Origin of the sequence: Pseudoalteromonas sp. NEC-BIFX-2020_015, assembly GCF_012952265.1 — a bacterium.
GTDB lineage: Bacteria > Pseudomonadota > Gammaproteobacteria > Enterobacterales > Alteromonadaceae > Pseudoalteromonas > Pseudoalteromonas neustonica.
On sequence record NZ_JABCJL010000005.1, the window covers coordinates 115,343 to 173,013 of the forward strand.

Genomic DNA, 57,671 nt, shown 5'->3' on the forward strand with positions numbered 1-57,671 from the left:
TAAATCATTGCATACACTTCCTGCTCGTGAGTTTGCAGCCGGTATGGCTGAAGTCATAAAATATGGTTTAATTTACGATACTGAGCTATTTGGTTTTTTAGAAAACAATGTTGCTCAGTTACAAGCTTTGGATGAAGAAACAATTCAGCATGTTATTTTTCGTTGTTGTGAAATCAAAGCGTTAATAGTTGCACAAGATGAAAAAGAAGCAGGTCTGCGGGCTTTACTTAATTTGGGTCATACATTTGCTCATGCAATTGAAGCTCAAATGGGGTACGGACAGTGGCTACATGGCGAAGCTGTAGCGACAGGTATGGTATTAGCTGTGCAACTTGCACATACGCGAGGTGATTTAACCGAGCAAGAAGTGACAAGAGTGTGTGACTTGATTACCAAGTATAATTTACCTGTTGTGATCCCTGAGATTATGACCAGTGAGCACTTTTTGCATCATATGCGTAAAGATAAAAAGAATAAAAAAGGGACTATTCGTTTTATTTTACCTACTCAATTTGGCCAATGTGCATTGGTTGATGATGTCTCAGATCAGCAAGTCCGAGATTTAATAGGGCGCTAATGCAATCGCAAATCTTACCAAGCCGTGCGGCTTTGGTTGATCGTATTGCCCTTCAGTTTGAATACGGGCAAAGTCTTATTGCTCTGCTAGGCTCTTCAGGGCTTGGTAAAAGTTACCTTCTAGAAACCTTCATTACAGATAAATATAGCGACTTTAATAAAGCATTTGTTCAGCTATCGGCTCGAATGACCGACGTTCAATTAATGGGTGAATTACTTGAACAGAGCTTTCGTGCACCATTAATAGATCAAAACCTTAGTTTGTCAGAGAATTTTTATCAGCTTGCGAAGCAGCAAAATTGTGGTGCGTGTTTATGGGTTCTCGATGGTGGAAGACACCTGTCAGATGAAATGGCTGAAGAGTTAGTTAAACTTGCAAAGCAAAGTCCCACTACGTTGTATATCTTAGTTGCCACACAGGTTGTGGCACAATTTAGTAGCAGTGTAGAAATTCATCTTGAAGCGTTATCAATTGCTGAAAGTAAGCAGCTTATGAGCTGGTATTTTAAAGATCTCCCGATAAATGAAGATCCTGTTTTTCAAACTTTTTTGCATGAAACTCACGGTAATCCTAGTTTACTCTTAGCTTGGGAGCCGACCCTGCATAGCGCAAAAGTTGAACCAAAAGCGAAGCCATCATGGCCAATTCATTTAGTAACATTAATGCTGATTATTATGTTATTGATTATTGGTTTTTTATACCAGTCAGATATGACTCGTTGGTGGAAAGACGTTTATCAGGCGCAGCCTGAGCAAGCAATTCCTACCGCATTAAGTGTTAACACGTTTAAATCAGGTGCTGAGGATAGACAGAACACAGATGTAATTACATTGGCCGATAATACGGATAGTGAGCAGTTGCTTGTAGATGAAAGTATTGAAACAAAGAGTAGTAAAGTTAATGCTATCGCCAACGATACACCAATTGAGCTTGATGCAATTGGGCTTGATGTAATTGAGTCATCCTCTGCCACTCATAAAAATAACGTAGCGGCTATTTTAGATAGTTTAGCCATAAGTGAGCAAAAGAAAGATCCAGTAAATATTGTTGAACAACCAAGCAAGGTAATCGACGTTTCGATTGCAGAATTACCAGCAGATAATGCGTGGTATTTATCACAAACGGACAACAATGTAGTTATTCAATTATTAGCCGTTACTCAGCAGTCTGTTAGTGAGCAATTTATTGCCCAACAGCAATTACAAGCAAATGCTAAAGTGTACCAAACATGGCGCAATGGAAAGCTGTGGTGGGTTGTCACCTATGGTAATTATCCAAGTATGCAAGCAGCGCGCGCTGTGTTACCAAGCCTACCTGAGCAAGTTCGTAAAAATCAGCCTTTTTATAAAAAAATTGCCAAAATAAAACAAGAAATTGCATTACTAGATCAGTAAATTAGTACTGATTAGTGTAAAATTGCGATACACACGTTTGAAGTAAAGAGCCGATGCAGAAAAAGACCAGAGCCTTCCTTAAATGGGCCGGCGGAAAATACAGCTTAGTTGAAGATATTAGTGCCCGTTTGAATCTAGCGAGCAAGCATGCTGACACATTAGTTGAACCGTTTGTGGGTGCTGGTTCAGTATTTTTAAATACTAATTTTAAGCATTATATTTTAAATGATATAAATGCTGATCTGATCAATCTTTATAACGAATTAAAAAGTTCGCCAGATGAATTTATAAGTGATGCAAAAAAACTGTTTGTAGATATTAATAACCATGCTGATGCTTACTATGATTACCGTGTGCAGTTTAATCAAAGTAATGACATTTATGAGCGTGCTATTTTATTTTTGTACATGAATCGTCATGGCTACAATGGTTTGTGTCGTTATAATCTGAAGGGAATTTTTAATGTTCCATTTGGTAAGTATAAACGTCCTTATTTTCCTGAAAAAGAAATGTACTTTTTTGCTGAGAAAGCGCAGCAAGCCACATTTACCTGTCTAGGTTATGATGATGTGTTTAAGCTAGTACCCAGCAATGCGGTAATTTACTGCGATCCACCGTATGTGCCTTTAAGTAAAACAGCGTCATTTACCTCTTATGCTAAAGGGGGCTTTAATTTAGATGATCAAGCGAACTTAGCGAACTTAGCTGAGCAAGCAGCCTTTGAGCAAAAGACACCGGTATTGATTTCGAACCATGATACTGTCTGGACGCGAAAAATATACAGTCAAGCAACGCTGAATGAAATTCAAGTAAAGCGGACTATCAGCCCAAAAGGTGGTTCACGCAATAAAGTAAATGAACTAATGGCTATGTATTTAGCACCCAAGTCACCACGCCATAAATAGCGGCTACAAAAAATACAAATAAAACAATAGCGATGAGAATAATACTCAATGGGGAGTGTTGTTTGAAGTCAGATTGGCGCTTTTTTTCAGATTGCACACCAAAAAAAGCCGCTACGACACTTTGTAGAGCATCGAGTAGTTGTCGCATTTAATTAAAAGTGCGGGCTAAGTGAGCGTGCTTTTTTTGGTTCATCTGAGCTGGTAAGCAATTCTAATAAATCTAAGTAATGAAATTGTGCACTACGGCTGTCGCCAGTGATCCAAGACATCCAACTAGACTCTTGTTCAAGGTGCATACAGTGAACAGGTACGACAGAGATAACCTCTGCATTGTTTTGGCAATGATTGGCAGCGATGATTACATCATCATTTTGAGAAAAATAGGTTACTGTTAAAGTAGTGACAACAGTAGCAATTAAGATCCCAGTTTTAAAAGCACGCATTTTATCTAACCCAAAGTGGTATGACTTACCCAAGCATACATAAAGAATGCTTAAATAACAACCTTAATTTATACTTAACAAATATAAATGTTTAATATAATTAATAGCTTAAGGTAAATGTAATGTTTTAAAAAAGTTGTTTTTTAATTGCTCTTTAGATATCTGCAATAGAGCATATGTTCTATATTGGGATGATCCTTGGGGATCTTCGCTATTTGGGTTACATTAGGCACATACATGCAATTTAGGCTGTGACTCATAAAGAGTTAGCCACAATCGAATCTATGGGTTTGTTTATGTTAGATACTTTGCCAAAATATTTAATCGCTCCGTCAATTTTATCAGCTGATTTTGCGCGATTAGGAGAAGATGTTGATCGTGTTTTAGCCGCAGGTGCGGATGTGGTCCATTTTGATGTCATGGATAACCATTATGTGCCAAACTTAACCATCGGCCCTATGGTTTGCAAGGCGTTGAGAGATTACGGTATTACAGCGCCAATTGATGTGCATCTAATGGTAAAACCGGTAGATAGCTTGATCCCGCAATTTGCCGAAGCTGGCGCATCCATTATTACTTTTCATCCAGAAGCAAGTGAGCATATAGATCGCACTTTACAGTTGATCAAAGATCACGGCTGTCAAGCGGGTTTAGTATTCAACCCAGCTACGAGCTTAAGCTATTTAGAGCATGTAATTGACAAACTCGATGTGATCTTACTTATGTCGGTTAATCCAGGGTTTGGCGGACAGAGTTTTATTCCTCATACTTTGGAAAAGTTACGCCAAGCACGAAAAATTATTGATGATTCAGGCCGTGCAATTCGTTTAGAAGTTGATGGTGGTATTAAAGTCGATAATATTGGTGCTGCTGCCCAAGCTGGTGCTGATATGTTTGTTGCGGGCTCTGCTATTTTTAATCAGCCTGATTATAAAACGGTTATTGATCAAATGCGTGAGCAATTACAAGGTGTTAAGTAATGAAGTACGAAGCTGCTTTATTTGATTTAGATGGCACCTTAGTTGATAGCGTTTATGATTTATATATAGCGATGAATCTGACTCTATCTGATCTAGCTTTCCCAATTGTTAGCCAACGCTTGGTTGAAAGTTGGGTTGGTAATGGCATTGAGACTTTGGTGAAGCGTGGTTTAAGTGGTGATATGCAAGTCAGTGAGCATTTAGACACAGCACTTGCCGATAAAGCGATTGCACTTTTCTATGGTCACTATGAACAGCAGGTCGGCGAGTACAGCGTATTATATCAACACGTAGAAACAGGTCTGGCGGCATTACGCGGTATGCCAAAAGCGTTAATAACTAATAAAGTACGACGCTTCACTGAAAAGCTACTTGATAAGTTGGCTTTAACAAGTCATTTTGATGTAATAGTATGTGGTGATGATATGGCTAAAAAGCCGTCACCTGAGCCACTGTTGTTTGCTTGTCAGCAATTAAATGTACAAGCGAGCCAAGCAATTATGATCGGTGACTCAAAAAGTGATATTTTAGCGGCGCAAGCAGCCAGGATAGATGTGGTTGCGTTGACTTATGGTTATAACCAAGGGGAGAGTTTAAGTGATTATAATCCGCAGTACCTCTGCGGTACATTCTTAGATATACTACCGGTGCTTAATCAGCGGTAAACGACATTTAATTTTAGTATTTTAATTTTAGCAATATAAAGGAACATCATGAGTAAACCAGTAGTGTTAAGTGGCATTCAGCCAACCGGTGGTATGACAATAGGCAACTATGTTGGCGCTATTAACCAGTGGCTTAAGCTACAGGAAGACCACGAAAGTTACTTTATGCTGGTTGACTTGCATGCGATAACAGTACGCCAAGATCCAAAGTTGCTTCGGTCACGTGTATTAGATGGCATCGCGCTTTATGCCGCATGTGGTATTGATCCAGAAAAAGCCGCGTTATTTGTGCAATCACAAGTGCCAGAGCATGCACAATTAGGTTGGGTATTAAATTGTTATGCGCAAATGGGCGAGCTGAATCGCATGACCCAGTTTAAAGATAAATCATCAAAGCATGCTAACAATGTGAACGTTGGTTTATTTGCTTACCCGGTATTACAGGCCGCTGATATTTTGCTTTATCAAGCAGATCAAGTACCAGTGGGAGATGATCAAAAACAGCATTTAGAACTTACGCGTGATATCGCGACACGTTTTAATAATTTATACGGCGATGTGTTCACAGTTCCTGAACCTTATATCCCTGAGTTCGGCGCGCGTGTAATGAGCTTGCAAGATCCACTTAAAAAAATGTCTAAATCTGATGAAAATCCAAATGGTTACATCATGTTGTTAGATGAACCGAAAAAGATCGAGAAAAAGCTGAAAAAAGCAGTAACTGATTCAGACGAGCAGGCACGTATTTATTTTGATCGTACTGAAAAACCAGGTGTATCTAATTTACTTACTCTTATGTCAGTAGCGACCAAGCGTTCGATTGAAGAGTTAGTGCCAGAGTACGAAGATAAAATGTATGGTCATCTGAAAAAAGACACCGCTGATGCTGTTGTTAGCATGATTGAGCCAATTCAAGCGCGCTTTAAAGAAATTCGTGAAGATCAAACATTGCTTGATAACATCATGAGGACAGGAGCCGAAAAAGCCAGCGCACGTGCAGAGGTAACGTTAAAGGCAGTTTACAATGCACTAGGATTTATACCACGCCCGTAATCTCGCTTTAGTCGATAAAAAACCGCTTTCGAATACTATTCGAAAGCGGTTTTTTATTTTTAAGCAAATCGTATTCTATCTACACTAACATATTGGCAGTGTAGCTTTTATTAAACAGCATTATAGGTTATCGAGCTTATCTGATAATTCTTTGTTTATTTTTTTATGTATGTCGCTCATTGATTTTTCTAAGCTCATATCTAGTTTTGTACTTAAGCTGCTTTGAAATGCTTGTTCTTTTGTATGTGAGTATTGTGTTATCGATTTAGGGAGGTGAGCACTGCTAAGTTGTTGCATTACTAACTCAGGCTTACCCGCCGCCATTGTCGCAGATGAAGTAAATGCCGCCGTGATAATTAATGCTGATAGTGTTTTTTTGATTAAATTTTTCATAATAGAATCCTATTGTTTATTTAATATATAAGAGCAAAAGTTAACTGCGAATAGTTTAGCGGTTAGGTTTGCTGTTGACGGTGATAAGAATAGCGCTAGGGTTTACTAAAGTCGCTTATCTAGATATAAGCAATTAATTGATAAGGTTCTTTGTTTTATTATCATTCAAAATCAAGAGGTTAATTTTAAATGTTATATTTATAGATAAGGTTTCACTACATAATTAGTCGTCCCTGTGCTAGGGTTCCAGCATACAAAAAAAGAAATAATGATTATGAATTATCAAATCGGACCTTGGCAATTTATTGAAAGTCGCTGTGTTGTCGTTGCAGAAAATATAGAACGAGAATTAGATCCGTTACTGGTTAAATTACTCATGCACTTTATTAGTAAGCCGCAACAAATTATTGCTCGCCAAGAGCTGGTTGAGCAGGTATGGCGGCAAAGTTTTGTTGATGATAATGCCATCAACCGCGCTATTTCAGAGCTTCGTAAGCAACTATCTCACCCTGTAGAAAAAGCACCTTTATTAAAAACTCACTATCGTAAAGGCTATAGCTTGAGCGTTGCGGTAACATTGTTAACGGCAACGGAATTAACGACAACTGAGCAAGCGAAAATAGGGCTGCCCTCAAAAACAGCAATAAAGGAGCCCTTAGATAGCAAAAACGTAGGATCCACGGTTATAGAAACGCTTACTGAGCACAATAATCTAGAATCACTCGATGTTGTGAAGTCGAATAAAAGTAAGCAATACGGCCTGTATGGCTTGGTGTTAATTATCTTCTTTACTCTTACCGTTATAGGCTGGTTTGTAATACAAAAGCCAGTTAAATCAGAGGATATAGCGCAATTTAGTGTGATTAACACCAGCACAAAAATCACCCCAAGTACTTGGAATATAGGGGCGGAATCAGTGCCTTTACTGTCCTTTGATAAGCAGTTTTTAGGTTACAGCAATAGCGATATGATGACTCAGCAATCTCGCGCATATGTGAAGCGGATAACGGATCAACGAGAAATCCAACTTGATTACAAAGATTACGATGTGTCTATATTATCCTGGCAGCATAAGCAGCACAGTGTATTGCTACAAGCGACTAAATTAGCAGAACAACAATGTTTAATGGTGTTAATCGATTTACATGAGTTTCCTAATGTAGGTAGTAAACAAGTTATACGTGACTGCGATTTACGCTATACAGGTTATGCACAGCTTGATGAAAGCGGTAAGTTTTTATATTATTCTGAATATAAAAACAAGCAAGGCGGAGCGGGGCTTTACAGATATAACACCTTTTCAAAACAAGAAACAACGTTAGTGCCAAGTTCTGAAGTGATGTTTGGTGTGCTGATTCCACGCATTTCTCCTTCAGGTAAATATGTAGGCTATATTCAAGCTACGCAAGGACAACCTTTTTCACTTTTTGCCTACAATTTGCAGACAACAGAGACTAAACGCTTGTTCCAAGCAGAGGCGAAAAGTATTAGCTTCGCATTTGATTGGATACCTGATGAAGAAAGTGTACATATCTCTGAAAATGACAGATTAACCACTGTCAATATAGCTGACAATAAAACAACTGTTCGTAAGATATCACCTTATATTTCACCTTATTATATTGCAGCTCAATCTTTAAATAGCTTTTATTTTTCTCCATCACAAACACAGCAATTTTCGATTTTCAAGGTAACCGATTTATTTTCGCAAAAAATGCAAGGACAGCGGTTATATGAATCACAAGGTAATAATTATAATGCGGCTCCCTTTAATAAGGATGGGTATGCAAGTACATTATTCGTCTCTAGTCGTTCAGGAAGCGCCCAGTTATGGTCAGATACACAAGGGCAACAAACCCAACTAAGTGATTTTACTGTTGAGCATGGCACGCCTAGCTTTGGCTTTGTGCGAATGTCAGGGAACGACAAGTTTTTACTATTAAAGATCAATAAAGAGTTAACATTCTTCGACCTTCAGACTAATAAGCTACATGCAGTAGAGGAGTTAAAAGGATTAAAAATTGTTAGCTATGCTTGGTCAGATAATAGCGAGAAAATATGGTTTATTGAGCAGCAGGCTACAAGCTATCAATTATGGCAGTTTAACCTGCTAACGCGTGAGCTAAATAAACGTAATGATATAGCCCCTTACACTTTGATCAATAATAACCAGGGAAAAAGCTTTGCTGTGACGAATGAAGAACTAGTAAGATTAGCGGATAATAAACGTTGGCAGATCCCCAAAGCACAGCAAGCGACTTCGTTTCACGCAATTAATACAGAGTATTTATATATAAGCGATGGCATCTCGCGCGTGGCTCGATTTAATTTGGCGAATAGTGAAACGGAAGAAGTGCACGTTAATTTTAAATCATTTTCTTTTAACGTAAACGACAATAACGAGCTGTTATTTAACCGCCGTGATGTTAAAGACACACAGATAAAGTTAGTGAGTTGGTAGCTCGTCGCCTGCAGCCAGTTTTTACGTGTTTTGCTGCTATGAGGGAATTGCCGTTGAATAACGTTAGAGAATGAAGAGGGCACCCACTCTAAAGTTTGTATTTTTCAAAAGTAAATTTATGGCTGCCCCTTTGATTTGTGCTTTTGTTTCTCATATGTGAAATAGCTGAAAAGTATAGTAGTTGTAGTTAAGGTTGGATGAAACATATAGCTAACGACTTCCTTAAATTGTTCAAATATTTATGCAGATTGGTATAATTATGGATCCTTTAGAGAAACTTGCTGAAAAAAACAGAAGGCACGAAGAAATACGTAAGAAGGAACGGCTTGAAGTATTAGGCCACTTACCTTTTTCGCTTATTTCTCTTGTTGTATATATTGCTATTTTTGTCTTTCTTGGCACAAATAGCTACGATCCTAATGATTTAAATTTGCAAGAGATGTCCAAACAAGTTTGGTTTTTTGCCATGGTTTTAAGTGCTGGCGTTGGTGCTATATGTTTATAGGTAGTTTATCTTTTTTGCTATGGATACATCTGATTGCTCGACACCTTAAAAGTAAAGTGTCAATGATAAAGCTATTTTTCTTATCTTTTTTTTCATTAAGTATCAGCCTGTTCCTGCTTTTACTTGGTAGTTACTTTGATGTGTTGATACACAATAATGCACATTCAATTGCTAAATTTATGCGGTTTGGTTTTGAAGTAACGCCGTTTCCAATCGAAATGGCAATAAATTTTGTAATAGTGTTTTTTGCTATGCTTTTATTGCAAGTATCAATGTATGTCGCTGCATTGCCTTTCAAAGCAAAAAGACATGCTACAGAAATTAAAACTAAAACAAATAGGCCTTAACTTTGACAATAGACAGTTGTGTTCTTTTTGACCGCCTTGCTGTGACGGTCAACTCTCAATCGCCAATTCTAAATAAATAAGCAAATTTGGTTACTTGGCCAACCTTAAGAAAGTAGTTTACTACAAACATAGAGTGATGTTTTCTTATTGTGGCCTGCTTTATGGGCTGTCAAAATAAGACTGCCACAATTTTTAAAACCCTTATTTTAATAATAAGGGCTTTAAGTAATGGCCCGTATGTGAGCGCTCACATTCAGCGACTTCTTCTGGCGTACCAGCAATTAGAATTTCACCACCACCGGCGCCACCTTCAGGACCTAAATCAACAATCCAATCTGCTGTTTTGATCACATCTAAGTTGTGCTCAATGACAACAATCGTATTGCCATGGTCACGTAAACGATGCAAAACGACAAGCAGTTGTTCAATATCGGCAAAGTGTAGCCCTGTGGTTGGCTCATCAAGAATATACAAGGTTTTGCCGGTATCACGCTTTGATAGCTCTCGAGCGAGTTTAACTCGCTGTGCTTCACCGCCAGAGAGTGTGGTAGCAGCTTGACCTAAACGAATATACGATAAACCAACATCCATCAATGTTTTTAGTTTGCGTGCAATTGCTGGTATTTTATCAAAGTAGTCATGCGCATCTTCAACAGTCATTTCAAGTACTTGATGAATATTTTTGCCTTTGTATTGTACTTCTAAAGTTTCGCGGTTGTAACGCTGCCCTTTACATACATCACAAGGGACATAAACATCCGGTAAAAAGTGCATTTCGACTTTGATTACGCCGTCACCTTGGCAAGCTTCACAGCGTCCGCCTTTAACGTTAAAGCTAAAACGACCTACTTTATAACCACGAGAACGTGACTCTTGTGTGCCGGCAAACAACTCACGAATACCTGTAAATATACCGGTATAAGTTGCAGGATTTGAGCGCGGAGTACGGCCAATTGGGCTCTGGTCGATATCAATGACTTTATCAAAGTGTTCAAGGCCGCTAATTGATTTATATGCAGCGGCTTCTGCGGTTGTGGCACCATTGAGCTCAGTATGTGCAAGCTTAAATAAAGTGTCGTTTATTAGCGTTGATTTACCTGAGCCAGACACACCCGTAATACAGGTCATTAACCCAAATGGAATTTTTAAATCTACATTTTTAAGATTGTTGCCTGTAGCGCCAAATAACTCTAACCACTTATCATTAATAAGGTGGCGTTGTGCGGGTACTTCAATTTTACGTTTACCAGATAAAAACTGGCCAGTGACAGATTCTTCGCTTGCTAAAATATCATCACGAGTACCTTCAGCTATAACATAACCTCCATGCACACCAGCACCTGGACCAATATCAATAATATGATCAGCCGCACGAATAGCATCTTCATCGTGTTCTACGACAATAACTGTATTGCCTAAATCACGTAAGTGAATAAGGGTTTGTAATAGGCGGTCGTTGTCGCGTTGATGTAAACCAATTGAAGGTTCATCAAGTACGTACATAACACCGACAAGACCTGCACCAATTTGGCTCGCTAGGCGAATACGCTGTGCTTCACCACCTGATAAGGTATCGGCGCTGCGCTCAAGTGAGAGGTAATTTAAACCAACATTGATTAAAAATGACAAACGATCGCGAATTTCTTTTAAGATCTTTTCTGCGATCTGGCCTTTTTGACCCGTTAAGCTTAGCCCTTCAAAAAAGGCCATGGCTTCACCAATACTCATTGAAGTAATGGTTGGTAAATTAGTTTGACCTATAAATACGCTACGCGCTTCTTGGCGCAAGCGTGATCCCTTACAGCTTGGGCATGCTTGGCTTGTTTGGTATTTTGCTAGTTCTTCGCGTACAGAGTTTGATTCTGTCTCGCGGTAGCGGCGGTTCATATTATTGAGCACACCTTCAAACTCATGGTTACGGGTAATTAAATCACCACGGTCATTACGGTAGTTAAAAGCGATTTTGGTATCGCCAGAGCCTTCAAGAATTATTTTTTTAGCATCTTTAGTGAGTTCTTGAAAAGGGACTTCTAAATCAAATTTATAGTGATCGGCAACGGCTTGTAGCATTTGGAAATAATAAAAGCTGCGTTTATCCCAGCCCTTTATAGCGCCACCTGACAAACTAAGTTCCGGGTTTTGTATAACGCGATTAGGATCAAAGTACTGACGAACGCCTAAACCATCACAGCTTTGACATGCTCCTGCGGGATTGTTAAATGAGAACAGGCGCGGTTCAAGTTCACTCATTGCATACCCACACGTTGGGCAAGCAAAATTAGCAGATAAAAGCAGCTCTTCGCTATCAGGGTCATCCATTGAGGCAATAGTTGCAACGCCTGATGAAAGTTCCAAGGCTGTTTCAAATGACTCAGCTAAACGTTGTTGTAGGCCATCTTTTACTTTAAAGCGATCAACCACAACTTCTATCGTGTGCTTTTTATGTAATTCTAAAGTTGGGGGATCTGATAGGTCGCATACTTCACCGTCAATACGGGCACGAATGTAACCTTGGCTCGAAAGCTGCTCAAGTAATTTTACGTGTTCGCCTTTACGCTCTTTTACTACCGGAGCAAGCAACATTAATTTACTGCCTTCAGGAAACGCCAAAACAGTGTCGACCATTTGGCTCACTGTTTGCGCAGCAAGGGGTAAATCATGTGTAGGGCAACGCGGCTCACCAACACGGGCAAACATTAAACGTAAGTAATCATATATTTCGGTAATGGTACCAACGGTTGAGCGTGGGTTATGCGACGTTGATTTTTGCTCAATTGAAATGGCGGGTGATAAGCCTTCAATATGATCAACATCGGGTTTTTCCATTAAAGATAAAAATTGTCTGGCGTAGGCCGATAAAGATTCAACATACCGACGTTGCCCTTCTGCATATAACGTATCAAATGCTAAAGACGATTTACCTGAACCAGATAGGCCAGTGATAACAATTAATTTATCACGGGGGATGGTTAGGCTGATGTCTTTTAAATTGTGCGTTCGGGCGCCTCGGACTTCAATGTTTTCCATGCTATCTCGTTTCATTACCAAATTGATTTACTGAGTATCTCATAATACGACAGAAGATTAATCCTTGATCAATGAAAAATCATCGCTTAGAGGCGATTATTTATTAGCGAGCTTGTGGTAGAATCCCTGCTCGAATTTTAATAGACAGCAAGAACACGCGAATCATGACAGCATCTTCACTCAATTCACGAGAAAAACGCGCCGCAGTTTCCCTAGCGAGCGTGTTTGCATTTCGTATGCTTGGCCTATTTATGTTAATGCCAGTACTGGCTATTTATGGGCAAGATTTATCTGGTTTTTCACCGCTTTGGATTGGTTTTGCAATTGGCGCGTATGGATTAACGCAGGCTGTATTACAAATTCCCATGGGTTGGCTTTCCGATAAAATCGGCCGCAAAAAAGTTATTGTTGGTGGCTTATGCGTATTTGCTTTGGGCTCTGTTATTGCAGCCATGGCTGATTCTATGCAAATGGTTACCGTAGGTCGTGCATTACAAGGTATGGGAGCTATTGCCAGTTCTTTACTTGCCTTTGCCTCCGATTTAAGCCGTGATGAACAACGTCCTAAGGTGATGGCTGTGATTGGTATGAGTATTGGTATGAGCTTTGCTGTAGCCATGTTACTTGGGCCGATGGTTGCTGCTTCTTGGGGAATTGCAGGGGTATTTTGGCTTACCGCTATTTTGGCTGTTGCGGGTATTTTTATCGTGCTGTTTTTAGTCCCAAAAGCCGTAAATAAAGCCCCAAAGGGCGATACATTGGCAAGCTTCACTGATATTAAAAAATTGATTAAACACCCCCAATTAGCTCGTTTAGATTTAGGGGTTATGTTGTTACATTTAACGCTTACGACTATTTTTGTTGCATTACCAGGACAACTAATTGCCAAGGGGTTAGCTGCACAATCACATTGGCAAGTGTATATTCCCGTACTCATATTAGCATTTTTATTAATGGCGCCAGTGATGATTATTGCCATTCGTAAAGAAAAAGAAAAGCAAGCGTTTATTGGCTCTATCGCCTTACTGGCACTGAGCATGTTGGCAATGGCGTTTGGCGTAAACTCAGTAATAGGCATGGCGTTATGTATGTTGGCATACTTTATTGCGTTTAATTTTTTAGAAGCCACCATGCCCGCCTTGGTTTCGCGGTTAGCGCCAGCTAATCAAAAAGGATCTGCGATGGGGGTATTTTCATCGGGGCAGTTTTTTGGTGCATTTTTAGGTGGTATTTTAGGGGGTTACGTTGCGCAATCAACAACCCCGCAAGCAGTGTTTGCCGCAGCCGCAGTTGTTGGGGTAATATGGCTTATCCTTGCGTGGAATATGCAAGTCCCGCCAAGAAGTAAAATGATAAGCTTAATGACAGAATTAAGTAACGAGGAGCAAGCGCAATCCCTCGCTTCTCGTTTAGTTGCTTTGCCGGGCGTAATTGAAGCAACAGTAGTTTGTGATGAAAATCGCAGTTATTTAAAGATTGATGACAAAAAATTTGACCTAGACCAAGCCCGAAAAATGGCTGGTTTAATCTAACGTTTATAGGAGAGTAGTCCATGGCACGCGGTGTAAATAAAGTAATCTTGGTTGGTAATTTAGGTCAAGATCCAGAAGTACGTTATATGCCTAATGGCAACGGTGTAGCGAACATTACTTTAGCTACTTCAGATAGCTATAAAGATAAAAATACCGGTCAAATGGTTGATAAAACAGAATGGCACCGCGTAGTATTTTTTGGCAAGCTAGCTGAAATTGTAGGTGAATACTGTCGTAAAGGTTCGCAAATTTACGTTGAAGGTAAACTTCAAACACGTAAGTGGACTGATCAACAAGGCCAGGAAAAATACACGACAGAAATCGTTGTTGATGGTTTCACTGGCCAAATGCAAATGCTGGGCGCACGTGGCGGCGACCAACAAAGTGGTGGCTATCAAGGTGGTCAGCAAGGCGGTGGTCAATCTCAGGGTGGTTATCAGCAGCAAAATGCACCACAACAAGGTGGTTATAACCAACAAGCAAATGCACCAGCAGCACAACCACAACAAAGCTACTCACCTGCTCCACAGCAACAAGCACCTGCGGCTCGTCCACAGTCAGCGCCTGCAGCAGCGCCACAACAAAGTAATCAATATCAAGGTGGCCAAGGTGGCGGATATGCTCCACAAGGCGGCGGACAGCCACAAGGTGGGTTTGCACCTAAACCACAAAGTGCCCCACAAGGCGGCGCGTCAAATCCGATGGAGCCACCAATCGATTTTGACGACGATATCCCGTTCTAAATCATGGTTAACTTGAAAAGTTTTATTGAAAGCCGCTATTAAGCGGCTTTTTTTTAGTTTTATTAGAAAGTAGTCATACCGTATGAGCTCCGCTTTGCGTAAACCCAAATGCATGACTGTGGTTTAACCCCGCAATATAAACCTGCCACAGTATCTCCTAGGAAATTTCTTTAAATCCAGCTGTAGCCTTGTGTTAATAAGGATCTTGAACAACACTTTAGCTATTAAAAATAATAGCGAAATAATAAAAGTGATTGAATCGAGGAATGCACAAATGCGTATGCTGAGCATCTATGTGATTGCTTTTACGCTGTTACTTGGCATATTTAATATTATGCTAGGGGAAGTTTTACATCAAAAAGTTCACCACACAGGTGGGCAGTTGGCAAAGCAAGTTTATGATTTAAAAATAGATGTTATTACTGAACGAGATGTAATAGCAGCGCTTGCTGAAAATCATGGGTTTATGCTCGAACCACACGAGGCACCACTGCACTTTTCTGCATTCATGGCAGAGGAAAGCGAGGTGTTCAGTTATAAATCAGTGAGCTTAAAGCTATACCATTGGCCTTCATGGATTGTTGAAAGTTATTTATTTATCTTATTGAATCTAATATTAATAGGAGTCGCTGTATGGAGTTATCGCTGGTGGTGTGTTTTATTTAAAAGTAAGCTTAAGCCTGTTTTGAGTGCACCTCAAGATGATTTACCATTTACATTAGCTAAGTCTGTTGAAGATAAAATTGAAGAACCGCATATAGATAAAAGTAATCAAGAGCTTAAACAACTTCCGCCAGAGAACGCGCTCACGACCTTGTATGCTATACAGAATAATTATAATCATCTTTTTGCGTTATTTTACTGTGGTCAGCCATTTCCACATAATATTGATTTAGAAAACCACTTTAAGCTCGTTATTGTAAAAGGCTTTAAAGAACTGTCTAAAATTTCAGTAAAACTTCTGCCTTCAGGCGGTTTGGCTATTACCTTAGAGAATATTTCCCAGACAGATGTTGATAATTATATGAAGCGCTTACATCAAATAATATTCCAAGCTGCGTTGGTATACCGTGGTGACTTGTCCCGTAAAGATGTAAAAGTAGGTGTGTGTAATTACCGTGATGGTGCCGATCAAACGATTGTTTATCAATTAACTAAATCTGCATTAGTGCAGGCTAAACAAAGTGCGTGGCAGCATATTCAACGAATTCCATTTAATTATACTCGTTCAATCGAGTTAGCTGAAGGTGCGGATACATTACCTGATTACATAACGAAGAAAAAGTTTATGTTGTTTTTTCAACCTTTGTTTGATTTGGCAACAGGCGAAATGTTACAGCATGAGGCTTTAATACGCATTAGACATAAGTCTTTAGGAATGCTATCTGCTCGACAGTTTATCCCACAGTTAACGAATGAGACAGCGATAGTGCAATTGGATCAGGCGGTTGTTGAGCAGGTAATTAAATTATTGGAAGCTGAGCCTAGCTCGTTAACGGTGAGTATTAACGTGCACCCACTTAATTGGTTTAGTCGTCAATTTTGGTTATGGTTTGATAAAAAAATGCGTAGCTTTAAAGGCTCGAATAAGCTTCAATTCGAGATTTTAGAAGATGATTTTTACCAACATCTCCCTAAACTAACGTCTGCATTGAGCGCTATTAAAGCCATCAGTGGTACTGTATTAATTGATAATGTGACCACCAGTAATAAAATAGGTTTACTGGAGCCTTATAAAATAGTGAAAGGCTTAAAGCTTAGTTTTGAGCTGATCCATAATATAGATAGTAATCTAAAACAGCAAAAAGCTGTTCGCCAAATTGTTTTGCAAAGTACACGTATTAATCTACCCGTATATGGAGTGGGAGTTGAGACACAATTGGAGCTCAATACATTAAAAAAATTAGGCGTAGTGGCGGCGCAAGGCTTTTATTTTACTGAACCACTGCAAGAATTTAATCAAGTAACATCTAGTTAGGTGTTACTTATATACCCAAGCCACCTCAAGATGCAGACTTCAGCGTTTCACAGGGGCTTAATATCAAGGCGTTACTTTGCAATAATGGCAGTCCCTTTTAAGAAGTAACAACGATGAGAGTAAGCGCCTGTGAAACGCCCAGAGGGTTGGTTTAAAAGCGATTTATACTGCGTTATTGACTTTAACAATAGAACCACTATTATTTTCAATCAATGCCTTGCCTAAATCGCTTTTAACTCCAACTGAAACTGCATCTTGAGGTGACTTGGGTATAGAGCGCCCTTAAAAGTACATCAATTCGAAAAATGATTTAAATGAGTTTTCGATAGCGCAAACCGTTTAACCCCTGAAGTCCACCAGTATGTATAGCAATAATTCGACTGCCTGCGGGGAAAAAATCTTGTTCTATTAATTGCCAAAGCGCATACATCATTTTACCTGAGTAAATTGGTTCTAAAGGTAGCTGATACCGCACTTGCATCGCCTGGCAAAACTGCCAAAGTTCAGGCGTGAATTTTCCATAACCACCACCATGAAACTCAGTTAGTAATTGCCAGTTATTTTGTTCTCGTGCGGCTTGGCTGAGTATTTTTATCTCATTTATTAAATATTCCGCTTGTTTTAGCACCGCAATACCTAATACTTTAGTGGTTTTATTACTGCCTTCAATGAGCCCCGCTAGAGTGCCGCCACTGCCCGTAGGGCAAATAATATAGTCGGCCACTGGTAGGGATTGTGCCAATTCTTTTCCTCCTTGAAGGGCTGCTTTGTTTGTTCCTCCTTCCGGTAGGATGTAGGCGTTTGGGAACTGTTTTTGAAGTTGGGTAATATAATCTGTGTTATTACGCTCTTTATATTCTAAGCGGGTAACTGCGTGTAATTGCATGCCGCAGTGTTGAGCAAACTGCAATGTAGGGTTATTTAGATCGAGTTCAGGACCACGAATAATTCCGCGTGTCTTAAAGTTTAGAAGCTTCCCAGCTGCTGCGCATGCATGGATATGATTTGAGAAAGCCCCTCCAAATGTAAGTAATTCGTTTTTCTTTTGAGCCTGCATAGCAGATAAATTATATTTTAATTTACGCCATTTATTGCCATTTATAGAATGGTGCAGCAGATCGTCACGCTTAATACTTAAAAATAAATTTCTTTTTTTTAAGTTATCTCCATCTATTTGTTTTAACGGTGAGTTTTCATTTATCGTGCTGAGTTTTAACATTATTGCCTCTTTATTTCTTTGCAATACTTGCGACCTAGGAAATATATACAATACTTAGAAAATCGTACTAATATTTAAGTAGCTATATGAAAAAAAGGCTTTTTTCATTATTTCCATGGTTGCAGCAAGGGATAGATCCTAACTGCATAATAGGTGTTGCTACATATGCTAAAACCGTGAATGCAGTTTGTTTGAAGCAAATACAAGGCTTGTGGCAAATTGAGAAAACACATACAGAATACGTGACAGACCTCCGTGATTATACAACGGCGATTACTACCTGTACAAACGAAGTAAGTCGCCAAACATGTGCTGTTAATTTGGTAGTACCACATTATTTTTATCAAATTTTGCAGATGGAAAAGCCTAACCTGACAGATGAAGAGATTATTCAGTCACTGCCGTGGACGAGTAAAGATCTAGTTAATATCGCCCCAGAAAATATTGTCGCCGATTTTATTGATTATCCAATTGCTTTACCGATGCAAAGTAAAAAAATGAATGTGTTTATAACTGATAAGCAGCAAATAATACCGCTTATTAATTGTTTTATAGATACAGACGCCGTATTACGTTCGCTCACTTCTGAAGAAATGGTACTGCTTGCTTTATTTGGTAAAAACAAAGATGCACATATGTTGGTGGTTCAACACGCAGATACTGAACCAAGAATACTCATCGTACGAGATGGTCAGTTAGTTTTAGTTAGGCGCTTAAATGGCTTTATTGGTATTACAGATAAAGATAGTGCAGTTGTTGATGCATTAGCTTTAGAAATACAGCGTTCAATGGATTTCTTTGAATCGCAATTAAAACAACCTCCGATCCGTAGTGTGCAATTACAGTGTGACAACTTGTCTTCATTAGCGGTGCGTGCAGAGCTTGCTGAGTTATTACAAATTAAAGTCGTCGACTTTCAACCTAATTCAGATATGGCTAAAGGTGTTGAAAAGCAGTTCTACTATGCTTTAGGTGCGGCTCTATTGATGACTAATAAGGATTAATCAGGTGAAGAATAGGATTAATTTTTATCATAAATCATTAAGAAAGCGTCGTGACTTGATGCCACTCCAAGGTGTTTTAGTTATATGGACTATTGTTGCTTTTATAGTGACAGCTAGTTGGGGAGGCTTCACATTACAAACACAACATAATAAAACTGAAAAAGATGGAAGCCAGCAACGATTAGATAGTTTGTATGTAGAGCTTGAGGCAATAAAAATTAAGCTGGCAGAAAAACAAAATAAAGACCGGTTAGTTACAAAGTTAAAGTTAATCGAGCAAGAAATAGCTCATAAGCAGCAAATATTCAGTTATTTAAAAGTAGTTAACGAATTATCGGGCACTGATTATAGCCGAATAATGATTGATTTAGCGCGTCACAATGAGCCGAGCATTTGGTTAACTGAACTGATATTTGCAGGGAAAAAAATTACCCTCAAAGGACAAACCTCCGAATCAAGTCAACTACCTATTTGGCTAAGTAATTTAAAGCAATCACCTTACTTTGCAGGGAAAGAATTCTCAGTATTGGAGTTTAATAAAAAAGAGGATGGCATTAATGAATTTAATGTTTCATCTGAGCTAGTTGTTAAAGGGAATTCGCTATGAAGACGAATAGTAAAAAAAGTCTACGTAGTTGGCCTTTATGGGTGAAATATCAAACACGATTTGAAGCACTACAGTTACGCGAAAAATATGCCGTATTAGCTGTTGGTTTATTTTTGATTATTTATTTAGGTTGTTGGTTTTTAGTGCTTCCACAGCAAGAGTCGGCAAAATTACAGCAAGACTCGTTAAAGGCCATTAAGGTTGAGTTACAGCAGTCTCAAGTTCAGTTTGCAATGTTAGAGGAAGCGTTAAATACCGACTATACAAAAGCGCTTCGTCAACAAATAATCAATGCAGAACAAGCATTAATCGATACTGATGAGAGGTTGAGTGCGTTTAGCCAAGGCTTTGTAGCTGCTGAGAGTGTGCCTGACATGTTAAGAGGATTATTAAAAAGTCATCCGAATGTCAAAGTATTGAGCTTTAAAGTGCTACCAGCAAAAGGGATTGATGTTGCAAAGCTAGGTGAGCAAGATGCGCAAGTTTTATTTTTTGAACATCAAATGATTTTGACGTTAGAGGGCGAGTACTTTGGCCTGCAAAACTATCTTGAATCACTTAAAAAAAACCAAGAAAAGTTGTTGATCCAAGAGTTTAATTATCAAGTGACAGCATATCCAAATGCTCAATTAACCATACAGTTAGCAACGGTAAGCGCGAATGAAAAATTTCTTTCACTGTAGTTTATGGCTGATATCAATATGCGCCAGTGTAGCTGCGGTTGCACAAACTTTAAAAGATCCGACTAGACCGCAAACCATTACAACAAAGGGAAGCGGGAATGTGTTGACTGGAAATTTGATATTGCAGTCAATAATAAAGAAACAGCAAGGGTATAAAGCAATTATTTCTGGGCAATTATATGCCATTGGCGATCAGATAGATGGCTACAAAGTGCTAGCAATAAACTCTAAAAGAGTCGTACTAGCGAATGATAACAAGCAAATAAAATTAGATTTATATGACTATGACATTAAAAATTAATTTTCCCCACAAGTTGGCTGTTTTATTGCTGTTACCTATTATTTTAAATGGTTGTCACAGCTTTTCACCAGGTAAAGGGATCAAGCCTCATATCGAGCAAGAGTTAAAAGCACTTCCAAATAATACGCCTACAGTTGCACCGTTAAATGTACCTGAGGAGCTAGCTCAAAGCCTATTATCTTCAGTGGGCCCTCAGCAGAGTTTAAATAACGAGCTTTCGGTGAAGCGTTTTGAAGTATCTGCTAATAATGTTGATATACGAGCCTTTTTTGCAGGTCTTACGGACGATACACCTTACAGTGTTGCAGTACACCCAGAGGTAAGTGGAACAATTAGCTTAACCTTAAAAAGCGTAACATTTGATGAGGTTATTACCGTTATTAAACGAATGTATCCGCTTGATATTATTAACGAAGGGCGAATTGTACAGGTACTTCCCGCAAAAATGCGTACAGAAACTATTCCTGTTAATTATTTAATGATGAAGCGAAGTGGCCAATCTACAGTCAGTGTTGTTGCTGGTGGTGTGAGTCAAATGGCGGGAAATAGTAGCTCAAGATCAAGTAACAACTCAAGTGATAGTGACCAGCAAAATGGCCAATCCAGCAATAATCAGAATATTGAATTAAATGGCTCTCGTATACAAACCACAAATCAAAATGATTTTTGGAAAGACTTAGAGATCGCTTTAAAAACACTGGTTGGTACTGGAGAGGGGCGTTATGTTATTGCCAGCCCTCAGGCAAGTTTAGTGACTGTAAATGCCTTGCCAAGTGAAATTATGCAATTGAAAGATTTTTTACGCCAAAGCCAAGAAAACTTGCAACGACAAGTTATTTTAGAAGCGAAGATTGTCGAAGTAACTTTGAAAGATGAATATCAACAGGGGGTTAATTGGAATGAAATTGCAAGCTCTATAGGTAGTACGAGTTTGTCATTTGCAACAACGGCCGCAGGGCAAATTAGTAACAGCATTTCAGCCACGCTTGGTGGTGTTTCAAATTTAGTTATCAATAACGCTGATTTTACAGGTGTGATTAGCTTATTAGAAACCCAAGGCGATGTACAAATGCTATCAAACCCAAGGGTAACAGCAACTAATAATCAAAAAGCAGTAATTAAAGTCGGTCAGGATGAGTACTTTGTTACTAATGTTTCAAGTACGACGGTTACAGGTAATGCAACAACAACAACACCAGAAATTGATTTAACACCATTTTTCTCAGGGATTGCATTAGATGTTACACCGCAGATTGATAAATACGGCTCAGTCATTTTACATGTTCATCCGTCTGTAACACAAACAGAGGAACAGCAAAAAGTAATTACTTTGAATAATGACGAATTTATCCTACCGCTGGCGCAAAGTAATATTCGTGAATCTGATACGGTGATCCGTGCTCAAAGTGGTGAAATTGTGGTGATCGGTGGTTTAATGCAAACGATCACAACGGATGAAGAATCAAAAACACCGCTACTAGGCGACATACCATTATTTGGTAATCTTTTTAGAAGTGTGCGTAAGCGTCAAGAGAAGAAAGAGCTAGTTATTTTATTAAAGCCAACTGTTGTAATGCCTGATACGTGGAAGAAGCAACAAGCTCGCAGTCGCCAATTACTTAATACTTGGTATGAGAATTAATCATGTATTTGAGCTTTTTCAATCTAAGTGAAATGCCTTTCACCTTAACCCCAAATACCGAGTTCTTCTGTGCTCTGGCACCGCATAATGAAGCGATGCAAGTGTTGCTTACGGCGCTAGAAATGGGGGAGGGGTTTATTAAAGTAACGGGCGAGGTAGGCACTGGGAAAACGCTTTTATGTCGTAAATTGTTAAATCAAATAGAGCAAGATTTTACGGTAGCCTATTTACCAAACTCTTACTTAAACCCTGATGAACTACGCTGGGCATTAGCTGTTGAGTTAGGGATGGATCTAAATAAAGAGCTCGATCAGCAAGCCCTAAGCCAATTAATTAATCATCATTTATTAAGTCTGCAACAGGCCGGGAAAAAAGTGGTGTTACTGATCGACGAAGCGCAGTGCTTGAGCTGGGATACGCTAGAAGCATTACGTTTATTTACTAATTTAGAAACCGAGAGTGAGAAGCTAATTCAGGTTGTACTATTTGGGCAACCTGAATTGGATGAAAAGCTAGCTAATAGCCGTGTTCGTCAGTTGCGTCAACGGATTGGTTTTTCCTATCAATTACGTGCAATGACACCTGCTGAAGTTGTGTATTACATCAACCATAGGCTACAAGTTGCAGGTTTTAATGGGCCACAACTATTTACACAGCAGTTAGGATTGCGCATAGCAAAAGCGAGTCGAGGAATCCCACGTTTGGTAAATGTGCTTTGCCATAAAGTATTGTTACAAGCTTATGGTGAAGGGGTGAATGAAATAAAAATACAGCACATTTACAGTGCGGTAAAAGACACTGAAGATTGCCAAAATGCACATTTAATAAATTATTGGAGTTATATAGTTGCCAGCTGCAGTATGTTAGTGATTGCAGGTATTTGGTTTTGGAGGCAGTGGCTATGAGTGTAATTAATTCGATGCTTAAAAGCATAGAGCAGCGTGAAAGTGGTGCAACACTGCCGTTTGCGCAAAAAAGTATTGTCGTTGCCCCCATTTATGATTACCAAACAATTGGACTGAAGTGTGGGGTCGTTTTAATCGCAATCACAGCAATTGTATTGGCTTATATTTATCTACCAACGGCTGATAAAAAAATTAAGCGTGTAGATTCAATTGTAGAGAGATCAGCAACCAAAGTAGCTATCGATCCATTAATTAAGAGTGAGGTATTAGATAAACCTAACACGTTAGTCACCGCAGGTAAAAATAAGCTTATGAATTCGGCATCTTATGTAGAGGAAAAAGCATTAGTTAATGATAGTGGGGCTAATCAGGTTGCACGTTTTCAAAAGCCAGTAATAAACCAACAGCCAATGATGGAAAGTAATAGTGAGTCAGGGGGGCCTGTTGCAGCCGTAGTATTGAAAAACAGTGCACCTGAAATAGTGAATGCTGCAATCAGTAAACCGATGATTAATAGCTCTGAAGATACCTTTAGCATCAAAAAGGCTTCAGTAATAACGACTATGGAGCAGCAAAATTCAGCCTTGTTGGCACAAGCCAGAAATGCGCTAGAGTTTGGTTTACAACAAGAGGCTACGGATGATCTGGTACTTATTTTACAGCGTGACCCTGAGCACATTGAAGCGCGTAATTTATTGGCGGCAAGTTACTTTTTACAGCAGGACATTCTTGCTGCGCAGAGTATTCTAGAAGAAGGCATAGGGTATGATCCTAACGTGTTGCACTGGCGCGTATTGCTCAGCAAAATTTACATTACTCGACGTCAGTACAGTATGGTTTTACAGCTTCTCGGTGATGAGTTTGAACCGCAAGCAGATAATCAATTTTGGACTTTAAAAGGCACTGCTGCGCAGCAACTAGAGGAACATGATGTTGCATTGCGATGTTTTGAAAAACTAACTCGATTACAGCCGCAAGAAAGTAAGTGGTGGTTAGCACTGGCAACCTCTAAAGATGCGCTTGGGGATTACCAAAACGCAAAGCGTTATTATCAAACAGCTCTTAAAATGGGAGGGTTGAGTCCGGTAATACAAAGCCATGCAGAGCAACGCTTGTTAGCGCTTAAGGAGGTATCATGAGGCCTAGTTTAAGAATGCGTTTGGGGGATCTTTTAGTTGATGAGCAGATGATCACAGAAGCGCAACTAAGTGAGGCTCTTAATGCGCAAGCTGCAACGGGGCGTAAACTCGGTGCAACGTTAATCGCACTTGAGTTTATTAGTGAACCTCAGTTACTACGATTTTTAGCTCAGCAACTTAAAGTGCCATTTTTAGATATTTCACAACGCAAAATATCCCCAGAAGTGTCTAAGCTGCTATCAGAGGTTATGGCTAGGCGTTACCGCGCACTTGTAATTGAAGATAATGGCGACTCAGTACTTATAGGTATGAGTGATCCGGCTGATTTAAGAGGGTTAGATCAACTAGGGCCAATATTTGCACCAAAAAGAATTGATTTGGCGGTAGTGCAAGAAAGCCAAATTATGGTTGCATTCGATAATGTCTATCGTCGTACGGAAGAGATAACCAGCTTTGCGGAACAGTTACATGAAGAGTACGAGGATGTTGAAGAATTTGACTTAAACTCTCTCGGTGATGATTCTTCAGATGCAACTGTTGTTAAATTACTACAGTCTATTTTTGAAGATGCAGTACAAGTAAGGGCATCGGATATCCATATCGAGCCAGATGAAAGTATGTTGCGTATTCGCCAGCGTGTTGACGGTGTATTACAAGAGCACATATTACATCAGGTGAAAATTGCCTCTGCATTAGTATTACGTCTTAAGTTGATGTCTGGCTTAGATATATCAGAAAAACGTCTACCACAAGATGGCCGATTTAATATTAAAGTTCATACACATAGTATTGATGTGAGGTTATCCACGATGCCGGTGCAGTATGGTGAATCGGTAGTTATGCGGTTACTTGATCAATCAGCTGGATTACTAACTTTAGATGAAACAGGTATGCCGACGCATATTTTGAAACGCTTGCGCAGTATTTTAAAGCGCCCCCATGGGATGATTTTAGTTACAGGGCCGACGGGGTCGGGGAAAACGACCACTCTTTATGGGGCGCTAAGTGAGCTTAATCAGCCTGAAAAGAAAATTATTACAGTTGAAGATCCTGTTGAGTATCGAATTGGCCGTATTAATCAGGTGCAAATAAAAAACAAAATAGGGCTCAGTTTTGCCAGTATTCTTCGCACTGCATTACGCCAAGATCCTGATATTTTGATGGTTGGTGAAATGCGAGATCAGGAAACCGTAGAAATTGGCTTAAGAGGTGCATTAACAGGGCACTTAGTCTTATCAACGCTACATACCAATGATGCGATCACCAGTGCAATGCGTTTAATTGATATGGGCGCGCCAGCCTATCTGGTTGCCAGCTCATTACGTGCCATTATAGCTCAACGGCTAGTAAGGCGAGTATGTGAAAACTGCAAAACGCAATACCACCCTGATCATCAAGAAACGAGTTGGTTAAAGTATTTGAAAGTTGATGTTGCTAATAGTCAGTTTTGGTGTGGGAAAGGATGTACTGCGTGTAACCATACGGGCTATAAAGGTCGTGTTGGGGTGTTTGAGCTACTGGAAATGGATGATGCCATGATGGATGCATTACGCCAAGATGATACGCAAGGTTTTTCTGACGCGGCTAAAAATAGCGCTCAATTCACACCTTTATCAAGCATGGCACTAGAGTATGCAAAACAGGGCCTAACCACATTGGATGAAGTGTTTAAAGTTGCTGAATATATCCCTGAGATAATAGGAGATGACGATGCAACTTTATAGCTACCAAGCTAAAGATCATAAAGGAACATTAGTAAAAGGCAAGCTTGAAGCGGTCAATCAAGCCGGCGTAGCTGATAACTTAATGCGTCGTCAATTTATACCAATAACGATCACACTGATCGAGCGTGAAAATGATATTCAATTTCCAGGTTTACAACTATTTAAACAAAAAGTAGGCCTTGACGACATGATTATGTTTTCTCGGCAAATGTATTCATTACTCAAAGCAGGCATACCTATAATTCGTGCCATTGTTGGGTTAGCAGATACTACACAAAATAAAGAGTTTAAAGCGGTTTTAACTGAGGTTATTAAGCAGCTAGAGCAAGGTCGAGATTTATCTAGTGCAATGAGCATGCATAATAAAGTGTTTAGTCGTTTGACTATTTCGATGGTGTTGGTGGGCGAAGGTTCAGGGCGTTTAGAAGATGCTTTTTTACAACTTGCTAATTATTTTGAAAAAGAACAAGACACACGAAAACGTATTAAAACAGCGATGCGTTACCCTATTTTTGTTATCGCAGCTTTAGTGATAGCCATGGTGATTTTAAACATTTTTGTAATCCCCACATTTGCCACTATGTTTGCTCGATTTAATGCTGAGTTGCCTTTGATGACGCAGATATTAATAGGAACCAGCCGCTTTTTTGTTAACTACTGGTGGTTACTATTATTGATAATTGCAATGACTATTTTTTTCTGGAAGCGCTACTTAGCGACTGAACAAGGTTTGTATAACTGGGATCACTACAAGTTAAAAATCCCTTTTGTAGGCCATATTATTCATCGCTCACTTCTTGCTCGTTATAGCCAAAGCTTGGCTATGGTACTGCGCTCAGGTGTACCGATGACTACAGGCTTATCGCTTACAGCACAAGCCGTTGATAATAGTTACATGGAAAAAGCTATTTTATCTATTCGTCAGGAAATAGAAAAGGGCGATAGCTTATTGCGAGCTTCGCGTAGTAGTGAGTTGTTTTCGCAGCTGGTATTACAAATGGTTGCAGTGGGTGAAGAAACAGGCCGTGTTGATGAAATGCTACAAGAGGCTGCTGATTATTATGAGCGAGAAGTTGATTATGATTTACGTAGTTTAACTGCGAAGATAGAACCTATTTTAACTGTATTTGTTGCCATTATGGTCCTTATTTTAGCGTTGGGTATATTTATGCCGATGTGGAATATGATGTCAGCAATAAAGGGGGGGTGATAATGCTCAATATGGCGCAACACAATAATGGTTTTTCACTGTTTGAAATGGTTTTAGTTGTGATTTTGTTGGCCGTAGTTATGAGTGTAGCTGTACCACAATTTATGAATGTTAAAGAGCAGGCTCATAGTGCAAACATTGATGCTGTCGCGGGTGGTTTTGCCAGCGCAGTCGGGTTTGTCAGAGGGCAATGGGAATTAGAAGCACGACCTAAAGGTAGCGCTGCTTCACGGTTTGTTACTTATATTAATTATGGAGGTGTGGTTGTAGGAGTTGATGGTGAAACAGGTACTCCTACTAGTGATGAAACAGAGCAAAAAGACACACGGGCATTAGCAATGAGTAGTGCAAGATGCCAACAGGTGCTGAATGTGATTTTACAAGATGCGCCAAGCAGTACCCTAAGTAGTACAGTGTCAGAGGTTAAAGATGTACGTTTTTTAGTAAGGTACGACGCAGATGCGTTGCAGTGTATCTACTATCTTAGTCATTCTTTAGATGCTGAAAATATCCCTAAGAATGGTAAGCAATTAATTGATACCAAAGGGTTTTCGTACTTTCCTAAAATAGGCAAAGTGCAAATTTTTAAATCTTAAGTAATAACAAAAGAGGCTTACTTATGAAAACGCAATCAATGAATAGCAATGAAATGAACAACCAAGCAGGTTTTACCCTAGTAGAATTGATCATTGTGATCGTGATCCTTGGCATACTTGCGGTAACGGCTGCTCCGCGCTTTTTGAACTTACAAGGCGATGCAAATGCATCAACACTTGAAGGTTTGCAAGGCTCTATTCGCAGCGGTATGAACATCGTTAATGGTAAATCAATAATCTCAAGTGATCATAAAAAACCAACCGCAACAGTAACGGTTGATACAGGCGCTGCAGTTGATACTATTTATGGTTATCCTGCTGCGAGTACTGCTGCATTTGAAGCTTTCTTAGATGTTGACTTTGCAACTGGTGATGCGGGTGACTTTAACTTAGACGACACGACTAAAGCCGCTACTGGAACTGTAATTATTTTTCCTAACAGCTATGTAAGCACAGATGATTGTCGTATTGAATATACACAAGCTAAAGACTCTAACGATGGTACCCCGCCAGTCAAAGTTGTGGCGCCAGTATTAACAATTATACTTACAGGATGTTAATCATATAGATGGGAAGCTCGACTAAGCAACGATTGCGTGGCTTTACTTTAGTTGAACTGATAATTACTTTGGTTATTTTGGGTATCCTGTCGGTAACGGTAGGGCCCAAATTCTTAGGTAGTTCAACCGAAGACGCCTATTCATATCGTGATCGCGTATTGGCCGCACTACGCACAACTCAATTACGAGCGATGCAAAACAGTGCAATAGCGAGTTGCCATAAGTTATACATAAGCGCAGTGTTAATTGCTGGGCCAACAACAGATACATGCAATGGAGGAGCGGATCCTAACAACCAAGACGATTTGGTAGTGAAGATAGACACGCAACGTAGCGAAATAGTATTTACTGCGTTAGATAGTCAAGGATCGCTATTTACTGAAATTAATTTTGACCCATTGGGGCGAAGTGATCGAAATTGCAACAATACATGTCGAATAGATGTGGGGTTAGCTGGTGTATGTATTAGTGGTGAGGGGCTGATTTATGCGTGCCCTTAATACGGGTTTTACCCTTATTGAGCTAATCATTAGCATTGTTATTTTTGCGATAGCCCTGACAATTATTACCGGTTTAATTGCGCCGCAGGCGCGTCAAAGTGCGGATCCTATTTTACAGTTACGTGCTAATGAATTGGGTCAATCATTAATGAATGAGATCCAAAGTAAGGCATTTGATGAGCATAGTGAACGTGCGCCGCCGTTTAGACGATGCTCAGAGAGTGGTTTGGCTGCACCAAATTGCACCGTTGTAGCCGATTTAGGTGCCGATAGCGGAGAAACCCGGACTACGTATGATGATGTGGATGATTATTTAGCACTTAATGCTCAGCCTATAACAAATAGCTTAGGTGAGCAGTTAACGCAGTATCAAGATTTTAGTGTTGCCGTTACTGTGGTTTATGACAGTGACCGTAATAGTACAACCGTAAATGATGGAACAACATTAAAGCTCATCACACTTATTGTTAGTGCTCCAAATGGAGAGCAATATGGGTTTAGTGCTTATAAAGGTAATTACTGATGTTTAGCTTTATAAAACAATGCGGGTTTACCCTTATAGAGTTATTAATAGTCATGGTGATTGTGGGGATATTAGGGGTTACTTCGGTTGCTTATATTAATGCTGGGGTAAATATCTACAGCCAAGGTGTTGAGCGTCAAGAAGCCGTTGCACAAGCACGATTTATGCTAACACGCTTAGCTAAAGAGCTACGGCACGCCACACCAAACTCTCTTCGGTTACAGTGTGAAGGAGGGTGCACATTTGATCAGTGTCTTGAGTTTATTCCTTTCCAATCAGCGACTCATTATACCGACTATCTACCAACGTCAGCCCCTTTTAATGTTACAGCGGTAGACTTCGAATTAAATAATTTAGCACAGCCAACAATTGGAAATTGGGCCACTGTATACCCATTACACCACAGTGATTTATACGATGTAGCAAACAATAAACGATTACAAGTAACAGGGTTTGTAAGCTCAACAACGAGCGAGCTGGATCAATGGCAATTTAGCCAAGCATTTATGCAAGAGTCGTCATCAAAGCGTATCTATTTACTGGCTGAGCCTGTGAGCTTTTGTGTTGAAGGTAATGCCTTATATCGATACCAAGATTATGGTTTTAATGTAAACCAATTAAATGCAGTACAGCTACAGGCAAGCAGTGGGGTAAAACGAGATTTACTTGCGCTTCATATAAGCAACAACTTAGTTAGCAATGAGTTTTTCAATTTAGATGATGCAGCGTTAACACGTAATTCTGTATTAAATATTCATGCAATTATGACGTTAAATGATAGTGAAGCAATGATGTTTAATCATGAGGTGCATATACCCAATGTACCTTAAAAATAATAGGAATCAAGCAAGTCAAAATGCCGCTCGTCAAAAAGGTAATTTACTCGTTGTTACACTGGTGATTATTGTTGTATTTTTGATGTTGGGCTTAGCGCTAGTGAAAATACTTTCTGCATCAGCACAACAAAATATTATTGAGTATTATGGCGCTCGTGCTTATATGGCTGCCCAAAGTGGGTTAGAAAATGCTTTAACAGAGCTTTTCCCGTTAAATAACCCTGCACAGAATTGCGCGGCAGTATCAACGACGCTAGCTTTGCAAGTAACTTATCTTGAAAACTGTGTGGTTACACTCAGTTGCAAGCAATATTTGGCTGTGCCAGATAGTAGTAATAGTGCTGGTACTGTTAGTATTTTTTATCTGCAAAGTACGGCTATTTGCGCCCCTATTGCATGCGCCATTGGTGAGGCTTGTCGAAAAGATTATTGGCAAACACAACGTACATTGAGCGTTGAAGCGAAGACCTTACCATGATGATTTACCGTACATTAATACTATTAGGATTGCTATGCTGTAGTTGTGTGTGTGTAGCCGCAACGCCAAAAATAGAAGGCCGCTTTATTGAACTGCAAGACACGTATGTTTCACCTATTTGGACCAAAATAAATTTTCAACAAGAATATGATGTTCCGCCTGCGGTGTTTATGCTTTCGACCAATCAAGGCGGTAACCCTGCAATAGTACGCATACGCAATGTGACTACAACTGGCTTTGAAGCTCTACCACTTGAACCTACAGGAGAAGATGGTGAGCATATTACCATGGGGGCGCATTATTTAGCGGTTGAATATGGCGTACATGAATTCCCTGATGGCACAATCATGGAAGTTGGTAGCACAGATATATTGCTTGAAATTCAATATGGGCCTCAATCTAATTATGTTTTGCCGAAGAGCTATAAAGGCGTTACCTTCTCGATGCCATTTACTACACGGCCAAATTTTTTTCATTCACTACAAACAATCAATAGCTTGGAAACAACTCCTCCGAGAGATGCGTTAAGACCATTTTTAACCGTGGCTGTTGAAACTAATTCATTAACATCAGTGGGAGTAAATATAGCGCTTGAAGCATCAGAGACAAGTAGTGGCTTAATCAAAAGCGAGACAATTGCCTATCTTGTTGTGGAGCCAGGAAGTAACCGTACTTTTGTGGATGATAATCAAGTCGAAGTGTTATGGGAGAGTTTTTTCACTGGGTATAAAGTGGATGGTTGGAGTGATGGTTGTAATTACTTTTACTTTAATAATGACTTTGACGTAGCCCCTTTAGTTGTCGCAAGTAAGAATAGTCGGGTTGGTGAAGATGGGGGGTGGTTACGTAGTTGTAATTTAACACGAACTCGGCTGGGTATAGTGGTTGATGAAGATAGAGATGGCGATAGGGAGCGTAATCACCCAAATGAAGAGGCATCTATTTTAGCCATGACGAGTACGTTTGTATCCAACGGGGACATTTTGAGTTGTGATACGCTCTTTCCTGGGGCTATTGCTACATACAATAATGGACAGATTCAACTTGTTCAAGGCGTTACGGTTACAGACAACAATGCGAATGTTTTAACAACAATGAATTACATTTCAACTGCGATTACTAATATTCCTTTATGCAATGGTCAGCCTTGTGCTGCAAAGGGAGAAAATTCGCTGACCGCAGGGCAAGCTTCACGGGTGCCTACAATAGCAAATGATGGCTCATCTGGAAGTGCCATACCAACGAGTTTAGCGGGTGATTACTTTTTTGATGAATTGCAAATAACGATGGTCGAACCTGAATACAGAGTAACAAAGCCCACCCGAATATTTGTGCAAAATTCAGACTCAATATTATCAACCGCTTTTTTAACGGTCGCTAATACGAATATAGTTATTGAAGATGGTGCGTATTTGGCTATCTACATTGATGGTGCTGTATCGATTGGAGCGAGTGTCGACTTTAACGCATTTTTAGTCGCAACGGGAGAGGTGCGTATTGCGCAAGAAGTACAGTATACGGGTATGATTACCTCTGGCACTGAGATTATAGCAGAGCAAAGCTCTTCATTTACGGGAACACCAGTACCGAATAATATCCCCGGTTTTTGTGGAATTACACCACCAGTATTATTAGATCATTACCGCATATCCATGAGTGATAACAAGGGTTTAACGTGTCAGGCTAAAGAAATGACGCTTACAGCATGTGCGAATGATGCATGTGATGTGCTTTATGCTGAAGAGTCTACACTCGATCTTTCGCCAAGTACTAGCGGGTCACAAAGCTGGGTTACAGGGGAGAACATAACATTTACAAGCATGACAGATATACGCTTTGCTAAGCGTACGGCTGGTCAAGTGCAATTTGGTTATAACTTAGCTGATCCATCAGCGCCGTTACGTTGTTATATTGGGGGGATTAATGTTGGCCTTGGTGGATGTAAAGTCACGTTCTCTGATGCAGGGTTTATTTTTAGAAATGACAGTGACAATAACACCTTAATACCTACTCAGTTATCAGGAAAACCTTCTGATACAGGCTTTAATGCTAAACAGTTAGCGATACAGGCTGTTAAAACCAACACAACAACAGGAGTCTGCGAAGCTGCTTTTCCTACCGATGGAGAAGTTGCAATTGATTTGGCTTATAGCTGTAGTTCGGGGTCTGTTTGTAGTGATGAGTTGGCGCTTGTGAATAACGGTAATACGCATGCAATTGGGCAAAGCTATCAAGCGGTACCACTAAAGTTTAGTAGTGAATCCAAAGCTGAGATTACCATTAATTACCCTGATGCAGGACAGATAAGCTTAAATACTAGGTTAAACTTGATACTGGATCCTGCAACCAATCTATCAGTAAGCTTAGCGGGGAGTTCAAATGAATTTGTTGTTAAGCCATTTGGCCTTGCTATAAACTTTCCTAATGACGGCAATAATGCATTTGCAAGTGATGCAAACGGCAGTTTATTAAAGCTCACTGGTGAGCCATTTTCATTGAAAATGAATGCGGTACAATGGCTTGTTGGACAAGATAACAACAATGATGGTTACCCAGATGATTATTCAGTAATAAACAGCAATGCAATCGCTAAACACTTTATTGGTGAGTCACCCAATGTGACACCTTCCACCTTATTACCTTCGGGCGGAGTATTAGGTAATCTAGACGTAGATACACTATCCGCGTTTACTGATTCGGGTAGCTTAAGTGAATCCCTATCACAATATAATTATGATCAAGTCGGGATTATTGATTTAGCTGTGGGCTTGCAAGATGGCGATTACTTAGGTGCTGGAGATGTGCGAGGTGAGATCACCAATGTTGGCCGTTTTGCTCCATCTCAATATGTATTACAAGGTATTCAAGCCGCTGCTCAATGTACACGTTATGGCAGTAATCAAACCTACTTAAGTGAGCCATTTTCACTTGGGTTTACTGCACTCGCTCAAAATCATAAAAATCAAACAATGAAAAATTATGTGGGTGGGTTTATTAACTCAAATATCGTAGTTAATGCTGAAAACAGTGAGGCCGGTAACTATGTATCCGCACTTGATTTAACACCAAGGCTGCAGAACATAGACTCACCAGCATGGGGGAGTACATCTGCAGACGCTGGACAATGGCAATTAAACGACCTCGACACCATTTTGGCACGCCAAGGATTTAATGACCCAGATGGGCCTTTCGAAAGTGTAAACCTTATGGCAACGCTAACAGGGCTTGAGGGGGCTACTTTAATGGGCGCTAACGATAACCCAATAATTGCGGGGATCTGTGTGGCAAATTGCGATAGCGTTAGACTTAATAGTGCACCAATTAGTTTTCGGTTTGGGCGTCTGGATTTGGGGAATAATGCAGGTTCTGACTTAGATGATTTACTCGTACCAATGGAGATGCAATATTATAATGGTACTGAGTTTGTTCGTAATGCCAATGATAACTGCAGTGTATTTACGCACCCTGAAATAAGTCAAATTTCACCGGCATTACCTGTTCTTAATTATGTTTACAGTACAGGCAATAGTGGTGTCTTTGAAAATGGTAGTTACCCAAATACTAACGGAATTTATGCGCAACCTCAGGGTATTGGTATTTTTATAATTGAATACGATACTGAAAATTGGCTTGAGTGGGATTGGCAAGCTGATGCTAGCCAATTAAATCCTAGAGGAATACTTCAATTTGGCAGTTTTAGAGGAAATGACAGAGTTATTTACTGGCGTGAAGTCCGATAATAGTAGTATGTCCAGTCAATCTCAATATACAGAATTCAGTGTTTCACAGGGGATGGCTATCAAGGCGTGATTTTACAAAAATGGCAACGCCTGTGAAGCATCCTATAGAGAAGCTTAAAAGCAGATTTATACTGCGTTACTGTTATGAGAGACTAATTTTAATAAGGGAATAGCCATTATTTGCAATCAATGCCTTGTTTAAATCACTTTTAATTCCAACTGAAGCTCGCATCTTGAGGCTAATTAGGTATAAACTCAGATAATTTTTGAACAAAGCTTGTGTTTTGCCTTGCAAGTACATAGCATAAGAGTTTAATTATAAAAAATAAATAATGACCAAATAATTGCCGCTTTTTGGGAATGGAATATATGCGAATTGCTCCTTTATCTCTGTTAATTTCAGCAAGTTTGCTTGCATCAAGTGCGTTTGCACAAGATACAGCGACGGTAACTGGGATTGAATCTGAGATCAGTATTAAACAAGCTGAATACGATAACTCTACACAGATACTTGAAAAACATTTAAAAGAAGAAAGTCAGTTACAAAGCCAACTTGATTTATTGCGTACTCGTTCAACTGCACTCGATAAAGAAAAGAACCAAGCACTTGATGCAATGAACGAGATGTACCGTCGTTTAATTGATGATCCAACGCTTGATATCAGTACCGCACAAGCACGTTATCAACAAGCCGTGGTTGATCATAAACAAAATAAAGATGATATAGCGATGCAGTTGGCGGCAATTGCATCCCACCGCAAAGATATTGAACAAATTCGCGTAGCTAAGCATACCCAGCTAAACACGCTTGAAAGCTTAAAAGAACAATTAACAACAGCACGAGTAGAGCGCTTGCGTAACGAGTTTACCCGCGAGGGAACGTTAGAAGTTAATCACACCATCAACTGTAAGCGTACAGAAACGCTAGCAGCGTGTGAGCAACGCGGTCAGCAAATGGGTTTACAAAAAGCAACAAAACGCTTCGTAGATCAAATATTTGCAAACCTAACTGAAGAGCGATTGGTTGAACCAAAACGCAATATGGCTGGTGCGCAAGTACAAATATTAAGTAGCCATGTAGTAAATAGTGCATTCAGTGGTCAAGGTAATTACAACGTAAATTTAAGTGTTACCATGCGCGGAGATGTTAATAGCAGCCGTTTATGTAACTTATTAAGTGTTGATAATCGCTATTGTTCTGAGTACGGCACACCACTGAGCACACCTTATCAAGCAAGTTACGGTACTAGCTACTCAGATAGTCAGTTAACATTCAGTGATAGTAAGGATAATGACGTAGTTTCAGTGTCGCGTTTAAATACGCAGTCGGTTCGAGACTACTCAGTAAAGCCAATGTTGATGCCAAAAGTTGATCCTTTGGTTGTTGATAACAACAAAAATAGAATGGTTGAACTAACACTGCGATCAAATGTATTTGATGATGAAGTGTTTATTGATGGTGTGAGTTTTGGCTCAACACGCTTAGCGACTACTTTGCCAAGTGGCGTACATGATGTTGAAGTACGAAAACAAGGTTACCAATCATATCGTGTGCGTGTTGATTTGCGTAAACCGCAAACCATTCATGCCAAGTTGGTAAAAAAGCCTGAGTCGATTGCTGCACCGACATACACTCGAGAGCAACGAAATACAGCATCTACGACTACAGCGGTTGGCAATGCAGCCGGTGCGGCTGTGGTTGTTATTCCAGCAGGCACGTTTGAAATGGGTGATATCAATGGCAACGGACTTGCTAATGAGCGTCCTGTTGTTGAGAAAACCATAGCCAACTCATTTGCAATGCAAAGCAAAGAAGTATCAGTCGGTGCGTATAAGCAGTTTGTTACTAATAGCGGTTATAAAACAGAAGCTGAACGCAATCGTGGCTGTGCGTATTATTTAAATGGTGAGCCAGTTTGGGAAGCTAATTTAAATTGGCGTAACCCTGGCTTTGAGCAAGGCAATGATTATCCAGCTGTATGCTTAACCTATAATGATGCTAAAGCATATGCTGATTGGTTATCAGGTCAAACAGGCCAACAATATCGCTTACCGAATGAGGTTGAGTGGGAATATGCAGCTCGAGCGGGTACTAAAACCGAATACCCATGGGGTAATGAAATCGGTAAAAATTTAGCCAATTGTGGCTGGTGTGGTAGTGAATGGTCAAACAAAAGTGCATCACCGACAGGTGCTTTTGCGCCAAACGCATTTGGTCTCTACGACACCGTAGGAAATGTATGGGAATGGACTCATAAGTCAGCTCAGCAATCGGATGTAACAGTTCGAGGTGGTGCATGGAATTTTGCACCGAGTTTAGCTCGCGCTTCAACTCGTTTGATTTTAGCGCCGGACTTTCGTGCAAATTATATCGGTTTTCGCTTAGTACGCGAACGATAAAAATAATTTAAAAAGGAAGCAATGCTTCCTTTTTACCCAATTAACAAAGGTAGCTGCGCTTTGTATTACTGAAATAATTCAGTATGTTAAAGTAGAGTCAGCTAACATAAGAACGTTTTCAAAGGTCATCCAGCCTCATGTTTAAAAAGCTCCGTGGTATTTTTTCAAACGATCTATCGATCGACCTGGGTACAGCCAATACCCTTATTTATGTTAAAGACGAAGGCATTGTCCTTAATGAACCATCTGTTGTTGCGATCCGTCAAGAACGCGCTGGTGGTCCTAAAAGTGTTGCCTCAGTAGGCACCGAAGCAAAGCAAATGCTTGGTCGTACACCAGGTAATATTAAAGCGATCCGCCCGATGAAGGATGGCGTAATTGCTGACTTTTATGTAACTGAAAAAATGTTACAGCATTTTATTAAGCAAGTTCATAACAACAATTTTATGCGTCCTAGCCCACGTGTACTTATATGTGTGCCATGTGGTGCAACTCAGGTAGAAAAACGTGCAATACGTGAATCTGCAATGGGGGCGGGTGCGCGTGAAGTATATTTAATTGAAGAGCCAATGGCGGCTGCAATTGGTGCGGGTTTACCTGTGTCAGAAGCAACGGGTTCAATGGTTGTTGATATCGGTGGTGGTACAACTGAAGTCGCAATTATCTCACTTAACGGCGTAGTGTATTCATCATCAGTGCGTATTGGTGGCGATAAGTTTGATGAAGCAATCATTAATTATGTACGTCGTAATTTTGGTAGCTTGATTGGTGAAGCAACAGCTGAAAACATTAAGCATCAAATAGGGTCAGCTTTTAAAACTGATGAACCGATTGAAATTGAAGTGCGTGGTCGTAACCTTGCTGAAGGTGTACCGCGCTCATTTACGCTTAACTCGCACGAAATTTTAGAAGCACTGCAAGAGCCATTAATGGGAATTGTAAGCGCTGTAATGGTGGCACTTGAGCAATCACCACCAGAGCTTGCGTCAGATATCTCAGCTAAAGGTATGGTGCTAACAGGCGGTGGTGCACTGCTTAAAGACTTAGATCGTTTATTAATGGAAGAAACAGGTATTCCGGTAGTGGTTGCTGATGATCCATTAACGTGTGTAGCACGTGGTGGCGGTAAGGCACTTGAGATGATAGATATGCATGGTGGTGACGTATTTAGCTACGACTAATGAAGTTAATGTTTGGGCGTGCCATCTCTTTGCAACTGCGACTTTTTGTCGCAGTGCTGTTGAGTATCATGCTGATCGTAGGCGATCGTTATACACAAGGCGGCACCACGGTTCGCACCAGTTTAAATACGCTAGTCAGCCCATTATTGTATTTAGCTAATTTACCCTATGAAGTTTTTAGCCTTGGTGCTAAAAGCTTGCATACGCGTGATCAACTACTAACCGAAAACGAAGCATTAAAACAAAAGCAATTACTGCAAAGTGAACAACTTCAGCAATATCAATTTTTAGCCAAAGAAAATCAAAAACTGCGGGCATTACTTGGCTCTTCAGCTAAACAAGCTAACCGTAAAATCATTGCACAAGTACTGTCAGTTCATTCAAACCCATATAGTCACCAAGTGGTGATCAATCGCGGTGCGATTGATGGTGTTAGTGAAGGGCAAGCTGTGATTGACGAAATGGGCGTGGTAGGTCAACTTACAAAAGTGGGATCAACAACCTCTCGTGTACTTTTAATGACAGATACGACCCATGCAACACCGGTGCGCATTTTACGCAATGATGTGCGCACTGTCGTGGAAGGTGTAGGGAAAATAAACTCAGTAAAACTCTCCCATGTACCGCATAGCCTAGATGTACGTTATGGTGATGTATTGGTAACATCAGGTCTTGGTGGCACGTTTCCTGAAGGATATCCTGTTGCAGTTGTGACAGAGATAAACCGCGATGAAGGGCGTCCGTTTGCGCAAGTATACGCGGAGCCAATTGCTCAGCTAGACCGAATTCGCTTATTAGTGATCTTATGGCGTAGTCAACAGGAAATTATCAGCGATGAATAGCCGACACACATTACTTATCGGCTTTAGCATCTTTTTTGCATTGATTATGGCACTGATGCCGTTGCCGTTTTCATTTGAACCATTTCGTCCAGACTGGGTTCTACTCGTTTTAATGTACTGGTCATTGGCGGTTCCGCATCGTTTAAACATTGGTACTGCTTGGGTGGTGGGACTCTTAATTGATTTAGCATCAGGCTCGCCATTAGGTGTAAACTCACTCACTTACTCAATTTGTATTTTTGTTACTGCGAGTAATTTTCAAAAAATCCGTAACTTCTCGATTTGGCAGCAAGCAATATTGGTTGGGCTATTTTTAACGCTTTATCATTTAATGCAATTTTGGCTGAATCACTTTTTAATGGATGTGTATTTTAATCCGCAATACTTATGGCCAGTGGTTACTGGCATGCTAAGTTGGCCATGGATTTTCTTGCTGCTGCGTAAATACCGTCGTCATTTCAGGATCCGATAATGCAAACCGCCATTTATTTAGCGTCAGCTTCTCCAAGGCGCAAAGAATTGCTAACTCAGCTAGGCATTGAATTTTCGCAATTTAGTGTGGATGCCGACGAAAGCCAATTAAGCAACGAATCTCCACGTGAGCTGGTTGAACGTTTAGCGCGCTTAAAAGCTCAAACGGGCGTGACCATGGGTTACACCGATCGCCCTGTATTGGGCAGCGACACTGTCGTGGTTATCGACAATCAATCGCTAGGTAAACCACTGGATAAAGCGGACTTTATGGCAACTTTAAAGCGTTTGTCAGGGCGAGAGCATCAGGTGCTAACCGCAATAGCATTTGCTACGCCAGAGCGAGTAATGAGTTGTGTGGTAACAACACAGGTCAACTTTAAAACATTATCAGATCAAGAGTTAGAGGATTACTGGCAAAGTGGCGAACCACAAGATAAAGCCGGTGGTTATGGTATTCAAGGGTTAGGTGGTCGATTTGTAACGCATATTTCAGGTAGCTATTTTGCAGTTGTAGGCTTACCTTTATATGAATGCGAAAAATTATTAAGCGAATTCTTAAGTAGGTAACATGAGTATAGAATTACTGATCAACGTCACTCCGAGTGAAAGTCGTGTTGCTTTGATAGAAAATGGCGTATTACAAGAGATCCAACTAGAGCGAATTGGTAACTTAGGGATTGTTGGTAATATTTACTTAGGTAAAATTAGTCGCGTATTGCCGGGTATGCAAGCCGCATTTGTTGATATTGGTTTAGACAAGGCTGCATTTCTACATGCATCAGATATCGTTAATAGTGCTTCAATTGTAGAAGGTGTTGACGATCAACCAATAAAAAAAGTGCAAGACATCCGTGAGCTAGTTCGTCAAGGACAGTACATTATGGTGCAAGTGGTAAAAGATCCACTGGGTACTAAAGGTGCGCGTTTAACCACAGATATTACAATTCCTTCGCGTTATTTAGTTTTTATGCCGGATGCAACTCACGTGGGTGTGAGTCAGCGCATAGAAACAGAAGAGGAACGCGCGCGATTAAAAAATATTGTTGCTGATTATTCCGATGAAAACGGCAGCTTTATTGTTCGCACAGCAGCAGAGGGTGCAAACGAAGCTGAACTGCGCCACGACGCACAGTTTTTAAAAAAATTGTGGGAAAAAATAGTCGCAAAACGCAAAAAAACCAGCAAAGAAAGCATCCTTCATGAAGACTTAACTCTCGCATTTAGAACCTTACGTGATTATGTAGGTGAGGACATGGAGCGCATTAGAGTTGATTCAAAGTTAACATATGAAGAACTAAAAGCCTTCACTGCTGAATTTGTACCGATACTCTCAGAGGTACTTGAATACTACCCAGGTGAGCGCCCGATTTTTGATTTATTTGATGTTGAAAACGAAATTCAAAAAGCACTACATCGTAAAGTGGAACTTAAATCAGGTGGGTATTTAATTATCGACCAAACTGAAGCAATGACCACGGTTGATGTAAATACAGGTGCCTTTGTTGGTCACAGGAATTTAGAAGAAACCATTTTTAATACTAATGTTGAAGCTACTTCGGCAATAGCTCGTCAGCTTAGGTTACGAAATTTAGGTGGCATAATCATCATCGATTTTATTGATATGATTAGTGAAGATCATAAACGCCGCGTATTACATTCACTGGAGTCGGCACTGGGTAAAGATCGTGCTAAATCAAACATTAATGGCTTATCTGCGCTTGGTTTAGTTGAAATGACACGAAAACGAACGCGAGAAAGCTTAGAGCATATTTTATGTGATGTGTGTCCCGCGTGTTCAGGACGAGGTTCGCAAAAAACAGTAGAAACCGTTTGCTATGAAATACTGCGTGAAATTGTACGTGTGAACAGAGCATATGCAGCAGACAAATTTATGGTTTATGCAGCACCAGCTGTGAGTGAGGCCTTGATTAATGATGAATATCATAACCTTGCAGAGCTTGAATTATTTATTGGCAAGCAAGTCAGCATTCAAACCGAAAGCCTCTATAGTCAAGAGCAGTTTGATGTGGTTATGATGTAATGAAAGCAAAGACGGCCTGTTTTTTTTGTATCCGTAAGTTATGGCAAGCCTGTGCTATAACATTGGTGCTGCTGGCCGTTATTGTGTCCGTATTAAAATATACACTCCCGTACGCTAATGATTATAAAGGTGACTTAGAAAATTACCTTTATGAAAAGTTTGCCGTTAATCTGTCAATTGGCGCTATCTCAGCGAGTTGGCATGGCAAAGGACCCTCTATTGTATTGGAAGAAATTTCCTTTGAAGATAATCAAATATCACCTATCGCATTGACGATTGCCAAAGCAAGCTTTGAGTTAAATGTATGGGAAACCATCAAAACGCAGCAATTAAAATCCAGCTACTTTGTAATTAACGGCTTTCATGCCAATGTTAATATACCGAGCATGTTGGATTCAAAAAGTACGGATGTATCTTTTGAGCAAAAAGAACTAATTGAAGGTTTATTCCTAGGTGAAACCGGGCATTTTGCTGTAGAGAATAGCAGTCTTAATTTTATGCTGGGAGATGGTAAAGACCGCCGTTTAATTCTTGAAAATATTGTTTGGCAGAACGAACCTGAACAGCATCTAGGAAGTGGTACTTTGGCGTTGCCGGGGATTTCGGTTGGCACGTTTGATGCGCGTTTAGCGCTCGTTGGCACTACTTTAGAAAGCATGGCTGGTGATGTTTATATACAAGCTGGCAATGTTGATGTTTCTAAGTGGCTTGCGCAATATATTAATGCTAGTAAAGAGCAGCTCAATTCAGATATTAATTTAGAGTCCTGGGTGAGTATTGAAAAAGGCTTAATTAAAGATGTCACCGTTAAATGGTTACCCAGCTATATTAATTGGCAGCAAGATACAAAAAATCACCAATTTAGCTTAAGTGAAGGGGGGTTTCACCTTTATCCATTTCAGCAAGGTTGGCGTTTAAAAAGTACGGGTTTAGGCATTAAAAATGATCAGCAATATTGGCCTGATTTTCAATTTGAAGCGCAGCTAGATAAAAAACAAAAGCAGTTTTGGATACAGCAACTTGATTTTGACTTGGTTTCAAAACTGGCTCAATTAAGCAACTTTGCAGTCCTTGATCAACTTATCAACCTTCAACCAAGTGGGCAAGTTGATTACGCTTACTTTCAATATTCGTCTCCTGAGCAATGGCAATTATGGTTTGAAGCGCAGCGGCTAGGCTGGCTTGCTAAGCAAGGTATTCCAGGCGCGCAAGATTTACGTATTGATGGATTGTTAAATCAAGACTATGGGCGCATTAACTTATTTGGCGAGCATAACCAATTACTCACCGGCGATACGTTTAGTCATCCAATAAAATATAATCAGCTCAATATGCAAATTGATTTGGCCAGCAGTGAGCAAGGCTGGCAGATCAGCAGTGATAATATTTGGCTTGATAATGATGAGGCAACAATTGCCGCTGAAATGAAGCTTAGCTTAGGGGGGCAACCTAGGCTTGATTTATACGCCGAAGCATTCGTTCCTAACGCGAGTATTGTAAGTCATTACTTCCCACTCCCAGTTATGACCAATAGTTTAGTTGATTATTTAACTGGTGCGATTAAAGGGGGCGAAATACCACAAGCGCAAGTGTTGTTTTCAGGGCCATTAACAGGTTTCCCGTTTGCTGATAATTCAGGGCAGTTTGAAGTGTTAGCCCAAGTTGATCAAGCACATTATCAATTTGCGCCTAATTGGCCTGCAGTGACAAAAGGTAGCGCAAAGCTGCATTTTGAAAATGAACGTATGGATATTTACTCTCAACAAGGTGAACTTGTCAATTTAGCCGTGGGTAATGCAGTGCATGTGAGTATTGCAGATCTAATGGATGCAGACATTCTTAATGTTAAAATTAACAAGCAAGCAGATGTAAAAAAACTATTACCTTTTTTTAAAGCCACCCCCATTGAAGATCCTCTGGCAAATGTATTTGAAGTGATCCAAGGCCAAGGTGAAGCGAGTGCGGATATAGAGTTGTTGGTTGATTTAAATGACCTGAATGTAAATGCCAAAGGGGTTGTTAACTTAAGCAAACTCCCCGTTTATTTAGCGCAACCAGGCGTACAATTAGAGCAAGTAACAGGCAAACTGTATTTTAATGATGACCATATAAGCTTAAAAAATGCCGAAGCAACGTGGTTAGGTATGCCGCTTAAGGTTAACTTTGATGGTAAAAGTATCAAAGATAGCTACCGTGGTGATGTGGACATTAAAGCACAATTAAACGCACACACCTTGATTAAGCACGGGCAAGGTCTTTTAAAAGATTATTTAAGTGGCGAAAGTGAAGTTGCTATAAATATAGGGCTTAATTTTTTAGCTGATGGTTTTAATTATCATGCCAACGTGAGCTCTCAACTTAAAGGGCTCAAAAGTGAATTACCTGCGCCTTATACCAAAAATGCAGAGCAAGTTTGGCCACTTAGCGCCGTTATTCAAGGCGATAATATTTCAAACTTGATCACTGCTAATATCAATAAAAACGTGTACTTTAATGGAATTTTAGCCAACGACACTGGCCAACTCAGCAATGCTCATTTAATTTTAGGGGCACAAGATTTAGGTTTGAACCGTGAAAACTTAACGGTAGCGATCAATTTAGATCAAACCGATCTGCTGCCATGGCTTGGTTTAATTAAACAAATAGTGAGCATTAACCAAACAGCATCTGATGCTCAAGGAATACTTCCTCCCCTCAACGAAGTGGTTGGCAAGGTGCAGCAATTAACGATCGCGGATATTGCATTTAATGATTTCGAAATGCGTTTAGCGCCTGTTGATAACGACTTAAGTTTAAAGCTGAACGCCAAAGAATTACGCTCGCAGGTGTTTATTCCTTTAGGGCAATTAAGTCGTCCTATCCATATTGCTACTGATTATTTAAGAGTTAACTTTACACCTTCAAATGACAACTCCAATATACCAAAAATTCCTGAAAACTATACATGGTTGAACGATTTACCCGCAATAGAATTTGAGTGCGCAGACTGTAAAGTGGCAAGCTACCAACTAGATAAAGTGAGCGCATCGTTTTATGGTGATGGGCAAAAACTAACGGTATCAGAATTAGTTGTTGATAAAAGTAAGCATATTTTACGCGCTAAAGGTGAATGGAAAAATGGGCTCACACAGTTTAATGGCAATATGCAAAGTACTGATATAGGTGAATTATTTGATGAATTTGATATAACCACCACAGTTAAAGACTCAACCGCAGATATTAAATTTGATTTAGCGTGGCAAGATGCACCTTATCAATTTGATATACCCAGTTTATCAGGGAATTTAGATTGGCAATTAGGCGAAGGCCATTTAGCTGAAGTAAGTGATGGTGGAGCGCGGGTGTTTTCATTACTGAGCCTAGATTCATTGGTGCGTAAGCTTAAGCTCGACTTTAGAGATGTTTTTTCAAAGGGGTTTTTCTATAACAGCATGCAAGGCACTATGCAGTTGGACAAAGGCATTGCTTATACGCAAGACACTAAAATGGATGGTGTACCCGCAGATTTAACCATTAAGGGCCACACTAACCTTAATACCATGGAAATTGATTACGACCTAGCGGTTGCCCCGCAAGTAACCTCAAGTATTCCCGTGATAGTTGCGTGGATGGTAAACCCTGTTACCGGTTTAGCTGCGTTGGCGATTGACAAAGTACTTCATTCTGCGCGGGTTATCTCGGAAATAAATTTTAAAGTTAGCGGCAGTATGAGCGATCCTGTTGTACAGGAAGTTGATCGTAAAAGTCGCGAAGTAACTATTCCGCAAGCTGCACAAAATCAGCCACAAGCAGCGCAAAAGTCTCATGAGTTAACACTCAAAGACGCCGCAGTGACAGCCACTCAATGAGAGTTTTATTATGCAACCAATGATAGTTGCTATGCAGATGTGCTCAGGCGTGTGTGCAGATGAGAATATCAATCAACTTAAACAACTACTTTTAAAGCTCCCTAAAACACGGCCATTACTGGTGTGTTTACCTGAGAGCTTTTTAGTGTTTGGCAAAAGTGGCCAATATGCATTAGCCGTAGCAAAGCAAAGTGATTATTATCAACAGCAATTAAGTGCTTTGTGTCGTTTACATGATATTTGGTTAGCAGCAGGCACATTACCGATCAGTGCTAAAAATGATCGCTATTTTGCAGCATCGCTACTATTTAATAGCAGTGGCGAGGTGTTAGCGCAGTACAACAAAATTCATTTATTTGATGTTGATGTGGCGGATGGCACGGGTTCATACCGAGAATCAAACTTCACACAAGCAGGTGAAAACGTGGTCGTGGTTGATTCTCCATTTGGTAAAATCGGCCTCACAGTATGTTATGATCTTAGATTCAGTGGTTTATTTAGTGCATTGCAACGTCAAGGGGCTGAAGTTATTTTAGTGCCTAGTGCATTTACTACGGTCACTGGCGAAGCGCATTGGCAACCTTTATTAAAGGCCAGAGCGATTGAAACACAAAGTTATGTAATTGCCGCTGCACAAGCGGGGCAACATGAAAACGGCCGCGCAACATACGGCCACAGCATTATTATTTCTCCTTGGGGCGACGTCCTCAGTGAGCTTGCAAATGGCATAGGGTTTATTGGCTGCCAGCCAGATTTGAACCAATTACATGCCATTCGTCGAGATATGCCCGTGCAATCTCACCAACGATTTAGAGAGCATTTATTATGAATACGGTTGAACAGCATTTATTACACGACAGCCAGCTAAATCGAGAAGAACTCGAAAAAACGCTTGGTTTTATTCATCAGCATAATGTTGATTACGCTGATCTTTATTTTCAATCTAGTCACCATGAATCATGGGTACTGGAAGATGGCTTAGTTAAAGAAGGCTCTTACAATGTTGAGCGCGGTGTCGGTGTGCGCGCTGTAAGTGGTGAAAAAACGGGCTTTTCGTACTCAGATGCAATCAATCTTGAGGCGCTTAACAAAGCCGCTACAGCTGCGCGTAGTATCGCCGAGGCGGGTGAGAGTAAAGCAATTCAAGTCTTTAGTGATGTAAAAGCCAAGCAGCAGTTTGCACCATTACAGCCAATTCAAAGTATGAGCGATAACGACAAAGTAAGCTTGTTACGTGAGCTTGAAAATTATATTCGCGAACTAGCCCCAGATGCAGAGCAAGTGATTAGCTCAATGTCAGCCGTCTATGAAGAGATATTAATTGCCGCAAGCGATGGTACATTTGCTACTGATATTCGCCCATTGATCCGCTTAAACTGCTCAGTACTACTTGAAAAAGAGGGTCGACGTGAACGCGGTGGCGCAGGTGGCGGCGCACGTTTAGATTATGGTTATTTTAAAGAGTTAGTCGATGGCAAACCACGTTGGATGGAATACGCAGAAGAAGCCGTTCGCCAAGCAAAAGTAAACCTAGAAGCCATTGATGCACCTGCTGGTAGTATGGAAGTGGTACTTGGTGCCGGCTGGCCTGGCGTATTACTACACGAAGCTGTTGGCCATGGTTTAGAAGGTGATTTTAACCGTAAAGGTGCATCAGCATTTAGCGGTAAAGTAGGTGAGAAAGTCGCATCTGAGTTATGTACTGTGGTAGATGATGGCACTATAGCCGATCGCCGTGGTTCACTTAACGTAGATGATGAAGGCACACCAGCGGCTTACAATGTGCTGATTGAAAACGGTATTTTAAAAGGGTATATGCAAGACAAGCTAAATGCACGTTTGATGGGAGTAAACCCAACAGGCAATGCGCGCCGTGAATCATACGCCCATTTACCTATGCCACGTATGACCAACACCTACATGTTAGGCGGCGAGCACAGCCAAGCAGACATAATCAGTACTGTTAAAAAGGGTATCTTTGCACCAAACTTTGGTGGCGGCCAAGTAGATATTACTTCAGGTAAGTTTGTATTTAGTGCCTCAGAAGCGTACTTGATCGAAAATGGCAAAATCACACAACCAATTAAAGGCGCAACTTTAATTGGTAACGGCCCAGAGGTAATGCAACAAATCTCGATGGTAGGTAACGATTTAGCGCTTGATAAAGGCGTAGGCGTATGTGGTAAAGACGGTCAAAGTGTTCCGGTTGGCGTGGGTCAGCCAAGCCTTAAAATTGATAACCTAACGGTTGGTGGTACAGCTTAAAAAGAAATATCAGGCTAGGCTGGTTTACTGATTATCCAGCTTAGTCAAACCACGGTTTAATATTTCGAGATACTTCAAACTGCTAGGGTGAACTTTAGAAAAAGCCACAAAAATTTCTATTGAATCGCCAGGAGGTCCCTTGATGAGCTTATTTTCTAGGTTATTTGTAGTGATGAGCTCTCCTGCAATGTCATCAAAAAGGATGAGTGCATCTAGTCGGTGAGAGGAAAGCTTTTTAAGGTTTTGCTCATGGTTTTTAACTCGTTCAATTTTAAGCCCAACTTCATTCTTATCAATAAAGTCACCGTAGTCATAACCAATAATAGCCCCAATGCGAGTGTTTTTATTTAACTCTTCTTTAGTACTTACAATAAGCGGTTTATTATGCCAATAGTAAAAGTGAGATTTAACGGTATATAAAGGTGATTTGTGAAATAAAAATTGCTCTTTGGTTTCATCAGTCTTAGCTACGTTGACGCCTAAAATAGCATTGCCAGTTTTTAATAAATTAAGAATTCTGGCGAAAGGCAGCACTTTAATGTTTACCTTTACGCCTTCAAGCGCAAAAGCTTCTATAACCTTTTGATTGCTTATCCCTGATCCGTCAGCGTATGAGTAAGGAGGCCAGCCATCTTCTGCGTATAACGTGATGCCTGCATCATTCGCTAGTAAGTTCATACTACACACTATAGTAAATAAAACTGCGATTTTAAAAAATAATGCTTTCATATTTTTTGTAATCCGAAAAATAAACTAAAGTTGTATAAAAGAGTAGCAGAGAGAATGTGTATATGCCGCAATTTGCAGCATTAAAATCTGATTTAATTTTTCAATTTAAGCACAGTAATTTATCCAAAAAATTACTGTCCTATATATTACTTTTTAGCTCATTATTTGCTGCTTTGGCAACGGTTTTACAAATTACGTGGGATTTTAATAATCGAGTTGAACAAATAAATAGCTCGCTTAGTTATATTGATATTAGCTTCACTAAGCCGCTTGCACAAAGTTTATGGAGTTTTGACGAAGAGCAATTAACTATTTTGATCCACGGCGTTGAAGATATCCCCGATATTGATTCATTAAAAATAGAGCAGGTTATTCAAGGTGAGCGAACGACTTTTTATGATTCTGGAACTGATGGTTCAGGTTCAGTTCTCGCTGCAAGTTTCACTTTATATTATGAAGAGACACTCGTTGGTGAGCTGCATGTTTCGGCATCATTAACGAAGGTTTATGGTGAGTTATTAAGAAAGTCGGTATTAATTTTATTTATTCAGTTTATTAAAACGATTATTGTTTCTGCTTGTGTGTTACTTGTTATGTACTATCTGCTTATCAGACACTTAAACTTTATTGTTAATTTTTTAAGAAGTACACCATTTGTCCCAGGTTCCGTGCCGGAATTACGTTTACCTGGGCGCGAAAAATGCCAGCACGATAAAGCCGATGAGCTAGATGAGCTAGCTAGTGCTTTTAATCGTTTACATCAAGAAATAAGCTCAACAATGAATGAACGACAAAAAATTATTGAACTACTTCAAGATGAGCAAGATTTTTCTGAAACAGTAATTGAAACAATGTCTTCATTATTGGTGTGTACCGATGAGAATTTTGTAATCCAACGTTTTAACAAAGCTGTTGAGCAAGTGCTCGCGATGGAAAATACTCAAATTAAAGGGCAGCTGTGGCAACAGCTTTTTACACAAAATAGAGATTTTAAAAATGTTAGTGATAAATTTTTATCATCAAGAAAACAGCATGTAATACAGCTTAAAATAAGCACCGCCAATAACAATGAAGAGATCATAGAGTGGCAATGCGCACCCATACACCACAAAGGTAAACTTGCAGCCTATATTTTCAATGGTCACGTAATTACTCCTCTTATTCAAGCTGAGATAGCTTTAACCGATCTAAATCAGCAGCTTGAAGAGAAGGTGATACAAAGGACAGAGAAATTAAACGAAAGTAATCAAATGCTTAAAAATACGCTGGATGAACTTAAATTTACACAGTCGCACTTGCTTGAATCAGAAAAAATGGCCTCATTAGGTGGTTTAGTAGCAGGTGTTGCCCATGAAATAAATACTCCTTTAGGCGTGAGTATTACTACTGCAAGCTATGCTAAAGAACAAGTTAAAAATATGATAGATAAGTATACTCAGGGGAAAGTGTCTAAAAGTGATTTTGGTTGTTTTTTAGATAACATGGCCCAGTCAACCCAATTAATTGAACATAATCTTCATCGTGCAGCGGAATTAGTTTCAAGCTTTAAACAAGTTGCTGTCGATCAGGTTTCAGAGCAAAGTTACCGCTTTAATATACGCACAAATTTAGAGCAGATCATTCAATCACTTTCACATGAAATAAAGCAATCTAATTGTACCGTGAAGATTAACTGCCCAGAAAGCATAGAGATTGATAGTTATCCAAGTCATTTTATTCAAATTTACACCAATTTAATCTGCAACTCTATTATTCATGGATTCAAAGATTGGGGCGCAGAAAAGGTAATATCTATTAATGTCAGTCAAGAGCAGCAAAAAATAAAAATCATATACCAAGATACTGGCTGTGGCTTAACGCCAGAGATGAAAAATAAGATATTTGATCCTTTTGTAACCTCAAAAAGAGGATCGGGTTGTTGCGGCTTAGGCACACATATTGTTTATAACTTAGTAACTCAGCTGTTTGCAGGAACAATTACATGCCATTCAGAACTGAATAAAGGGATAGATTTTATTATTGAGTTACCTATTAGAGAGCAAAATGTAGAAGTACAGCCTTGTTAGGTAGGGCTTGTTTATTTACAGGGAACTTCTGAGTTTATTGATATGGCCCTAAAGAAGGAATAGTATGCTTGCATATTAAAATGAAAACAGATGTTATTTTTTATGATTAAAAAATGTGTTTTTAGCCTAGCCCTTATTACTCTTAGCGGCTGTACGAGCCTATCGCAAGAAGAGTGCGCATACGCGAATTGGCAGCAGCTTGGCTATGATCATGGCCAATCAGGAAAAACTTACAGCCAAGGTGTTGATACCGTAACAGCCTGTCAGGAGTTTGGTATTTCACCTGACGTTGCACAGTATAAAGAAGGTTATGACAATGGCTTGCGATATTATTGTAAACCTGAAAACGGCTTTGCAGTGGGTATTCGTGGTGAGTCATTTAATGGTGTATGCAACAGCAAACAATTTCGAAAGGCGTGGGAAGAGGGCAATGATCGTTACCAAGTCGAAGTAAGAAAAACCGAAATAAAAAATCGGCTAGACACAATAAACAGACGGCTTGAAATAATCAGAAACGAATTAAGTGCTGCAAATATATCGAGTAACGAACGTGCAGTACTAATTAACGAGCGAAGAGATCTTGATGATGAGCGCAATGATTTAAGAAGAGAGCGTGCGCTTATTCCACTGTTAAATAAGCTACCGTCAGTTCATATTGACTATGAACTATAAAAACCTTGGTACACATCAAGTTTAAAAGCGATGTGTACCAATTGTATTATTTTAAGGCCTAAATTCAAGAGAATATTAAGCTCTACCTTGGTTGAAAATAAACACGGCCTAGCCTCGAGTCTCTTTTTTTTTTGCCTCGTTATACCACAGCGTCATAAAGCACTCTGTTAGTTTATGCTCTATTTGAAGCGCCTTGTCTGTTGGGCAAAATAGCGTAAAGCTTGCTTTAAACTCACCTATTTCAGTGGTGCCAAAATGAATTTCAGGCGCGGGGCCTGAAATTTTAGCATCCAGCTTTCTCTCAATAATTGAATTATAACGGCTTGCTACTTCTTCAAATTCTTCACAATGGCGTTTGGCTTCATCCATTAAATTTTCATAAATTGGATAAGGGTTAAAGCTTTCTTTACGGATAATAGTAAAGTGGTGTGTTGCAAAGCGTTTTACAAAGTTTAAATTTTTAATTGGGCTGGTGATCAGTTTATTATTTGGTATATATATGGTTTTTCTGGAAAATTGATAGGTGTGCATATCAATTTCATGCATAGTAGTTTTGATCCAATCAGTTTCAGCCACTTCACCATAATACTCACCAACTTGGATCCAATCGCCTATTCTAAATGGCCGTGTTGTTACCAAGTAGAAAAAGCCAATCACACATTGAATAAACTCTCGCGTAGCAAGTACAATCGCAACAGCAAATGCAGCAATAGACAGCGCAAAGTTTTGTATTTCAGTTGACCAAACAAACAGCAGTGATAACACCATCACAAAATTAATAAAATGCTTAATGTTGTGTGCAATGTAGCGAATGTCTTTTTCTTTTTTCTCTGCACGATTTCGCGCTAACTTATCAACAAGCATTTTTAGGATGAATGCAATTGTTAGCATTATCAATGAAATAAGAAATGGATGTAGTAGTATATCTTTGATCATAACTTCCTAATAGGCTGAATAAATTTAGCATTATCATAGTGGGCGCTTTATGAAACACAATGAAAGCATCGCACTTTTTACAATGGCTGTAATTTAACATTAATAACAACAAAAAACCCCTTAGAAAATTAATCCTAAGGGGTTTTTTATGTTAATAAGCGCAGGGCTTATCTCATCGTCACAAATTCCTCTGAGCCTGTTGGATGTAGTGCTACAACGGCGTCAAAATCAGCTTTGGTAGCGCCCATTTTCATAGCAACCGCAAAGCCTTGAATCATTTCATCAACAGCAAAGCCTAAGCCGTGTAAGCCAACCACTTTCTCGTCAGGGCCTGCACACACTAGCATCATGTTACATGCTTGGCGGTGCTGGGTAACTGCAGTGTACATAGCTGCAAAGCTTGATTTGTACACTTTTACGTTTTCTTCACCGTACTGTGAGATTGCCTCTTGCTCAGTTAAACCTATCGTTCCAATCGGCGGGTGACTAAATACCACGGTAGGCACTAAGCTGTAATCCATTTTCAGATCATCTGGCATGTCTTTATTAAACAACCGCTCTGACAGTGTACGCCCTGCTTTTACTGCAACAGGAGTAAGCTCAATGCCGCCTTCGATGATATCGCCTACAGCATAAACATTTTTTGCTGTGGTATTTTGGTATTCATCAACTTTAACAAAACCGCTTTCGTTTACTTCAACACCAGCAGCTGCAAGGTTAATTTTATCGGTTGTTGGCTGGCGGCCAATTGCCCAAATTACTTGGTCAACGTTTTGGCTATAACCGTTTTCAAAGTGAATGGTTAAGCTACCATCGCTTTCTTTAACCACTTCTTTTGGTGAACATTCGGTATGCAGCGTAGGGCCTTCTTTAGCCATAATATCAACCAGTGTGTCGATTATGTATGGGTCAAAGGTGCGCAGTGGTTTACTTTTACGAACAAATAAATGAGTTTCAGTGCCTAGGCTATGTAGTACGCCTGCGATCTCAACGGCAATATAACCAGCGCCCACAACAGCAACGCGTTTTGGTTGCTCGTTCAGCTCAAAAAAGCCATTTGAATCAATGCCGTGTTCAGCACCTGGAATATTTGGAATGCTAGGGCGACCGCCTACGGCAATTAAAATATGATCAGCTGTGTATAGTTCGCCATCTACTTCAACGGTTTTACTATCAATAAATTTAGCAAAACCTTTTATTACAGTAACCCCGTTTTTCGCTAGGCCATTATCATACCCTTTGTGAATACGACCAATATAAGCTTCGCGACTTTCAACTAATTTACTCCAGTTAAAATCTTTTACTTCAACATTAAAACCGTAATCAGGAGCATATAAATTAATTGCTTCAGCAATTTGAGCGCCATGCCACATTACTTTTTTTGGTACACAGCCTACGTTTACGCAGGTGCCACCCATATGTTTTGCTTCAATTAATGCAACGTTTGCGCCGCGCATTGCCGCACGGTTAGCTGAACCGATCCCGCCGCTTCCGCCGCCAATTGCAATGTAGTCAAAATGCTGAGCCATAGTTAGTCCTCAAAGATGAAATGATCATATTAACGTGATGATAGCACAAGGAAGACCTGTTAAAAGCCCCTTGTATTTCATCAGTTCGCCCCAACTTCAAAATGATATTCGCAATGATTTGAGAGCTAACATGACCGATTTAACAAATAACCCACTCGTAGGCCTTGAAGGCTTACCGCCATTTTCAAAAATTAAACCTGAGCATGTTGTCCCAGCGCTAAAACACGCAATAGAACAATGCCGTACAAAAATAGACGACGTGTTAGCTAATAAATCATTTACATGGAATGACTTGGTACTGCCACTAGAAGAAGTTGATGACAAACTGTCACGTGTTTTTTCACCGGTATCACACCTAAATTCAGTATTAAACAGCGATGCACTTCGCGAAGCGTATGAGCAATGTTTACCGATTATTTCAGAGTATTCTACCTTTGTGGGCCAGCATCAAGGCCTCTATGAGGCATATAATGCATTGCACAATAGCGATGAATTTAAAAGCTTAACGACAGCTCAACAAAAATCGATCACTAATGCACTGCGCGACTTTGAGTTATCAGGTATTGCATTAGCGCCAGAGCAGCAAAAGCGTTACGGCGAAATCAGTGCGCGTTTATCTGAATTAGCAGCAAAATTTGGTAATAATGTTATGGACGCCACACTTGCTTGGCAAAAGCACATAACAGATGAAAGCGAATTAGCTGGTTTACCAGAGTCAGCATTAGCGTTGGCAGCAGAAACTGCAAAAAATAAAGAATTAGACGGTTGGGTGTTTACTTTAGATTTCCCATCTTACCTACCTATTATGATGTACGCCGATAATCGTGAGCTTCGTGAAGAAGCGTATACGGCATTTGTAACGCGCGCATCTGACCAAGGTCCGAATGCTGAGGAGTTTGATAACTCAGCGATTATGAGTGAAGAGCTAGCGCTACGTCATGAAATATCGCAGTTGTTAGGCTTTGCAAGTTATGCTGAAAAATCACTGGCAACAAAAATGGCTGAAACACCAGAGCAAGTATTCTCATTTTTAGAAGACTTAGCGGTTAAATCTAAGCCACAAGCAAAACAAGAGTTGGCTGAGCTACAAACATTCGCAAAAGAAAAACACGCTATAGAGCAGTTATCGGCATGGGATTACGCTTATTATGGTGAAAAACTAAAACAAGAAAAATACGCAATTTCAGACGAAGTACTGCGTCCTTATTTCCCAGCAGATAAAGTGCTAGGTGGCTTATTTGAAACAGTAAACCGTTTATTTGGTATTACTGTAAAAGAGCTGAATGACATTGATACTTATCACAAAGATGTACGCTTTTTTGAAGTTTACGACAGTAGCAATACGTTACGTGGCCGTTTTTACTTAGATTTATACGCGCGTGATCATAAACGTGGTGGCGCATGGATGGACGATTGCATGGGACGTAAAATCCGTGCCAATGGCGAGCTACAAACACCGGTTGCCTACTTAGTGTGTAACTTTAATAAAGCGGTGGGTGATAAGCCTGCACTGTTTACGCATGACGAAGTAACAACCTTGTTCCATGAGTTTGGTCACGGTATTCACCACATGCTAACGCAAATTGATGCCGCGCCTGTGGCAGGAATTAATGGTGTTGCATGGGATGCCGTTGAGCTACCAAGTCAGTTTTTAGAAAATTGGTGTTTTGAAGAACAAGCACTTAATTTTATTTCAGGCCATTTTGAAACAGGTGAGCCATTACCAAAAGAGTTACTTGATAAGCTGCTTGCGGCTAAAAACTATAACTCAGGCATGCAAATGCTGCGTCAGATAGAGCTTTCACTGTTTGATTTTAGAATCCACAATGATTATCAAGCAGGAGATGAATGCCAAATTCAAGCATCTTTAGATAAAGTGCGAGATCATACTGCAGTTGTTAAACCACCCGCGTTTAATCGTTTTCAGCATGGCTTTAGTCACATATTTGCAGGTGGTTATAGCGCAGGTTATTACTCATATAAATGGGCCGAAGTATTGTCAGCTGATGCTTTTTCTAAGTTTGAAGAAGAGGGAATTTTTAACGCTGAAACAGGTAAAGCCTTTATGCAGCATATTTTAGAAAAAGGCGGCAGCGAAGAACCAATGGAATTATTTAAAAACTTCCGAGGCCGTGAGCCAAATATAGACGCATTATTGCGCCATAGCGGCATTACTGCATAGTCAGTTTTTAAGTAAAAAAGCGCCTTATGGCGCTTTTTTACTATTTAGAGTAATAAATTGTCGCAAAATAATCCCTCCGTACTATGCTTTTTTAAGTAACTCATTAAAAGGGAATGGAGCATGACAAAACTGGTATTAGCGATTGACGATGATAAATACGTTCACCATGTCATTGAAGAATCATTAGCAGGGTTTTGTAAATTAATTCATGCAAAAAATGGCGAGGAAGGATTAAGGTTAGCATTAAAATACAACCCAGATATTATTTTACTCGATGTTGAAATGCCTGGTAAATCAGGTTATCAAGTCTGTACTGAATTAAAAAATAGTAACCAAACCAAAGACACGCCCGTGATGTTTTTATCAGGAAAAAGTGAATTGCCCGAGCGTGTTAAAGGGTATAACGCCGGCGCTGCAGATTACATCGTCAAGCCTTTTAACGCACAAGAATTAATGGCCCGAATACAAGTGCTTTATGAGTATCGTCAGCATTCAAATAAGCTAAAAGATGATATTAAAAAAGCGGAGATCACTGCTGAAATAGCGATGACAGATTCAGGCGATATGGGGCGAATAATGCGCTATGTTGGGCAAAGTTATCATGCCCATGATATACAAACTTTATCTGAGTATTTTTTCGAATTTTTTAAACCCTTAGATCTTGAGGTTATTGTTGCTTTTTGGTATCAGGAAATAGGCGTTTTTTGTACTACAGATGGCTGTGTTTGCCCATTAGAGCAAGAGCTACTAGAAAAGCATCGTTATGCTAACCGATTTGTTGATTTTAGCAGTTGTACAATTATTAATTTCCCTAAAGTATCTATTTTAATTAAAAATATGCCTTTGAGTGATGTTGCACTTTATGGCCGCTATAAGGATTTATTCCCGCACCTTTTAGAGGTTACTAACGCTAAAATTCAAGATATGGAAGTAAACGAAAAAGCACTTTCGCAAGCGCATAACGTAGGCAATGCTTTTTCGGAGCTATCAGAGTTAATGTTTGCAAACAGTGATACCCGAGAGCAGGCTGTGGATCAAATGACAGAGCAATTGTCAGAAATTCGTAAAACCATGCAGCAATATCCGGAGCTAGCCAATAATCAAGCGTTAGCCCTTAATGTTGAACAGTTAGAAAAAACACAGTTATTGTTTGCATCACTCAATGATGATTTAGGATTTGTAAAATATCAGCTTAATCACATTATTGACTCACGTACTGAATTAATTGATAGCTTAAGTAAAATAGCCACACCAGAGTTTACAGATAATATTACGTCACAAACTGATATTGAGCTATTTTAGTGCTATAGCGCTTTGCAGTTGATATACTTCGCGAGCTATTTACGGTCGGAGTTTATTTTGGTTATACAGTGTCCTTTTAAAGAATTACGTCATTATCTTACAGGTATTGAGCAGCGCTTTGGGCTTGAAAAATGGGCTGCAGAAACGTCTGGTTTTTCACTTCATTATGGTGAAGATGGTTTAACACTTCGTAAAACAGATGAGCCAAAGCTTGGCGCGATAAGCGTTGACTTTGTGACCGGAGCGGTTGCCCATAGGCGCAAGTTTGGGGGTGGTAAAGGTCAATCAATTGCTAAAGCGGTAGGGTTAAATAAAGGCGCCACACCCGTTGTACTTGATGCAACAGCAGGGCTTGGCCGCGATGGTTTTGTTTTAGCATCTTTAGGCTGTAAAGTGATTTTACATGAACGCCATCCAGTTGTTGCCGCATTACTTTATGATGGTTTAGAGCGTGCTTATAACGACATTGAAATAGGCCCATGGATGAAAGAAAACATGAGCTTAGTGTTTGGTTCAAGTCATACATTATTGGCC

Annotated in this window: 50 protein-coding genes (2 of these 50 running past the window's edge); 42 read left to right on the forward strand and 8 right to left on the reverse strand. The window is 39.9% G+C overall.

Annotated features, from left to right (window positions below):
* The 3 genes in view from aroB to HH219_RS05470 are tightly spaced (at most 53 nt apart) and all read left to right on the forward strand, a layout consistent with a single transcriptional unit that may run on beyond the window.
* On the forward strand, nucleotides 1-577 hold the 3' portion of the coding sequence (gene aroB, locus HH219_RS05460) for a 3-dehydroquinate synthase (protein WP_169326853.1). 494 nt of this gene lie to the left of the window's left edge; only the last 577 of its 1,071 coding nucleotides appear in the window; its start codon lies beyond the left edge, outside the window; its stop codon occupies nucleotides 575-577.
* A complete protein-coding gene (locus HH219_RS05465; protein ID WP_169326854.1) occupies nucleotides 577-1,971 on the forward strand; it encodes an AAA family ATPase in 1,395 nt (464 codons plus the stop codon). Before aroB ends, HH219_RS05465 begins: the two co-directional genes overlap by 1 nt.
* 53 nt (nucleotides 1,972-2,024) lie before the next feature.
* The gene (locus tag HH219_RS05470; protein WP_169326855.1) at nucleotides 2,025-2,876 is read left to right on the forward strand and encodes a Dam family site-specific DNA-(adenine-N6)-methyltransferase; all 852 of its coding nucleotides are present in this window, start codon (nucleotides 2,025-2,027) and stop codon (nucleotides 2,874-2,876) included.
* Here HH219_RS05470 and HH219_RS05475 read toward each other — a convergent pair.
* Complete coding sequence (locus HH219_RS05475) at nucleotides 2,839-3,024, reverse strand: DUF2970 domain-containing protein (RefSeq protein WP_082355688.1); 186 nt, start codon at nucleotides 3,022-3,024, stop codon at nucleotides 2,839-2,841. The two genes, HH219_RS05470 and HH219_RS05475, sit on opposite strands and share 38 nt — an antisense overlap.
* 4 nt (nucleotides 3,025-3,028) lie before the next feature.
* Complete coding sequence (locus tag HH219_RS05480; RefSeq protein WP_169326856.1) at nucleotides 3,029-3,319, reverse strand: hypothetical protein; 291 nt, start codon at nucleotides 3,317-3,319, stop codon at nucleotides 3,029-3,031.
* Nucleotides 3,320-3,615: 296 nt separating this feature from the next.
* On the opposite strand from HH219_RS05480, the gene rpe reads away from it, so the two are divergent.
* From rpe to trpS, 3 genes are read left to right on the forward strand one after another with little or no spacing between them, the layout of a single operon-like run.
* The gene (rpe, locus tag HH219_RS05485; RefSeq protein ID WP_169326857.1) at nucleotides 3,616-4,299 is read left to right on the forward strand and encodes a ribulose-phosphate 3-epimerase; all 684 of its coding nucleotides are present in this window, start codon (nucleotides 3,616-3,618) and stop codon (nucleotides 4,297-4,299) included.
* Nucleotides 4,299-4,964, forward strand: coding sequence for a phosphoglycolate phosphatase (locus HH219_RS05490; RefSeq protein WP_169326858.1), 666 nt, complete (start codon nucleotides 4,299-4,301; stop codon nucleotides 4,962-4,964). The genes rpe and HH219_RS05490 overlap by 1 nt, the downstream gene beginning before the upstream one ends.
* A 48-nt stretch (nucleotides 4,965-5,012) precedes the next feature.
* Nucleotides 5,013-6,017 carry a tryptophan--tRNA ligase gene (trpS, locus tag HH219_RS05495; protein WP_054204869.1) on the forward strand — a complete coding sequence of 335 codons (1,005 nt, stop codon included), beginning with the start codon at nucleotides 5,013-5,015 and terminating at the stop codon, nucleotides 6,015-6,017.
* A gap of 120 nt (nucleotides 6,018-6,137) precedes the next feature.
* Here the strand turns inward: trpS and HH219_RS05500 are convergent, their stop codons facing one another.
* A complete protein-coding gene (locus HH219_RS05500) occupies nucleotides 6,138-6,410 on the reverse strand; it encodes a hypothetical protein (protein WP_054204868.1) in 273 nt (90 codons plus the stop codon).
* A gap of 274 nt (nucleotides 6,411-6,684) precedes the next feature.
* Between HH219_RS05500 and HH219_RS05505 the strand changes: the two genes are divergently transcribed.
* From HH219_RS05505 to HH219_RS05515, 3 genes are all read left to right on the forward strand, one after another.
* Complete coding sequence (locus HH219_RS05505) at nucleotides 6,685-8,871, forward strand: winged helix-turn-helix domain-containing protein (RefSeq protein WP_169326859.1); 2,187 nt, start codon at nucleotides 6,685-6,687, stop codon at nucleotides 8,869-8,871.
* A 259-nt stretch (nucleotides 8,872-9,130) separates the two neighbouring features.
* On the forward strand, nucleotides 9,131-9,376 hold the full coding sequence (locus HH219_RS05510) for a hypothetical protein (RefSeq protein WP_169326860.1): 246 nt from the start codon (nucleotides 9,131-9,133) through the stop codon (nucleotides 9,374-9,376).
* A 62-nt stretch (nucleotides 9,377-9,438) separates the two neighbouring features.
* Complete coding sequence (locus tag HH219_RS05515; protein ID WP_169326861.1) at nucleotides 9,439-9,723, forward strand: hypothetical protein; 285 nt, start codon at nucleotides 9,439-9,441, stop codon at nucleotides 9,721-9,723.
* Between the two features lie 201 nt (nucleotides 9,724-9,924).
* Here the strand turns inward: HH219_RS05515 and uvrA are convergent, their stop codons facing one another.
* A complete protein-coding gene (gene uvrA, locus HH219_RS05520) occupies nucleotides 9,925-12,750 on the reverse strand; it encodes an excinuclease ABC subunit UvrA (RefSeq protein ID WP_054204865.1) in 2,826 nt (941 codons plus the stop codon).
* A gap of 164 nt (nucleotides 12,751-12,914) precedes the next feature.
* On the opposite strand from uvrA, the gene HH219_RS05525 reads away from it, so the two are divergent.
* From HH219_RS05525 to HH219_RS05535, 3 genes are all read left to right on the forward strand, one after another.
* Nucleotides 12,915-14,282: an MFS transporter gene (locus HH219_RS05525; RefSeq protein ID WP_054204864.1), complete on the forward strand. Its 1,368-nt coding sequence runs from the start codon at nucleotides 12,915-12,917 to the stop codon at nucleotides 14,280-14,282.
* 20 nt (nucleotides 14,283-14,302) lie between these two features.
* Nucleotides 14,303-15,025, forward strand: a complete 723-nt coding sequence (ssb, locus tag HH219_RS05530) for a single-stranded DNA-binding protein (protein ID WP_169326862.1) — start codon at nucleotides 14,303-14,305, stop codon at nucleotides 15,023-15,025.
* A gap of 205 nt (nucleotides 15,026-15,230) precedes the next feature.
* On the forward strand, nucleotides 15,231-17,003 hold the full coding sequence (locus HH219_RS05535) for an EAL domain-containing protein (RefSeq protein ID WP_152960620.1): 1,773 nt from the start codon (nucleotides 15,231-15,233) through the stop codon (nucleotides 17,001-17,003).
* 310 nt (nucleotides 17,004-17,313) lie between these two features.
* Here the strand turns inward: HH219_RS05535 and HH219_RS05540 are convergent, their stop codons facing one another.
* Nucleotides 17,314-18,222 (reverse strand): pyridoxal-phosphate dependent enzyme, encoded by a 909-nt coding sequence (locus HH219_RS05540; RefSeq protein WP_169326863.1) that lies wholly within the window; start codon nucleotides 18,220-18,222, stop codon nucleotides 17,314-17,316.
* An 86-nt stretch (nucleotides 18,223-18,308) separates the two neighbouring features.
* Between HH219_RS05540 and HH219_RS05545 the strand changes: the two genes are divergently transcribed.
* The 25 genes from HH219_RS05545 to tldD all read left to right on the forward strand — a co-directional run bounded on the left by HH219_RS05545 (nucleotide 18,309) and on the right by tldD (nucleotide 47,721).
* Nucleotides 18,309-19,226 (forward strand): MSHA biogenesis protein MshI, encoded by a 918-nt coding sequence (locus HH219_RS05545; RefSeq protein WP_169326864.1) that lies wholly within the window; start codon nucleotides 18,309-18,311, stop codon nucleotides 19,224-19,226.
* A 4-nt stretch (nucleotides 19,227-19,230) separates the two neighbouring features.
* Entirely contained in the window at nucleotides 19,231-19,833 is a 603-nt protein-coding gene (locus tag HH219_RS22395; protein ID WP_169326865.1) for a PilN domain-containing protein, read from the forward strand.
* On the forward strand, nucleotides 19,830-20,516 hold the full coding sequence (locus HH219_RS05555) for a type II secretion system protein M (RefSeq protein ID WP_169326866.1): 687 nt from the start codon (nucleotides 19,830-19,832) through the stop codon (nucleotides 20,514-20,516). The genes HH219_RS22395 and HH219_RS05555 overlap by 4 nt, the downstream gene beginning before the upstream one ends.
* A complete protein-coding gene (locus HH219_RS21775) occupies nucleotides 20,494-20,817 on the forward strand; it encodes a hypothetical protein (RefSeq protein WP_064435812.1) in 324 nt (107 codons plus the stop codon). The genes HH219_RS05555 and HH219_RS21775 overlap by 23 nt, the downstream gene beginning before the upstream one ends.
* Nucleotides 20,801-22,459, forward strand: coding sequence for a pilus (MSHA type) biogenesis protein MshL (gene mshL, locus HH219_RS05565; protein ID WP_054454796.1), 1,659 nt, complete (start codon nucleotides 20,801-20,803; stop codon nucleotides 22,457-22,459). The genes HH219_RS21775 and mshL overlap by 17 nt, the downstream gene beginning before the upstream one ends.
* A 2-nt stretch (nucleotides 22,460-22,461) precedes the next feature.
* Nucleotides 22,462-23,364 carry an AAA family ATPase gene (locus HH219_RS05570; RefSeq protein ID WP_169326867.1) on the forward strand — a complete coding sequence of 301 codons (903 nt, stop codon included), beginning with the start codon at nucleotides 22,462-22,464 and terminating at the stop codon, nucleotides 23,362-23,364.
* Nucleotides 23,361-24,503 carry an agglutinin biogenesis protein MshN gene (locus HH219_RS05575; protein WP_169326868.1) on the forward strand — a complete coding sequence of 381 codons (1,143 nt, stop codon included), beginning with the start codon at nucleotides 23,361-23,363 and terminating at the stop codon, nucleotides 24,501-24,503. The genes HH219_RS05570 and HH219_RS05575 overlap by 4 nt, the downstream gene beginning before the upstream one ends.
* A complete protein-coding gene (locus HH219_RS05580; RefSeq protein ID WP_054204846.1) occupies nucleotides 24,500-26,227 on the forward strand; it encodes a GspE/PulE family protein in 1,728 nt (575 codons plus the stop codon). Before HH219_RS05575 ends, HH219_RS05580 begins: the two co-directional genes overlap by 4 nt.
* The gene (locus HH219_RS05585; protein ID WP_169326869.1) at nucleotides 26,214-27,437 is read left to right on the forward strand and encodes a type II secretion system F family protein; all 1,224 of its coding nucleotides are present in this window, start codon (nucleotides 26,214-26,216) and stop codon (nucleotides 27,435-27,437) included. Before HH219_RS05580 ends, HH219_RS05585 begins: the two co-directional genes overlap by 14 nt.
* A gap of 2 nt (nucleotides 27,438-27,439) precedes the next feature.
* A complete protein-coding gene (locus HH219_RS05590) occupies nucleotides 27,440-28,033 on the forward strand; it encodes a prepilin-type N-terminal cleavage/methylation domain-containing protein (RefSeq protein WP_169326870.1) in 594 nt (197 codons plus the stop codon).
* Between the two features lie 23 nt (nucleotides 28,034-28,056).
* On the forward strand, nucleotides 28,057-28,593 hold the full coding sequence (locus HH219_RS05595) for a prepilin-type N-terminal cleavage/methylation domain-containing protein (RefSeq protein WP_169326871.1): 537 nt from the start codon (nucleotides 28,057-28,059) through the stop codon (nucleotides 28,591-28,593).
* 8 nt (nucleotides 28,594-28,601) lie between these two features.
* The gene (locus HH219_RS05600; RefSeq protein WP_169326872.1) at nucleotides 28,602-29,093 is read left to right on the forward strand and encodes a type II secretion system protein; all 492 of its coding nucleotides are present in this window, start codon (nucleotides 28,602-28,604) and stop codon (nucleotides 29,091-29,093) included.
* The gene (locus tag HH219_RS05605; protein ID WP_054204841.1) at nucleotides 29,080-29,616 is read left to right on the forward strand and encodes a prepilin-type N-terminal cleavage/methylation domain-containing protein; all 537 of its coding nucleotides are present in this window, start codon (nucleotides 29,080-29,082) and stop codon (nucleotides 29,614-29,616) included. The genes HH219_RS05600 and HH219_RS05605 overlap by 14 nt, the downstream gene beginning before the upstream one ends.
* The gene (locus HH219_RS05610; RefSeq protein ID WP_169326873.1) at nucleotides 29,616-30,446 is read left to right on the forward strand and encodes a type II secretion system protein; all 831 of its coding nucleotides are present in this window, start codon (nucleotides 29,616-29,618) and stop codon (nucleotides 30,444-30,446) included. Before HH219_RS05605 ends, HH219_RS05610 begins: the two co-directional genes overlap by 1 nt.
* On the forward strand, nucleotides 30,436-30,930 hold the full coding sequence (locus HH219_RS05615) for a hypothetical protein (protein WP_054204839.1): 495 nt from the start codon (nucleotides 30,436-30,438) through the stop codon (nucleotides 30,928-30,930). The genes HH219_RS05610 and HH219_RS05615 overlap by 11 nt, the downstream gene beginning before the upstream one ends.
* Nucleotides 30,927-34,670: an H-type lectin domain-containing protein gene (locus HH219_RS05620; RefSeq protein ID WP_169326874.1), complete on the forward strand. Its 3,744-nt coding sequence runs from the start codon at nucleotides 30,927-30,929 to the stop codon at nucleotides 34,668-34,670. The genes HH219_RS05615 and HH219_RS05620 overlap by 4 nt, the downstream gene beginning before the upstream one ends.
* A gap of 369 nt (nucleotides 34,671-35,039) precedes the next feature.
* The gene (locus tag HH219_RS05625) at nucleotides 35,040-37,070 is read left to right on the forward strand and encodes a formylglycine-generating enzyme family protein (RefSeq protein ID WP_054204838.1); all 2,031 of its coding nucleotides are present in this window, start codon (nucleotides 35,040-35,042) and stop codon (nucleotides 37,068-37,070) included.
* A 137-nt stretch (nucleotides 37,071-37,207) separates the two neighbouring features.
* Nucleotides 37,208-38,251, forward strand: a complete 1,044-nt coding sequence (locus HH219_RS05630) for a rod shape-determining protein (RefSeq protein WP_016709506.1) — start codon at nucleotides 37,208-37,210, stop codon at nucleotides 38,249-38,251.
* The gene (mreC, locus tag HH219_RS05635) at nucleotides 38,251-39,093 is read left to right on the forward strand and encodes a rod shape-determining protein MreC (RefSeq protein ID WP_170173838.1); all 843 of its coding nucleotides are present in this window, start codon (nucleotides 38,251-38,253) and stop codon (nucleotides 39,091-39,093) included. Before HH219_RS05630 ends, mreC begins: the two co-directional genes overlap by 1 nt.
* Entirely contained in the window at nucleotides 39,086-39,565 is a 480-nt protein-coding gene (gene mreD, locus HH219_RS05640; RefSeq protein WP_054204837.1) for a rod shape-determining protein MreD, read from the forward strand. Before mreC ends, mreD begins: the two co-directional genes overlap by 8 nt.
* Nucleotides 39,565-40,134, forward strand: a complete 570-nt coding sequence (locus HH219_RS05645; protein WP_169326875.1) for a Maf family protein — start codon at nucleotides 39,565-39,567, stop codon at nucleotides 40,132-40,134. Before mreD ends, HH219_RS05645 begins: the two co-directional genes overlap by 1 nt.
* Nucleotide 40,135: 1 nt before the next feature.
* Nucleotides 40,136-41,608 (forward strand): ribonuclease G, encoded by a 1,473-nt coding sequence (rng, locus tag HH219_RS05650; RefSeq protein ID WP_054204835.1) that lies wholly within the window; start codon nucleotides 40,136-40,138, stop codon nucleotides 41,606-41,608.
* Entirely contained in the window at nucleotides 41,608-45,456 is a 3,849-nt protein-coding gene (locus HH219_RS05655; protein WP_169326876.1) for a YhdP family protein, read from the forward strand. The genes rng and HH219_RS05655 overlap by 1 nt, the downstream gene beginning before the upstream one ends.
* A 19-nt stretch (nucleotides 45,457-45,475) precedes the next feature.
* Entirely contained in the window at nucleotides 45,476-46,285 is an 810-nt protein-coding gene (locus HH219_RS05660; RefSeq protein WP_169326903.1) for a carbon-nitrogen hydrolase family protein, read from the forward strand.
* A complete protein-coding gene (tldD, locus tag HH219_RS05665) occupies nucleotides 46,282-47,721 on the forward strand; it encodes a metalloprotease TldD (protein WP_054204833.1) in 1,440 nt (479 codons plus the stop codon). The genes HH219_RS05660 and tldD overlap by 4 nt, the downstream gene beginning before the upstream one ends.
* A 24-nt stretch (nucleotides 47,722-47,745) precedes the next feature.
* Here tldD and HH219_RS05670 read toward each other — a convergent pair whose 3' ends face one another.
* Complete coding sequence (locus HH219_RS05670; protein ID WP_169326877.1) at nucleotides 47,746-48,450, reverse strand: transporter substrate-binding domain-containing protein; 705 nt, start codon at nucleotides 48,448-48,450, stop codon at nucleotides 47,746-47,748.
* 62 nt (nucleotides 48,451-48,512) lie between these two features.
* Here HH219_RS05670 and HH219_RS05675 point away from each other — a divergent pair, with 62 nt between their 5' ends.
* On the forward strand, nucleotides 48,513-50,516 hold the full coding sequence (locus HH219_RS05675; protein WP_169326878.1) for an ATP-binding protein: 2,004 nt from the start codon (nucleotides 48,513-48,515) through the stop codon (nucleotides 50,514-50,516).
* Nucleotides 50,517-50,618: 102 nt separating this feature from the next.
* Nucleotides 50,619-51,188 (forward strand): DUF2799 domain-containing protein, encoded by a 570-nt coding sequence (locus tag HH219_RS05680; protein WP_169326879.1) that lies wholly within the window; start codon nucleotides 50,619-50,621, stop codon nucleotides 51,186-51,188.
* 108 nt (nucleotides 51,189-51,296) lie between these two features.
* Here the strand turns inward: HH219_RS05680 and HH219_RS05685 are convergent, their stop codons facing one another.
* On the reverse strand, nucleotides 51,297-52,124 hold the full coding sequence (locus HH219_RS05685) for a mechanosensitive ion channel family protein (protein ID WP_169326880.1): 828 nt from the start codon (nucleotides 52,122-52,124) through the stop codon (nucleotides 51,297-51,299).
* Nucleotides 52,125-52,291: 167 nt separating this feature from the next.
* Entirely contained in the window at nucleotides 52,292-53,653 is a 1,362-nt protein-coding gene (gorA, locus tag HH219_RS05690; RefSeq protein WP_169326881.1) for a glutathione-disulfide reductase, read from the reverse strand.
* Between the two features lie 130 nt (nucleotides 53,654-53,783).
* Between gorA and prlC the strand changes: the two genes are divergently transcribed.
* From prlC to HH219_RS05705, 3 genes are all read left to right on the forward strand, one after another.
* Nucleotides 53,784-55,835: an oligopeptidase A gene (gene prlC / locus HH219_RS05695; protein ID WP_169326882.1), complete on the forward strand. Its 2,052-nt coding sequence runs from the start codon at nucleotides 53,784-53,786 to the stop codon at nucleotides 55,833-55,835.
* Nucleotides 55,836-55,955: 120 nt separating this feature from the next.
* A complete protein-coding gene (locus HH219_RS05700; protein ID WP_169326883.1) occupies nucleotides 55,956-57,137 on the forward strand; it encodes a response regulator in 1,182 nt (393 codons plus the stop codon).
* Between the two features lie 57 nt (nucleotides 57,138-57,194).
* Nucleotides 57,195-57,671 carry the 5' portion of a class I SAM-dependent methyltransferase gene (locus HH219_RS05705; protein ID WP_054204824.1) on the forward strand. 279 nt of this gene lie beyond the right edge of the window, so 477 of the gene's 756 nt are visible here — the first part of the coding sequence; its start codon is at nucleotides 57,195-57,197; the stop codon falls past the right edge of the window.

What these genes read in the sequence shown, in the direction of transcription:
- HH219_RS05480 (WP_169326856.1), bottom strand. Translation starts at nt 3,319, where the DNA reads ATGCGTGCTTTTAAAACTGGGATCTTAATTGCTACTGTTGTCACTACT.
- HH219_RS05555 (WP_169326866.1), top strand. Translation starts at nt 19,830, where the DNA reads ATGAAGACGAATAGTAAAAAAAGTCTACGTAGTTGGCCTTTATGGGTG.
- HH219_RS05540 (WP_169326863.1), bottom strand. Translation starts at nt 18,222, where the DNA reads ATGTTAAAACTCAGCACGATAAATGAAAACTCACCGTTAAAACAAATA.
- trpS (WP_054204869.1), top strand. Translation starts at nt 5,013, where the DNA reads ATGAGTAAACCAGTAGTGTTAAGTGGCATTCAGCCAACCGGTGGTATG.
- gorA (WP_169326881.1), bottom strand. Translation starts at nt 53,653, where the DNA reads ATGGCTCAGCATTTTGACTACATTGCAATTGGCGGCGGAAGCGGCGGG.
- HH219_RS05685 (WP_169326880.1), bottom strand. Translation starts at nt 52,124, where the DNA reads ATGATCAAAGATATACTACTACATCCATTTCTTATTTCATTGATAATG.
- rng (WP_054204835.1), top strand. Translation starts at nt 40,136, where the DNA reads ATGAGTATAGAATTACTGATCAACGTCACTCCGAGTGAAAGTCGTGTT.
- mreD (WP_054204837.1), top strand. Translation starts at nt 39,086, where the DNA reads ATGAATAGCCGACACACATTACTTATCGGCTTTAGCATCTTTTTTGCA.
- HH219_RS05545 (WP_169326864.1), top strand. Translation starts at nt 18,309, where the DNA reads ATGAAAAAAAGGCTTTTTTCATTATTTCCATGGTTGCAGCAAGGGATA.
- HH219_RS05620 (WP_169326874.1), top strand. Translation starts at nt 30,927, where the DNA reads ATGATGATTTACCGTACATTAATACTATTAGGATTGCTATGCTGTAGT.
- mshL (WP_054454796.1), top strand. Translation starts at nt 20,801, where the DNA reads ATGACATTAAAAATTAATTTTCCCCACAAGTTGGCTGTTTTATTGCTG.
- HH219_RS05510 (WP_169326860.1), top strand. Translation starts at nt 9,131, where the DNA reads ATGGATCCTTTAGAGAAACTTGCTGAAAAAAACAGAAGGCACGAAGAA.
- HH219_RS05500 (WP_054204868.1), bottom strand. Translation starts at nt 6,410, where the DNA reads ATGAAAAATTTAATCAAAAAAACACTATCAGCATTAATTATCACGGCG.
- HH219_RS21775 (WP_064435812.1), top strand. Translation starts at nt 20,494, where the DNA reads ATGAAAAATTTCTTTCACTGTAGTTTATGGCTGATATCAATATGCGCC.
- prlC (WP_169326882.1), top strand. Translation starts at nt 53,784, where the DNA reads ATGACCGATTTAACAAATAACCCACTCGTAGGCCTTGAAGGCTTACCG.
- HH219_RS05625 (WP_054204838.1), top strand. Translation starts at nt 35,040, where the DNA reads ATGCGAATTGCTCCTTTATCTCTGTTAATTTCAGCAAGTTTGCTTGCA.
- HH219_RS05605 (WP_054204841.1), top strand. Translation starts at nt 29,080, where the DNA reads ATGCGTGCCCTTAATACGGGTTTTACCCTTATTGAGCTAATCATTAGC.
- ssb (WP_169326862.1), top strand. Translation starts at nt 14,303, where the DNA reads ATGGCACGCGGTGTAAATAAAGTAATCTTGGTTGGTAATTTAGGTCAA.
- HH219_RS05630 (WP_016709506.1), top strand. Translation starts at nt 37,208, where the DNA reads ATGTTTAAAAAGCTCCGTGGTATTTTTTCAAACGATCTATCGATCGAC.
- HH219_RS05505 (WP_169326859.1), top strand. Translation starts at nt 6,685, where the DNA reads ATGAATTATCAAATCGGACCTTGGCAATTTATTGAAAGTCGCTGTGTT.
- mreC (WP_170173838.1), top strand. Translation starts at nt 38,251, where the DNA reads ATGAAGTTAATGTTTGGGCGTGCCATCTCTTTGCAACTGCGACTTTTT.
- HH219_RS05600 (WP_169326872.1), top strand. Translation starts at nt 28,602, where the DNA reads ATGGGAAGCTCGACTAAGCAACGATTGCGTGGCTTTACTTTAGTTGAA.
- HH219_RS05490 (WP_169326858.1), top strand. Translation starts at nt 4,299, where the DNA reads ATGAAGTACGAAGCTGCTTTATTTGATTTAGATGGCACCTTAGTTGAT.
- HH219_RS05475 (WP_082355688.1), bottom strand. Translation starts at nt 3,024, where the DNA reads ATGCGACAACTACTCGATGCTCTACAAAGTGTCGTAGCGGCTTTTTTT.
- HH219_RS05525 (WP_054204864.1), top strand. Translation starts at nt 12,915, where the DNA reads ATGACAGCATCTTCACTCAATTCACGAGAAAAACGCGCCGCAGTTTCC.
- HH219_RS05615 (WP_054204839.1), top strand. Translation starts at nt 30,436, where the DNA reads ATGTACCTTAAAAATAATAGGAATCAAGCAAGTCAAAATGCCGCTCGT.
- HH219_RS05700 (WP_169326883.1), top strand. Translation starts at nt 55,956, where the DNA reads ATGACAAAACTGGTATTAGCGATTGACGATGATAAATACGTTCACCAT.
- HH219_RS05675 (WP_169326878.1), top strand. Translation starts at nt 48,513, where the DNA reads ATGCCGCAATTTGCAGCATTAAAATCTGATTTAATTTTTCAATTTAAG.
- HH219_RS05585 (WP_169326869.1), top strand. Translation starts at nt 26,214, where the DNA reads ATGCAACTTTATAGCTACCAAGCTAAAGATCATAAAGGAACATTAGTA.
- HH219_RS05575 (WP_169326868.1), top strand. Translation starts at nt 23,361, where the DNA reads ATGAGTGTAATTAATTCGATGCTTAAAAGCATAGAGCAGCGTGAAAGT.
- tldD (WP_054204833.1), top strand. Translation starts at nt 46,282, where the DNA reads ATGAATACGGTTGAACAGCATTTATTACACGACAGCCAGCTAAATCGA.
- rpe (WP_169326857.1), top strand. Translation starts at nt 3,616, where the DNA reads ATGTTAGATACTTTGCCAAAATATTTAATCGCTCCGTCAATTTTATCA.
- uvrA (WP_054204865.1), bottom strand. Translation starts at nt 12,750, where the DNA reads ATGGAAAACATTGAAGTCCGAGGCGCCCGAACGCACAATTTAAAAGAC.
- HH219_RS05580 (WP_054204846.1), top strand. Translation starts at nt 24,500, where the DNA reads ATGAGGCCTAGTTTAAGAATGCGTTTGGGGGATCTTTTAGTTGATGAG.
- HH219_RS05515 (WP_169326861.1), top strand. Translation starts at nt 9,439, where the DNA reads ATGATAAAGCTATTTTTCTTATCTTTTTTTTCATTAAGTATCAGCCTG.
- HH219_RS05680 (WP_169326879.1), top strand. Translation starts at nt 50,619, where the DNA reads ATGATTAAAAAATGTGTTTTTAGCCTAGCCCTTATTACTCTTAGCGGC.
- HH219_RS05570 (WP_169326867.1), top strand. Translation starts at nt 22,462, where the DNA reads ATGTATTTGAGCTTTTTCAATCTAAGTGAAATGCCTTTCACCTTAACC.
- HH219_RS05470 (WP_169326855.1), top strand. Translation starts at nt 2,025, where the DNA reads ATGCAGAAAAAGACCAGAGCCTTCCTTAAATGGGCCGGCGGAAAATAC.
- HH219_RS05465 (WP_169326854.1), top strand. Translation starts at nt 577, where the DNA reads ATGCAATCGCAAATCTTACCAAGCCGTGCGGCTTTGGTTGATCGTATT.
- HH219_RS05590 (WP_169326870.1), top strand. Translation starts at nt 27,440, where the DNA reads ATGCTCAATATGGCGCAACACAATAATGGTTTTTCACTGTTTGAAATG.
- HH219_RS05610 (WP_169326873.1), top strand. Translation starts at nt 29,616, where the DNA reads ATGTTTAGCTTTATAAAACAATGCGGGTTTACCCTTATAGAGTTATTA.
- HH219_RS05670 (WP_169326877.1), bottom strand. Translation starts at nt 48,450, where the DNA reads ATGAAAGCATTATTTTTTAAAATCGCAGTTTTATTTACTATAGTGTGT.
- HH219_RS05595 (WP_169326871.1), top strand. Translation starts at nt 28,057, where the DNA reads ATGAAAACGCAATCAATGAATAGCAATGAAATGAACAACCAAGCAGGT.
- HH219_RS05645 (WP_169326875.1), top strand. Translation starts at nt 39,565, where the DNA reads ATGCAAACCGCCATTTATTTAGCGTCAGCTTCTCCAAGGCGCAAAGAA.
- HH219_RS05660 (WP_169326903.1), top strand. Translation starts at nt 45,476, where the DNA reads ATGATAGTTGCTATGCAGATGTGCTCAGGCGTGTGTGCAGATGAGAAT.
- HH219_RS05655 (WP_169326876.1), top strand. Translation starts at nt 41,608, where the DNA reads ATGAAAGCAAAGACGGCCTGTTTTTTTTGTATCCGTAAGTTATGGCAA.